The following is a 57671-nucleotide window of genomic DNA, read 5'->3' as shown; positions in this document are numbered from 1 at the left end:
CCTCGTACGTGTCCGAGGAGTCGGCCGCCTCGGAGACGTTCTGGTTCACTCCCAGCACGGAGCAGATCGAGAAGTTCGCCGACGTCGATGTGATGGTCGCCTACGGCAGTGACGACATGATCGCGGCGATGCAGGCCGACCCCCTGCTGTCGAAGGTGCCCGCCGTGCAGAACGGTGCGATCGCCGTGGTCGAGGACAACTCGACCCTCTCGTCCGCGATCACGCCGACCCCCCTCAACATCGGCACCAGCTACGGCGACGACTACATCGCCCTGGTGGGTGCGGCCGCCGAGAAGGCCGCATCCTGATGCGGGCCTCCCGTCCGTCGGCGCGATGACCGCTCTCGCTTCGACCGTCTCGGCCCCCGGCGACGCACCCGTGCGTCGGTGGGGGCGGAGACGCGTCGCCGGCGTCACCGGGCTCGTCGTCCTTCTCATCGTGGCCGTGATCCTGTCGGTCACCTTCGGCGCGCGCGACGTCACGGCCGCCGATGTCTGGGCAGGCCTCGGCGGCTCCACCGACACCGCGTCGAGCGCCGCCGTCGCCAAGCGCATCCCGCGCACCGTGCTCGCGATCCTCATCGGAGCCGCGCTCGCCGTCTCCGGCACCGTGCTGCAGGGCGCCACCCGCAACCCCCTCGCCGACCCCCAGATCCTCGGGATCAACGGCGGCGCCGGGCTCGCGATCGTCACGGGCATCGCGTTCTTCGGCCTGAGCTCGCCGTCGATGTACATCTGGACCGGCATGCTCGGAGCCGGCGCCGCCGCCGTGCTCGTCTACACGATCGGATCCCTCGGGCGCGGAGGCGCCACCCCGCTGCGCCTGGCACTGGCCGGCGCGGTCACCGCCGTGGCGTTCAGCTCCCTCACGAGCGCGATCCTGCTGCCCCGCACCGACGTTCTGAACGTCTTCCGGTTCTGGCAGATCGGCGGCGTGGGCGGGGCGACGTTCGACACCATCGTGCAGGTCCTCCCCTTCCTTCTCGTCGGCCTCGTCATCTGCCTCGGGGTCGCCCCCGCGCTGAACACCCTCGCGCTGGGCGACGAGCTCGCCGCCGGTCTCGGCGCGCGCGTGCGAACCGCCCGCCTCATCGCGACCGGCGGCGCCGTCGTGCTGTGCGGCGCGGCGACCGCCGTCGCCGGCCCCATCGGATTCGTGGGACTCGTCGTCCCCCACATGCTCCGCCTCATCGTCGGCGTCGACCACCGGTGGTTGCTGCCCGTCTCGGCGCTGGGCGGGGCGGCCCTGCTCACCCTCGCCGACGTCATCGGACGCGTCGTCGCCCGGCCCGAGGAGATCGAGGTCGGCATCGTCACCGCTCTCGTCGGCGCCCCGTTCTTCATCGCCCTCGTCCGCCGACAGAAGATGAGGGCCCTGTGAGCGCCTCCCTCGCCCCTCACGGCGCCCTCGTCGCCGCCGCGCCCGAGACTCTGGCATCCGTCGTCGCCGGCCGCCGCCGCCGTCGGCGGCGCTGGCTGGTCGTCACCGTCGTTCTCGCCGTGCTGGTCCTGCTCTCATTCGTCCTCAGCCTCATGCTCGGGCAGACCTTCTATTCGCCGGCCGAGGTCTGGGGCGTGCTGACCGGCCAGCGTGTGGCGGGTGCGTCGTTCACCGTCGGAGAGCTGCGCCTGCCGCGCGCGATGACCGGGCTGCTGACCGGCCTGTGCTTCGGCATGGGCGGAGTCGTGTTCCAGACCATGCTGCGCAACGCCCTCGCGAGCCCCGACGTGATCGGCATCAACACCGGCGCCAGTGCCGCCGCGGTGATCGGCATCGTCGTGCTCGGACTCAGTGAGACCGCGGTGTCGTTCCTGGCGATGGCTGCGGCCCTCGCCGCCGCCCTGGTCATCTACCTCCTCGCCTACCGCGACGGCAGCTCGGGGGCACGCCTCATCCTCGTCGGCATCGGCGTGGCCGCCATGTGCCAGGCGGTCGTGTCGTACGTCATCGCGCGCGCGGCGCAGTACGACCTGCCTGCCGCCATGCGGTGGATCACCGGCAACCTCAACGACGCCACGTGGGATCGCGCCCTGCCGGTGCTCTTCGCGGTCGTCGTGCTCGGTCCGGTGCTGATCATCCTCTCCGGGCGTCTCGAGATCCTCCGCATGGGCGACGACACCGCGTCGGCGATCGGCCTGCCGGTCGAACGCAGCCGCCTGCTGCTGATCGTCGCGGCCGTCGGCCTGCTGGCGTTCGGCACGGCGGCCGCGGGGCCCATCGCCTTCGTGTCGTTCCTCGCCGGACCCATCGCCGTCCGCCTCCTCGGCCCGGTCGGCTCCCCCGTCCTGCCCGCGGGGCTCGTGGGCGCGCTCCTCGTGCTCGTCGCCGACTTCGCCGCCCAGTACGCCTTCGGTACGCGCCTGCCCGTCGGCGTGATCACCGGCGTGCTCGGCGCCCCGTACCTCGTCTTCCTGCTCGTGCGCAGCAGCCGATCCGAAGGAACGTCGCTATGACTCCCCTGGATGCCAGAACCCCCTCAGCTCCCATTTCGAAGGGACGCCGTCATGACCATTGAGCGCACCCTGACCGCCGAGGGCGTCACGCTCGGGTACGGCGACCGCACGATCGTCGACGCGCTCGACCTCTCGCTGCCCCCCGGCAAGGTCACGGCTATCGTCGGCGCCAACGCGTGCGGCAAGTCGACGCTGCTGAAGTCCATGGCGCGTCTGCTCTCCCCCTCGTCCGGGCAGGTGCTGCTCGACGGCAAGGCGATCCACCGGATGCCGACCAAGCAGGTCGCGCGCGTGCTCGGGCTGCTCCCCCAGTCGCCGGTCGCCCCGGACGGCATCGCGGTGTCCGATCTCGTCAGTCGCGGTCGTCACCCGCACCAGGGCGCGCTGTCCCGGTGGACGCGCACCGACGACGATGCCGTGGCGCGCGCGCTCGACGCAACCGACACCGCGCACCTCGCCGACCGGCACGTCGACCAGCTCAGCGGCGGTCAGCGTCAGCGCGTGTGGATCGCCATGGCCCTCGCTCAGGAGACCGACGTCCTCCTGTTGGACGAGCCGACGACCTTCCTCGACATCAGCCATCAGATCGACGTCCTCGACCTGCTCACCGATTTGAACCGCGAGCGCGGGACGACCGTCGCCATGGTGCTGCACGACCTCAACCTCGCGGCGCGCTACGCCGACCACCTCGTCGCGATGGCGGAGGGGCGCATCGTCGCGGCGGGCGACCCGGGCGAGGTGCTCACCGAGGACACCGTGGAGCAGGTGTTCGGTCTGCGCAGCCGTGTCGTGCCCGATCCCCTCACCGGCCGACCGATGATCGTGCCGATCGGGCGCCACCACACCGTGCAGCAGGCGACGATCCCCGCAAGCTGACGCGGGATCCCGCCGACGCACGATCGCGCTGACAAGGGATCGCACGACGCGGAAGGGCCCGGACGGTATCGCCGTCCGGGCCCTTCCACGCTGACTCTCGCGTCGGGAACGACTCAGGCCGTGCGCTCCACCTGCCCGTCACGCCAGTACCCCATGAACGCCACGCGCTTGCGATCGACGCCGTGGCCCTGCACGAGGAGCCGCCGGAGGGTCTTCACCGCCTGCGACTCCCCCGCGATCCACGCGTAGAACTCGCCCTCGCCGTCCGCCGGGCTGTCCCACAACAGGTCGACGTCGAGGTCGATGTCTTCGAGCTCCTGCGGCCGGGGCGCGGCGGCGCGCTCCAGCACGGCGCGGGATCCCGCGGCCCACGCCTCGACCGCCTCGATCAGCGCTTCGCCGTGGGGGCGGTCGTCGCGAGCGAGCCAGGTGACCGGCAGCGCGCCCGGACCCACCGATAGTGCATCGTCGATCGTCGGTACCTCGACGAACGCGTCGACGACGTAGCCGGGACCGAGCCCCTCGAGGATCGCGCAGATGGCCGGCGCGGCCGTCTCGTCTCCCGCGAGCAGCAGGCGCTGCGCCGTCCCGGGATGGAAGTCGATGCCCTGCGCAGAATCGTCGCTGCGGGCGTCGGGCCCGACCACGAGGATGCTCTCGCCCGCGGCCGCGCTCTCCGCCCACGTCCCGGCCGGACCCGCGTCGTGGTGCAGCACGAAGTCGATGTCGAGCTCGAGCGCGTCGGGATCGATGCGTCGCACCGTGTAGGTGCGGAACGGCATCCGCTCGTCCTCCGGCAGGTCGCGCCACCGTGTGTACCACTCGCCGTTGTCGATCGCCTCGGGGTCGTGCTGGCCGATGTCGCACAGGCGGCCGTCCGCACCGGGCAGCACGAGCTTCACGCGCTGGTCGCGGCGGTCGGTGCCGAAGAACTCGAAGTCCGGACAGGTGAAGGTGACGCGCGCGAAGTGGGGAGACAGACGGCGGGCCGTCTTCACCACGGCGACGTACGGGCGGTAGGCGGGGCGCGTGGCTGTCTTCACCCGATAAGGATATCCTTACCTATCTTCGGATGCCAGGCGAGCGGCGCAGAAAACCTCGCCGGCGAACGACCGGAGGTCCGGTTGCCGCATGCCGGCGCGTTCACCCCCGCGGCGACGGCGCACCGAGGCATCCGCTCATCGCTCAGTCCCGTGGCACCAGTGCCCCGAGGCGTTCGATCGCCTCACGCAACACCTCGGGGGCGCACCCGACGTTGATCCGCACGTGGCCGATCCCCTCGGAACCGAAGACCGGACCGTGGTGCAGCGCGACCTTCGCCTCGCGCCGGATGAACGGCGCCGGGTTGTCGCCCCAGCCGTACGCCGACACGTCGACCCAGGCGAGGAATCCGGCCTCGGGCACGCGATAGCGGGCGAGCGGGAGGTGCTCGGCGAGCAGGTCGGCCAGCAGGCGGCGGTTCTCATCGAGCGCCGCCAGCAGCGCGTCGAGCCACGGATCGCTCTCGGCCGCGAAGGCGGCACGGTTCGCGATGACGCCGAACAGCCCCGCTCGCCACTCCACCTCCCACGGCAGCGACCGCACCACCTGCGCGGTCTCCTCCGCTCCGGTGACGATCACCGCGCACTTGAGCCCCGCGAGGTTGTACGTCTTGCTGGCGCTGGTGACGGCGTACCCGACCGCGGCGGCCTCCGGAGCGGCATCCAGGAAAGGGGTGAACACCGCCGGCGCGTGCGTCAGGGGCGCGTGGATCTCATCGCTCACGACGCTCGCGCCGTACCGGGCGGCGAGACGCGCGAGCGCGGCCAGACTCTCGCGCGTGTGCACCGTGCCCGTGGGATTGTGCGGGTTGCACAGCAGCACCGCACGGGCCCCGGATGCCAGTGCCTCCTCGATTCCGTCGAGGTCGAGGCTCCATCGCGAACCGTCGTCGAGGAGCGGGACGCGTTCGACGACCGCCCCGGCCTCCTCGACGGTGTCGTAGAACGGCGGGTAGACGGGGGTCGTGACGACGACCCGGTCGCCGGGCGAGGTCACCGCGCGGAGCACCTCGACGACGCCCATCATGACGTCGCCCGTCCAGCGGATGCGCGATGGGTCGATCGTCCAGCCCCAGCGCCGCTCGGCGTAGGCGGCGAAGTCGACGTCGATGCCCGGTCGCGGCGGGGTGTACCCCGTGTCGCCGATCTCCACCGCGCGGTGCAGCGCCGTGGTGATCGCGGGCGCGAGGGGAAAATCGGTCTCGGCGACGAACATGGGGATGACGTCGTCCCCGTACGAGCGCCACTTCGTGCTGGAGCGCTGGCGGAGGAGGTCCAGGGGAAGGGCCTGCAGGGGGGCGACGCTCATGAGGAAAGCCTAACGAGGGCCTCGGACACCCGTAGCGCCCGCGTCAGACGACGACACACGACGGGTCCGCGCAATGACGAACGCCCACCCGCGGAGGGGTGGGCGTTCGAGAGATCCGAGGTCGCGGAGTCGACGACGCGGAGCCGCCGGACCTACGAATCCGGAATCGTTCTCAGATCGCGAAGCCGAGGGCGCGCATCATGTCGCGGCCGTCGTCGGTGATCCGCTCGGGGCCCCACGGCGGCATCCACACCCAATTGATGCGGAAGCGGTCCACCACGTTGTCGAGGGCCTGAGCCGTCTGCTCTTCGAGCACGTCGGTCAGCGGGCAGCCCGCCGAGGTGAGGGTCATGTGGATGACGAGCGCGTCGTTCTCGTCGTCCCAGGCGAGATCGTAGATGAGTCCGAGGTCGACGACGTTGATCCCCAGTTCGGGGTCCATGACGTCTTTCAGGGCCTCGGTGACCTCGTCGTACTTCTCGGGAGCGAGGGTTGCGGTCATGTAACGATCCTACGCGTCGATCGGCGTACCGGCCTCGAGGAAGCGGTCGTAGCCCTCTTCCTCGAGTCGGTCGGCGAGCTCGGGGCCGCCCTCTTCCACGATGCGGCCCTTGACCACGACGTGCACGAAGTCGGGGCGGATGTAGCGCAGGATGCGCGTGTAGTGCGTGATGAGAAGCACGCCGAGGTCGGTCTGCTCCTTGGCGCGGTTCACGCCCTCGGACACGATTTTCAGCGCGTCGACGTCGAGGCCGGAGTCGGTCTCGTCGAGCACCGCGATCTTCGGCTTGAGCAGCTCGAGCTGGAGGATCTCGTGCCGCTTCTTCTCGCCACCCGAGAAGCCCTCGTTGACGTTGCGCGCGGCGAACTTCGCGTCCATGCGCAGGTTCTCCATGGCGCCCTTGACGTCCTTGGTCCAGCTGCGGATCGCCGGCGCTTCGCCGTCGATCGCCGTCTTGGCCGTGCGCAGGAAGTTGGTGACCGTCACGCCCGGGATCTCCACCGGGTACTGCATCGCGAGGAAGAGGCCCGCACGGGCGCGCTCGTCGACGCTCATCTCCAGCACGTCCTCGCCGTCGAGCGTGATGGAGCCGCTCGTGACGGTGTACTTGGGGTGACCGGCGATCGTGTACGCCAGGGTCGACTTGCCGGAGCCGTTGGGGCCCATGATGGCGTGCGTCTCACCGGTGCGCATGGTCAGCGTCACGCCGTTGAGGATCGGGGTCGTACCGTTCTCCGTCTCGACCGTCACGTGGAGGTCGCGGATCTCGAGGACAGACATGGTGTTCCTTACTCGTAAAGTCTCAGGTCTCGGCGCGGCTCAGGCCGTCGCCTTGGTGACGGACGGATCGATGAGCACGTCGTCTCCGTCGATCACGACCTCGTACACGGGGACCGGCTCATAGGCCGGGAGGTTCAGGGGGCGACCCGTCTTCAGCGAGAACGCCGAGCCATGGGCCCAGCACTCCAGCGTCTCGCCCTCGACGAAGCCGTCCGAGAGCGAGATGTCACCGTGCGTGCAGACGTCGCCGATCGCGTGGACGTCACCGTTGCCGTCGAGCACGACGGCGATCGCGACACCGTCGATCTCGACCCGGCGGGCCTCGTCCTGCACGAGCTCGCTCAGTGCGCAGGCGCGCGAGGCGCTCACGCGGCAGCCCCCGCGGCCAGCTCGCGCTCGATGGCCTCGATGAGCTCGGTCTCGAGCTCGGGGATGCCGATGCGCTGCACGATCTCGCTGAGGAAGCCGAGCACGACCAGACGACGCGCCTCGTCTTCCGCGATGCCGCGGGCCTGCAGGTAGAACAGCTGCTCGTCGTCGAAACGCCCGGTGGCGCTCGCGTGACCGGCGCCCTGGATGTCGCCCGTCTCGATCTCGAGGTTCGGGATCGAGTCGGCGCGGGCGCCGTCGGTGAGCACGAGGTTGCGGTTCGCCTCGTAGGAGTCGGTGCCCGTGGCATCCGGTCCGATGAGGACGTCGCCGATCCAGACGCTGCGGGCGCTCTCGCCCTGCAGGGCGCCCTTGTAGAGCACGTCGCCGACCGTGTGCGGACCCTTGTGGTGCAGGTACACCTGCGACTCGAGGTGCTGACCGGCGTCGGAGAACGACAGGCCGTACAGACGCCCCTCGGCGCCCGGTCCCGACAGCTCGACGGAGGGGTTCACGCGCACGACACCGCCGCCGAAGCTCACCACGACGTGCGTGAGCTTCGCGTCGCGGTCGACGCGCGCCTGATGCGACGAGGCGTGGATCGCGTCGTCGTCCCACTTCTGCACGGACACGACCGTGAGGTCGGCGCCGTCGCGCACGAGGATCTCGACGTTCTGCGCGTGCTGCGCCGTGCCCTCGTGGCGGAGCACGACGGTGCCGCGCGAGTTCGGCTGCGCTTCGATCACCACGTGCGCGTGCGCGAGTCCCCCGGTGCCGGTGAGACGCACGACGACGGGCTCGTCGAGCTCGACGTTCGCGGGGATGCGCAGCAGCGGCGCCTCGGCCTCGTGCGCCCAGGCGAGGGCGGCGGGGAGGTCCTCCGGGCGGAAGTGCTCACCGCGCGGCGCATCGCCCGCGGCGAGTCGAAGCTGCTCGACCGCAGCAGGCGCCTCGACGTCGACGGTGACGACGCCGGTGGGTCCGGCCTCGTCGACGAAGAGGGGCGCGAGCCGGTCGATCGGGCTGAGCTTCCAGTTGACCTCGCGACCCGTGGGGACGCCGAAGTCGGCCGGGTCGAACGAGGTCTTCCGCTCCGAGCGCGTCTGCACCGGAACGACGGATGCCACGAGGGCTGCCGGGTCGATGTGACCCTCGGCGGCTGCGTGAGTGTCGGTCGCAGTCGTCATTTAGCCTACGGATCCTTCCATGCCCATCTCGATGAGCTTGTTGAGTTCGAGCGCGTACTCCATGGGGAGCTCGCGGGCGATGGGCTCGATGAACCCGCGCACGATCATCGCCATGGCCTCGTCTTCGGGCAGGCCGCGCGACTGCAGGTAGAACAGCTGCTCCTCGCTGACCTTCGAGACGGTGGCCTCGTGGCCGAGCTGGACGTCGTCGACGCGGATGTCGATCGCGGGGTACGTGTCGCTGCGCGAGATCGTGTCGACCAGGAGCGCGTCGCAGCGCACGGTGTTCGCGGAGTGGTGCGCGTTGGCATCCACGCGGACCTCGCCGCGGTAGCCGGCGCGACCGCCGCCACGGGCGATCGACTTCGACACGATCGACGACTGCGTGTACGGCGCCATGTGGACCATCTTCGCGCCGGCGTCCTGGTGCTGACCGGGACCGGCGAAGGCGACCGACAGGGTCTCGCCCTTGGCGTGCTCGCCCATCAGGTAGATGGAGGGGTACTTCATCGTCACCTTGGAGCCGATGTTGCCGTCGACCCACTCCATGGTCGCGCCCTCGTGGGCGACGGCGCGCTTGGTGACGAGGTTGTACACGTTGTTCGACCAGTTCTGGATCGTCGTGTAGCGCACGCGGGCATTCTTCTTCACGATGATCTCGACGACGGCCGAGTGCAGCGAGTCCGACTTGTAGATCGGAGCGGTGCAGCCTTCGATGTAGTGGACGTAGCTGTCCTCATCGGCGATGATCAGCGTCCGCTCGAACTGGCCCATGTTCTCGGTGTTGATGCGGAAGTACGCCTGCAGCGGGATCTCGACGTGCACGCCCTTGGGGACGTAGACGAACGAACCGCCCGACCAGACCGCCGTGTTCAGCGCGGCGAACTTGTTGTCTCCGGCGGGGATGACCGTACCGAAGTACTCCTCGAAGAATTCCGGGTGCTCGCGCAGCGCCGTGTCGGTGTCCATGAAGATGACGCCCTGCTGCTCCAGGTCCTCGCGGATCTGGTGGTAGACGACCTCGGACTCGTACTGGGCGGCGACGCCGGCGACGAGGCGCTGACGCTCGGCCTCGGGGATGCCGAGCTTCTCGTACGTGTTGCGGATCTCCTCCGGGAGGTCCTCCCACGACTGCGCCTGCTTCTCGGTCGAGCGCACGAAGTACTTGATGTTCTCGAAGTCGATGTCGCTGAGGTCGGCGCCCCAGGTCGGCATGGGCTTCTTGCCGAAGAGCTGATACCCCTTCAGACGGGTCTTCAGCATCCACTCCGGCTCGGACTTCAGCGAGGAGATGCCGCGCACGACGTCCTCGTTGATCCCGCGCTGCGCGACGGCACCCGCGGCGTCGGTGTCGTGCCAGCCGAACTCGTATTGCCCCAGGCTCTCGAGCTCTGGTCGGTCGATGAGGACATCGGACATGGTGATCACTCTCCTTCTCGGGCCTCAACGGTGTCATCCGCCCCGACATTCCGGACTCCGGTCGAAGTCCCAGGAATGTCGCTGGTGGGCCCGCTCGAAGGCGCTGGCTGCGCGCCTAGACTGTCTGTTGTGCGGATCGCGTGAGCGCTGCACACGGACCCTTCGATTCTACAGGCAACACCCGCTCCCGGCATGGCAGGCCCGCTCTCCCGAACGCCGGGACCGCCCCGACGCCAGGAAGCCGCACGTATGCCCTCCGCCTCGTCCTCCCCCGCCTCGTCCCGCGTCCCCGGCGTGCTGCAACGCCTCGGCGCGTGGCTGCCCACGCGGGTCGACCGCCGGGTGCGGGTGTTCGCGTGGCTGTCCTTCATCGCCGAGGTGCTCATCATCGGCACCGGTGGAGCCGTTCGCCTGACCGGTTCGGGCCTGGGCTGCCCCACCTGGCCGCGCTGCACCCCCGACTCGCTCGTGAACACCCCCGAGATGGGCATCCACGGAATCATCGAGTTCGGCAACCGCACCCTCACCGGCCTGGTCGGCATCCTCGCCCTCGCCGTCGTCGTCCTGGTGTGGCGCATGCGACACGAGCGCCGCGTCCTCTTCGTGCTCTCGCTCGTCGTGCTCGGAGGGATCGTCGCGCAGGCGGTCGTCGGCGGCATCACCGTGCTCACCGGTCTCAACCCGTTCATCGTCGGGTTCCACTACGTCGCCTCGGTCGTGCTGGTCGCCGTGTGCGCGGCCTTCCTCGTGCGCATGTACCAGCCGGCCGGACCCCGCGCGCTGGCTGTGCCCCGCTGGTTCGCGGGGCTCGTGCACGCGACCACCGGCGTGCTCGCGCTGACCATCGTGTTCGGCGTGCTGACCACCGGGGCGGGCCCTCACTCCGGCGACGAGGCCTCGGTGCGCAACGGTTTCGACGCGCAGGTGCTCGAGCACGTGCATGCCTGGCCCGGATACGCGCTGTTCGCGCTCACGCTCGTCGTCGTCGCCGCCGCGTGGCGCCTGCGCCTACCCGTCCGCCGGTGGGCGACGGCGCTGCTGGCCGTCGAACTCGTGCAGATCGCGGTGGGCCTCTACCAGGCGCGCAACGGCCTGCCCGAGATCGCCGTGGGCACGCACATGGTGCTCGCCGCCCTGGCCGCAGCGACCATGACCGTCGTGGTCCTGCGCCTGAAGACACCGGTCGCGGCAGCACACTCGCATCACCGTCGTGCCACAGCCGACGCCCGCGCCTGACGACTCGCGTCCCCCTTATACGCTCATAGCGCATTCATCGGCGACCCCTAGGCCTCGCCAGGACGAGTGCGACACCCTTGTCGTTCCGGGTTCGCGCCCGGGCACTCCTGATGCCATCGCGTCGGGAGACGCCAGTCCGGCGCCCGCACGCCGGAACGACAAGGAGTACACCCCATGAAGACCCGCCCCCGCCTGGTGACCAGCATCCCGTTCTGGGTGCTCGTCGTCGCATCCCTGGCCGCCATCGCCGGTGGACTCGCGATCGTCCTGAACGGGATCGACGCGATGGAGCAGGTGCTCAACGACCCCAACGCCACCGTCGTGCAGGTCTACGTCGGCCAGTCCTGGGTCGTCGTCGGCGCCGCGGTGCTGGGCGCCGGTGCCGTCGGCATCGTCGCGGCCCTCGCCCTCGCCGCCGCCACCGCCCTCGTGCGCCGCCCCGACGTCTCGGTCGAGACGATCGACTGGTCCAGCGACGAGGAGACGGCCCCCGCGAGCGCCGCTCCCTTCGCCCCCGCCACGACCGCCGCCCCCCTCGCGGTCGAGGATGCCGACATCGAGACGCCGTCGACGGCCACCGCTCCCCCGCAGGCCGCCGCCGCCGCGCAGCACGACGCGCCGAGACTCGACGCGGGCGACGACACCACGCGTCGCTGACCCCGCGTTCCTTTGCGCGACCGAGGCGCCCGCTCCCGACTGGGGCGGGCGCTTTCGCGTCCGTCGCGGCCGCGCCCGCTCGCGGGGGCGCTTCCGCGTCCGTCGCGGTCGAGGACGATGCCTACGCTGGAGGGATGTTCACGCTTCGACCGACGCAGGAGGACGACTGGCGCCGGTTGCGGGCGTTCCGCATCGAGAACGCCACCGACGATCCGATCTCGTGGACGGCGACCGTCGAGGAGACGCTGCGCATTCCCGAGGACGGGTGGCGGATGCGAGCGCGCCGTGGCGCACAGCCCGACACCACGAGCATCGTGGCGACCGACGACGGGTCGGGCCGCTGGCTCGGGATGATGTGCGCGCAGCTCGGTGACGCGCAGGGCCCCGAGCCCGTCCTCACCGGCGTCTACGTGACACCCGACGCGCGAGGGCGGGAGAAGGGCGTCACCGACGCCCTGTTCGATGCGATCCTCCGATGGGCCGGCTCGAGCGGAACCGTCCTGCGTCTCTGGGTGGCCGAGAGCGCGGCCCCCGCACGCCGTTACTACGCGCGGAAGGGGTTCGCTCCCACGGGGCGCGTCGACGACCTCCGGGTCCTCGGACGGGCTCCTCAGCCGGACGACGGCGGACTGCTCGAGATGAGTCGCGTTCTGCCGGGACGCGCTGCCCGGCCACGAGAGGATCGCTCATCCCGTGCCTCAGGATTGGCCTGACGCGGTCGACGCCGGGGATGCGGCTAGAGACGACCCCACGCCCGGGTCGGGCGTGGACGCTGCCGTGGATGGTTGTCAGAAGGGCAGCAGCGGGTCGACCGCGATGGCCACGAACAGGAGCGTCAGGTAGGTGATCGACGCGTGGAACACGCGCATCGGCCGGGGCTCCCCACCGCGGACGGCACGGGCGTAGAGGCGGTGCGACTCGTAGATGAACCAGCCGCCGAACACCAGCGCCGAGACCGTGTAGACCACGCCCATCGAGGCGACGGGGATGAGCAGCAGCGAACAGGCGACGGTCGCCCACGCGTAGAGAATGACCTGCAGGCCCACCTGCGAACCGCTGCGGGTCGCCCCCAGCATGGGGACGTCGACCTCGTCGTACTGCGCGGCGTACTTCATCGACAGCGGCCAGTAGTGCGGCGGCGTCCACAGGAACACGAGCGCGAACAGGATGAACGGCGCCCACGACAGCGACCCCGTCACGGCCGACCAGCCGATGAGCACCGGGAAGCAGCCGGCGATGCCGCCCCACACGATGTTCTGCTCGGTGCGGCGCTTGAGGATCATCGTGTAGATCACGACGTAGAAGAAGATGGCGGCCGCCGACAGGCCCGCGGCCAGCGGGTTCGTGAAGACCAGCAGCCACACGGTGGAGAACACCGCGAGCGTCCACGCGAACGTCAGCGCACCACGGGGCGAGACCTCGCCGGTGACCAGCGGACGGTTCTCGGTGCGCTGCATGTGCGCGTCGATGTCGCGGTCGAGGTACATGTTGAACGCCGCGGCCGACCCGGCGCTCAGCGAGCCGCCGACCACCGTGGCGAGGATGAGCCACAGGTTCGGCAGACCGCCCTGCGCGAGGATCATCACCGGAACGGTGGTCACCAGCAGGAGCTCGAGGACGCGCGGCTTCGTCAGAGCGACGTAGGCCCGAAGGGTGCGTCCGACGGAGCGGCGATCGGTCGTCGCAATGACGTGCGACGTCGTCGAGATGTCCATCGTCCCCCGGGGTAGCGCGTATGTATCCCCACGATTCTATGCCATCCCCACCACACCCTCGGCCGCCTGTCGACCCCCGTCACGAACGGCAACGGCGTCGGTCGTTCTCGCTATGCTGGCGAAGAACGCGCGCCCCGCGCCGACACCCCACCCCCCTCCCACTCCTACGGTGACGAGCGCGGACGTCGGTACGTGAACCGGGCGCAGGATCGAGAAAGGCACCGTGTTGTCGGACTTCGAATGGGACGAGATCGATCGGCGCGCGGTGGACACCGCACGCATCCTGGCGGCTGACGCCGTCGAGAAGGTGGGCAACGGCCACCCGGGTACGGCCATGTCGCTGGCCCCCGCCGCCTACCTTCTGTACCAGCGGGTGCTCCGCCACGACCCCGCCGACACGCACTGGCCCGGTCGCGACCGCTTCATCCTCTCCGCCGGGCACTCCTCGCTCACGCAGTACGTGCAGCTCTACCTCGGCGGTTTCGGCCTCGAGTTGAAGGACCTCGAGGCGCTGCGCACGTGGGGCTCCCTGACCCCCGGCCACCCCGAGTTCGGCCACACCGACGGCGTCGAGATCACCACCGGGCCGCTCGGCCAGGGCCTGGCGTCCTCCGTCGGTTTCGCCTACGCGGCCCGCTACGAGCGTGGCCTGTTCGACGCCGAGACCCCGGCGGGCGAAAGCCCCTTCGACCACTTCGTCTACGTCATCGCCGGTGACGGCGACCTCCAGGAGGGCGTCACGAGCGAGGCGTCCTCGCTCGCCGGCCACCAGGAGCTCGGCAACCTCATCGCGATCTACGACTCCAACCAGATCTCGATCGAGGACGACACCAACGTCGCCTTCACCGAAGACGTGCAGAAGCGCTACGAGGCCTACGGCTGGCACGTGCAGACCGTGGATTGGAAGAAGACCGGCGAGTACGTCGAAGACGTCGCCGAGCTGCACTCCGCGATCGAGGCCGCCAAGGGCGAGACGAGCAAGCCCTCGCTCATCATCCTCAAGACGATCATCGGCTGGCCCTCGCCCGGCAAGCAGAACTCGGGCAAGATCCACGGCTCCGCCCTCGGCGCCGACGAGCTCAAGGCCACGAAGGAGGTGCTCGGGTTCGACCCCGAACAGCACTTCGCCGTCGCCGACGACGTGCTCGAGCGCACCCGCGAGCTCGTGAAGCGCGGCGAGGCCGAGAAAGCCGCCTGGCAGGAGAAGTTCGACGCGTGGGCGTCGAAGCACCCCGAGCGCAAGCGGCTGTGGGACCGCCTGCAGGCCCGGGAACTCCCGGCCGACATCGCCGACGCCCTCCCCGCCTTCGAGGCCGGCAAGGACGTCTCGACCCGCGCCGCCAGCGGAACGGTCATCAACGCCCTCGCCGCCGAACTCCCCGAGCTCTGGGGCGGTTCGGCCGACCTCGCCGAGTCCAACCTGACGACGATCAAGGACGCGAAGTCCTTCATCCCCTCGTCGTGGTCGACGCACGAGTGGTCGGGCGACCCCTACGGCCGCGTGCTGCACTTCGGCATCCGCGAGCACGCCATGGGCGCGATCCTCAACGGCATCGTCCTGCACGGACCCACGCGTCCGTTCGGCGGCACCTTCCTCATCTTCAGCGACTACATGCGCCCGCCGGTGCGTCTGGCCGCCCTGATGAACATTCCGACCATCTTCGTCTGGACGCACGACTCCGTCGCCCTCGGCGAGGACGGCCCCACCCACCAGCCGATCGAGCAGCTCGCGACGCTCCGCGCCATCCCGAACTTCGCCCTCGTGCGTCCCGCGGATGCCAACGAGACCAGCGTCGTGTGGCTCGAGATGCTGCGTCGCACCGCCGGGCCCGCCGGCATCGCGCTGACCCGCCAGAACATCCCCGTCTTCGCCCGCGGCGAGGGCGCGGCATCCGGTGACGAGTTCGCCTCCGCGGCGGGCGCCGTCAAGGGTGCGTACGTGCTGGCCGAGGCCAAGAACGGCAAGCCCGACGTCATCCTGATCGCCACCGGCTCCGAGGTGCAGTTGGCCGTCGAGGCGCGCGAGACGCTCGCCGCCGAGGGCGTGCACGCCCGCGTCGTGTCGGCTCCGTCGCTGGAGTGGTTCGCCGAGCAGGACGAGGCCTACCGCGAGTCGGTGCTGCCCTCGTCGGTGAAGGCGCGCGTGTCGGTCGAGGCGGGCTCCGCCCTGTCCTGGGCGGGCATCGTCGGCGACGCCGGCCGTTCCGTCGCGATCGAGCACTTCGGCGCGTCGGCGGACTACAAGACCCTTTTCCAGAAGTTCGGCATCACGGCCGAGGCCGTCGTCGAGGCCGCGCGCGACTCGCTCGCCGCCGCCGAGAAGTAATCCCGAGGAGAAAACGACCATGAGCACTCCCACCGCAGACCTCGCCGCTCAGGGCGTCAGCATCTGGCTCGACGACCTGTCGCGTCAGCGCATCCAGTCCGGCAACCTCGCCGAGCTGATCGAGTCGCGCGACATCTCGGGCGTGACCACGAACCCGACCATCTTCGCCGGCGCCCTGTCCCAGGGCGAGGCGTACGAGGGTCAGGTCAAGGAGCTCGCCGCCGCCGACGCGAGCGTCGACGAGGCCATCTTCTCGATCACCACCGACGACGTCCGCGACGCGTGCGACATCTTCCTGCCCGTCTTCGAGGCCACGAACGGGGTCGACGGCCGCGTGTCGATCGAGGTCTCCCCCGACCTCGCCCACGACACCGAGGGCACGGTCGCGCAGGCGAAGGACCTGTCGGCGCGGGTCGACCGTAAGAACGTCCTCATCAAGATCCCCGCGACCAAGGCCGGCCTGCCCGCGATCACCGAGGTCATCGGCACGGGCATCTCAGTCAACGTCACGCTGATTTTCAGCCTCGAGCGCTACGAAGAGGTCATCGACGCGTACCTCGCCGGTGTCGAGAAGGCGCAGGCCGCCGGGCACGACATCTCCACCCTGCAGTCGGTGGCGTCGTTCTTCGTGTCGCGCGTCGACACCGAGATCGACAAGCGCCTCGCCGCGATCGGCACCGACGAGGCCGCCGAGCTGAAGGGCAAGGCGGGCATCGCCAACGCCCGTCTGGCCTACGAGCTGTACGAGAAGAAGTTCTCCGAGGACCGCGCCAAGAAGCTCCTGGATGCCGGCGCCACGGTGCAGCGTCCGCTCTGGGCCTCCACGGGTGTCAAGGACCCGGCCCTGCCCGACACGCTCTACGTGACCGAGCTCGTCGCCCCCGGCACCGTCAACACGATGCCCGAGAAGACGCTCGAAGCCACCTTCGACCACGGCGTGATCACCGGCGACACGGTCACCGGTGCGTACACCGAGGCTCACGAGGTCTTCGACCGGCTCGCCGCCGCGGGCGTCGACGTCGCCGACGCGACCCAGACGCTCGAGGACGAGGGCGTCGAAAAGTTCATCGCCTCATGGCACGAGCTGCAGGACACCGTCAAGACCGCCCTCGACGCGGGAAGCGCCCAGGCGGCGAAGTGAGCTTCGCCGTCAAGGTCACGGGCCACGTCAAGTCGGTCGTCGACGCCGAGCTCCCCGGCCTGACCGGATCGCTCGTCGCGTCGGGCATCACCGCCGGCGACGCGAGCCTGTGGGGCGCGGCTGCCGAAGACGAGGCCTCTCGTCGGCTCGGGTGGGTGCGGGCGGTCTCCGTCTCGCGCCCGCTCGTGCCCGAGATCACGGCCCTGCGCGACGAACTCGTCGCGCAGGGCGTGACCCGTGTCGTGCTGGCCGGCATGGGCGGGTCGTCCCTGGCCCCCGAGGTCATCGCGCAGTCGTCGGGTGTGCCGCTGGTCATCCTCGACTCCACCGCCCCGGGTCAGGTGCTCGCCGCCATCGACGGCGCCGCCGAATCGGGCGGACTCGCGCAGACCGTGCTCGTCGTGTCGAGCAAGTCGGGATCGACGATCGAGACCGACTCCGCCAAGCGGGCCTTCGAGGTCGCCTTCCGCGACGTCGGCATCGACCCGACCGGGCGCATCGTCGTGGTGACCGACCCGGGCTCCCCGCTCGAGCAGTCGGCCCGCGCCGACGGCTACCGCGTGTTCCTCGCCGACCCCGAGGTCGGGGGGCGCTACTCGGCCCTCACCGCCTTCGGGCTCGTCCCCGCCGGGCTCGCCGGGGTCGACATCGACGACCTGCTCGACGAGGCCGACGCCACCCTGCTCGAGGTGGCCATCGACTCCCCCGAGAACCCCGCCCTCGTGCTCGCCGCCGCCATCGCCGGCGGTGGTGCGCACCGTCGCGACAAGCTCGGTCTCGTCACCGACGGCAGCCACATCATCGGTCTGCCCGACTGGATCGAGCAGCTCGTCGCCGAGTCCACCGGCAAGGACGGCACCGGCATCCTGCCCGTCGTCCTCCTCCCCGTCTCGCCCGAGCTCGACGCGAAGCCCGACGACCTCCAGGTCGTGCGCTTCGTCGACGACGCCGACGCGTTCCACCTGTTCGAGCGGCACACGGGCGAGGTGCTCGTGAGCGGTTCGCCGGGCGCGCAGTTCGTCGTCTGGGAGTATGCGACCGCGATCGCGGGCCGCATGCTCGACATCGACCCCTTCGATCAGCCCGACGTCGAATCGGCGAAGGAGGCGACCCGGGGCCTGCTCGAGGCCCGGCCCGCCCCCACCGCTCCGGCGTTCGTCGCCGACGGCGTCGAGGTGCGCGTCTCCGACGCGTCGCTCGCCGAGAGCGGTACCGTCGCGGGCGTGCTCGCGGCGCTGTGGGCCCGCGTTCCGGCCGACGGGTACGTCAGCGTCCAGGCGTACGTGAACCGGCTCGAGCTCCCCCAGCTGTCGGGGCTCCGCGAGCTCGTCGCGGCCGACAGCGCTCGCCCCACCACCTTCGGGTGGGGCCCGCGGTTCCTGCACTCCACCGGGCAGTACCACAAGGGCGGACCCGCCACCGGCGTGTTCCTCCAGATCACCGAACGCACCGACGTCGACCTCGAGATCCCGGGGCGGCCCTTCACGTTCGGACAACTCATCCAGGCACAGGCCGCGGGAGACGCGAGCGTGCTGGCGGAGGCGCATGGCCGTCCCGTCGTCACGCTGACGCTGACCGACCCGCAGGTCGAGGTGCTCTCACTCTTCGAGGCGGCACAGTAAGCATGGTCGTAGAGATCACACCGGGTCACAATCCTCTGCGCGATCCCGAGGATCGCCGACTCAACCGCATCGCGGGGCCCAGCGCGCTCGTGATCTTCGGCGTGACGGGCGACCTGTCGCGCAAGAAGCTCATGCCGGCCGTCTACGACCTCGCCAACCGCGGGCTTCTTCCCCCCGGATTCGCGCTCGTGGGCTTCGCCCGCCGCGACTGGGAGGACCAGGACTTCGCGAAGGTCGTGTACGAGTCCGTCAAGAAGTACGCGCGCACGGAATTCCGCGAGGAGACGTGGAAGGAGCTCCTCGAGGGCATCCGCTTCGTGCAGGGCGAGTTCGACGACCCCGAAGCGTTCGCGCGGCTGCGCGACACCGTCGACAAGCTCGACACCGAGCGCGGCACCATGGGCAACCACGCCTACTACCTGTCGATCCCGCCGAAGGCGTTCCCGCTGGTCACCACCCAGCTGAAGGCCTCGGGCCTGGTGGGCGACAAGGCCGAGGACACCTCCGGCTGGCGCCGCGTCGTGATCGAGAAGCCCTTCGGGCACGATCTGGCCTCGGCTCGCGAGCTGAACGAGGTCGTCGAGAGCGCGTTCCCGGCCGACTCGATCTTCCGCATCGACCACTACCTCGGCAAAGAGACGGTGCAGAACATCCTCGCGCTGCGCTTCGCGAACGAGCTGTACGAGCCGATCTGGAACCGCAACTACGTCGACCACGTGCAGATCACCATGGCCGAGGACATCGGCGTGGGCGGTCGCGCCGGGTACTACGACGGCATCGGCGCCGCACGCGACGTCATCCAGAACCACCTCCTGCAGCTGCTCGCGCTGACAGCGATGGAGGAGCCCATCAGCTTCAACGCCGCGGATCTCCGCGCCGAGAAGGAGAAGGTGCTCGCCGCCGTCCGGCTGCCCGAGAACCTGGCCGAGGCCACCGCGCGCGGCCAGTACGCCGGCGGATGGCAGGGCGGGGAGAAGGTGCTCGGCTTCCTCGAGGAAGACGGCATGAACCCCGAGTCCGTCACCGAGACGTACGCGGCGATCAAGCTCGAGATCAACACGCGCCGCTGGTCGGGCGTGCCGTTCTACGTGCGCAGCGGAAAGCGCCTCGGACGCCGCGTGACCGAGGTCGCGGTGGTGTTCAAGCGGGCGCCGCAGCAGCTGTTCTCCCGCAGCCAGACGCAGGAGCTCGGACAGAACGCCCTCGTCATCCGTGTGCAGCCCGACGAGGGCGTCACGATCCGCTTCGGCTCCAAGGTCCCCGGCGACGGCACGCAGGTGCGCGACGTCACGATGGACTTCGGTTACGGCCACGCCTTCACCGAGGCCAGCCCCGAGGCGTACGAGCGCCTGATCCTCGACGTCCTGCTGGGCGACCCGCCGCTGTTCCCGCGGCACGAAGAGGTCGAACTCAGCTGGAAGATCCTCGACCCGATCGAGGAGTTCTGGGCCGCAGAGGGCGGTCCGCTCGAACAGTATTCGCCCGGGTCGTGGGGGCCGGCATCCGCCGACGAGCTCCTCGCCCGCGACGGCCGCACCTGGAGGCGCCCGTGATCATCGATCTGCCCGACACCACCGTCAGCGCGATCTCGAAGAGCCTCGTGAGCGTGCGCGAAGAGGGCGGCGCCGTCGCCCTCGGACGCGTGCTCACGCTCATCATCATCACGCACCACGGCGCCGAAGAAGAGGTCATCGAGGCCGCGAACGACGCCTCGCGCGAGCACCCGATGCGCGTCATCGCCGTGCTGTTCGGCGATGAGGACGAGGAGCCCCGTCTCGACGCGCAGATCCGCGTCGGCGGCGACGCGGGCGCGAGCGAGGTCGTGGTGCTGCGCGCCCACGGCGCGGCGGCCTCGAACGCCGAGAGCCTCGTCACGGGACTGCTGCTGCCCGACGCCCCGGTCGTGGCCTGGTGGCCCGCCGAGGCGCCGGAGAACCCGTCGCGCTCGGCCATCGGCCGCATTGCCCAGCGCCGTATCACCGACGCCTCGTCGCAGGCCGACCCCGCCGGCTGGGTCGCGCAGCTCGGTGAGCACTACGCCCCGGGCGACACCGACTTCGCCTGGACGCGCGTGACCCGCTGGCGCGAGCAGCTGGCCGCCGTGCTGGATCAGCCGCCGTTCGAGCCGGTGACCGCCATCGAGGTGCGCGGTGCCGCCGACTCGCCCTCCACCGCGCTGCTGGCGGCGTGGCTCGGCATGAAGCTCGAGGCCCCCGTCGACTACGCGTACCTGCCCGCCGACGAGTGGGCGAGCGGCATCAAGTCGGTGCGTCTGACGCGACCGAGCGGCGACACGCTGCTTGAGCGCCCCGAGGCCGGCATCGCGGTGCTGACCCAGCCCGGTCAGCCCACGCACGACCTCGCCTTCCCCCGACGCACCCTGCGGGAGTGCCTGGCGGAGGAGCTGCGTCGCCTCGACCCCGACCTGCTCTACGGGCGGGTCATCACCGAGGGCCACGATCTGCTGCTCGCGGCGAGCGAGAAGGACGCGTCATGACCGACAACGGCTCGGCCAAGCGCGTCATCATCAAGCACGACGCCGACGCCCTCGCCGATTACGTCGCGACGCGCTTCATGAACCGGATCGTCAAGCGCGTCACCGAGGGCAAGCGCATGCACGTCTGCCTCACCGGCGGGACGATGGGCGGAGCGGTCCTGCGCACCGCGGCGCGCGATGCGCGCGTCGCCGACGTGGACTGGTCGCTCGTGCACTTCTGGTTCGGCGACGAGCGGTTCGTGCCGCGCGACTCCGACGACCGCAACGAGAAGCAGGCGCGCGAGGCCTTCCTCGACCACCTCGACATCCCGGCCGAGAACATCCACGCGGTCGCCTCCAGCGACGACGGTCTCGACCTGGATGCCGCGGCGATCGCCTACGCCGACGAGCTCGCTCAGTTCGCCCCCTCCGACCGCAGCGAGACCGGCCCCTGGCCGTCGTTCGACATCTGCTTCCTCGGCGTCGGCCCCGACGCGCACATCGCCTCGCTCTTCCCCGACCGTCCCGAGATCTCGGTAACCGACCGCGCCACCGTGCCCGTCCGGGACTCGCCGAAGCCGCCGAGCGACCGCGTGTCGCTGACTCGCCCGGTCATCAACTCGTCCAAGCGCGTGTGGATGGTCATCGCCGGGGCCGACAAGGCGGCCGCCCTCGGCCTCGCCCTCGCCGGGGCGAGCTACCAGAGCGTCCCCGCGGCCGGCGCCAAGGGCCGTCGGCGCACGGCGTTCTTCGTGGACGAGGTGGCCGCCGATCAGGTGCCGCCGCAGCTCATCGATCGCGAGTACTGACGCTCCGACGGCGCGGGGATCCGACGGGAACATCGACGGCGCGAGGGGCTCGGATGCGCGGCATCCGGGCCCCTTTCGGGTTCTCGACGAGAAATCGTCCGGCTCTTGTCTTCGCCGACGCGGCGGCCTACCCTTCCTGCAGGGGGGCATCCTGAGCCGGCGCGACGATCGCGATCGTCGCTCCTCGGCTCACGCTAGAGGGAGCGTTCGGATGCCAATCGTCGGTTGTCAACGAGAACTGCAGGTCGCGGCGAGCCTGATCGGTTCCGGAAGCGGTGCGGCAGGACTCTTCGTCGGAGACATCGCGTCGGGGAAGACGACGCTCGCGCGCGAGATCGCCGCGCGACACGGCGGCGTCCTGCTCACCGCGAGCCCGAACGAGCGGATGTGGCCGCTCTCGGGGCTCACGGCGGTGATTTCGGCGCTGGACGACGTCCGCAGCGCGGCCGTGGACACCGTCATCGCACGCGGACGTGACTGGCCGGAGCATCTGATCGCCGAGGAGGTGAGCCGCACCCTGCACCTGCTGCGCGCCGACCCGTGCCTGGTCGTGATCGACGACCTCGACGAGATGGACAGTGCGAGCATCAACGTGCTGTCCTACGTCTTCGCGCGGCTGCGCGGTACCGGGGTGAGCGTCATGGCGACGATCGGCACGTTCGAGGGCCGGCATGACTTCGCGGGACTGCTGCAGACCCGCATCCGCCGTCTGTCGTTCGCGGAGTCCGTCGAGCTCGCCGGACACGTGCTCGGCCCCGGCGCGGCGCGCGCCGTGCTGCACGTGGTCGCCGAGCTGACGGCGGGCGACCCCGGCATCCTGACGGCCCTGCGACTGACACCCGCCGAGGTCACCGGCGAAGATCCTCTGGCCCTGCCCCTGCGCGTCGTCGATCCGGCCTCGCACCGACGGCCGCGGAACGACCGCCAGCACGATCCGCGTCTGTCGGCCCTTCTCGACCTGCTCGCCGTCGGTCCCGTCTACGCCATGGACAGGCTGCGCGACACGGCCCGCGCCGACGGCGTCGACGTCGAGGACCTGCTGGAGGACGGCACCGTCGTCGTGCACGGCGAGCTCGCGCGCATCGCCGACACGGCCCACCGGCTGAGGAGGCACGCCCGCCTGCGTCCGGAGCAGCGCCGCGCGTTGCACGCGCGGGCGGCGGAAGACCACGCGGTCGACTATCCGGCGACGCGGCGGTGGCACGAGAGCTTCCTGGACCCCGCCGCCGATCGGGCTCGCCTCCTGCAGGGCGCCGTCCTGCTCACGCGCGAGGACGAGGTCGTCGCCGCGGTGGAGTTCGCCGAACGCGCGCTGGCCGGCGACATCGACGAGTCGCGGCGCTGCGACCTCCTCGTCGAGCTCGGCGACGCCATGGTGCTCGACGGTCACGACCTCCTCGCTCAGCACTACCTCCGCAGGGCGGGGGTGAGCGCCGACCCCGACACCCGGCTGCGGGCGGCCATCGCCCGGCTGCGCGCCGGTGCGGTCGCCGATCACGTCGTGGACGACAGCGTGCTGGCGCACGCCGATCCACGCATCGGCGCCGACCCCGCGGCATCCGAGATGCTCCTGTGCGAGAGCGCGGCGCTGCACCTGCACCGCGGAGAGGTCGACGCGGCTGTCGCGTGCGTGGCGATGGCCATCGAGCGGGGGGTCGCGTCGACGCAGACGGCTCTGCTGGCGCGCATCGCGGATGAGATGCGAGGATGCCGCCCCCTCGGCGCTCCGCCCGACGCGGTCGGTGGGGCCGAGACGGGTGCGATCGACGTCCCCGACGACGAGACGCCCGTCGAGCAGGCGCTGCTGTGGGCGGGACTCCACCTGCTGCACGAAGAGTACCCCGCCGCACGTCGCGTCGTGCGGGCGCAGCTCGATCGGTCGCCGCGGATCGCACCGATGTGGAGGGAGCACCTGCTGCGGCAGTCGGTCGCGATCGACGTGCGTGCCGGCGACCCGGAGTCCGCGCAGGAGGCGGTGACGGCCTGGCGACGCGAGTGGATCCCCGGGCGCAGCTCCGACGCCGCCAGTACCCTCGTGCTGGCGGCCGCGGCTGCGCTGCAGTCGCCACCCGTCGGCGCCGAGGACCTCGTCCGGCAGGGCCGGGAGCGCGCTCGGCGGGAAGGCGCGACCGCGCTGTTGCCGTGGTTCGACGGCGTCGAGGGATCCGTCTTCCTCGCGGACGGCCGATACACCGAGGCCGTCGACCTCCTGTGTGCGGCACGGACGGCGGCCTCCGGGGCCGACCCGGCCATGATGCGCACCCAGGCCGATCTCGTGGAGGCGCTGTGGCTCGCCGGGCGACACGCCGAAGCCCGCCGCGAGCTCGAGCGCTTCGAGAGCGATGCGGCGGCGGCGCCGCCCCGACGGTGGACGATCCTCGCGCTCGCACGGTCGCGGGCCGTGTGCGTCTCCGACCGCGACGGTCTCGAGGCGTTCCGTGTCGCGGAGGGCGTCTTCCGCAGCGACGACGCCCCGCTCGAGCACTCCCGCCTGCGTCGCGCGCGCGAGCGCTGTCTCCCCCGGGACGCCGCGTCCGCCCTGCGCCCCCTCATGCCGGCCACGGGCACGGGAGAGGGCAGGGGCGCGCTCACCGCCCACGAGCGGGAGATCGTCGAGCTGGTGGAGCGCGGGCTGCGCAACCGCGAGATCGCTTCGGCGCTGTTCGTCTCGCTGCGCACCGTGGAGCTGCGGCTGACGGGCATCTATCGCAAGCTCGGGGTGACCTCGCGCGTGCAGCTCGTCGGCCGGTTGCGCGGCGCGGTCGGCTGACCGCGGCGGAGGCGTCGGTCCGGACACCCGCACGCCTGAGCTCAACGGCCCGCGCGACCTCCCGCTACGCCGCGAGCCCCGCCGCCCTCCGGCCGCGACGGGTCTGCGCCGACGTCGGGCGCGCGGCCGCGCGTCGGTCGGGGCTGCGCCAGCGCCCGTCGGAGGGGCGCCCCCACGCGGCGCTCAACGCGCGCAGACAGAGAACGGCATCCCACACGCGCATGAGGGGATACAGCAGCATCACCGGCCGTGGGCGCGTGCGCGACACGAGACAGGCGAAAACGCTCATCACCAGATCGACGAACACGAATCCGATCAGAAGGGGCACCAGCGGCACCTGCGCCGCCACCTCCCCCGCGATCGCGGCCTCCTCGCCGGTGCCGAGCGCGCTCATCGCTGCCGCGACGGCCGCAAGCACCAGCAGGGGCAGGATCGCCACGAGCACGAGGCTCGATACGACGGTCTCGAACGCGAACACGTCCACCGACAGCCAGAAGAGCCCGCGGTGGAACCCGTGGCGACGCAGCGTCTGCCAGAAGCCGAGGCTCCACCGTCGCACCTGGGCGGAGTAGTCCCGCAGCACCGCGGGATCCTGGGTCTCGGCGATCGCGCACGCGGGGTGGAAGGCGATGCGTCCGAGTCTCTTCGCGTGCACCTCGAAGGTCATGTTGAAGTCCTCGATCGACAGACCCGGGGCATCGATGTCGATGCGGTCGAGGACGTCGGTCCGATAGAGGCTCGCGAACCCGGGCACGATCGCGACGGCATCCGCTCCCGCGGCCGCCTGACCGAATTTGTGCAGGTACTGCGTGCAGAGATACGTGCGCTCGCGGTAAGCGGTCAGGAAGCGTCCCATCCGGGTGCTCGGCGTGTCGGTCGAGGTGGTCGCGCGACCGGCCACGGCGACGACCCCGTCGTCGGTGAACAGGGGCAGCGCGGTGTGCAGGTAGTCGGGCCGGGGCCGCGAATCGGCGTCGAGGAGGAGGAGCAGGGGGAAGCGGTCCGCGATGCGGAAGCGTTCCAGTCCGGCGCGGATCGCCCCCGCCTTGCCGCGATTGGGCGAAAGGTCCCAGGCGGTCGCCCCCGCGGCACGCGCGCGCGCGACCGTGTCGTCTCGCGACCCGTCGGAGACGACGAAGACGTTGCGTGCAGGAACGAGTCGGCGGGCCGCCCGCACCGCATCCGCGATCACGAGCTCCTCGTCGTGCGCGGCGATCAGCACGGCGACCTCGTCGCCCCGGTAGTACATCGAGGGGGTGAGAAGGCCCGGCTTGCGGTTCCGCTCGACCACGAGACGGACCACGGCGACGGTCCCCCAGACCAGGGTCGAGGCACCGACCGTGCAGACGGCGACGATGATGATGAGCGCCACGGTCATGGCTTCCCCTCTCCGAGGCGACGGTCCGGACGGTGGCCCGGGAGCTGCCGCGGGCGCCGGCGAGCGGCATCCCTCGATCCGCTTCCGGGTCGCGGATCGGTCCCGACGGTACGCCGGAACGGGCTCGGCGCACCCGGTGCGGACCGCACTCGCCCTTGCGGTTCCCCGCATATCGCGGTGCGGGCGGCGGAACCCCGCACGATCGATCGGCGACTCTTGACCCCGATGTCGGCGACGCAGCAACGTGGGCCGCGGATCAGCGCCGACACCCGATCGATCGGCCGCCTCCCACCCCGCAGCACCCGAATCGTCCGAGGGGGCCTGGCCCCCCATCGCCCCCTCGGACCCCGTCGTTGGAGGATGAAGATGTCCACACTCGATGTGCGAGCCGAAGCGGTCACCGTGTCTCCGCCCTCGCCCGCCCCCGTCCCGCCCCGGTTCGACTTCGACGTCGCGATCGTGGGCCTGGGGTACGTGGGACTGCCGACGGCACTGGCGTATCACGCCAGCGGCTCGCGCGTCCTGGCGCTCGACGTGTCGTCGCGCCGTCTTCGGACGATCGCCGCCCGCGGGGCCGACCTGATCGACAGTGACAGGCAGCGCCTGGATGCCGCGCTGCGGCGCCCGGGCGACTTCCGTCTGACCGGTGACGTGACCGAGCTGTCTCGGGCGGCCGCCATCGTCGTGTGCGTCCCCACGCCGGTGGACCACCAGCAGGTCCCCGACCTCGCTCCCCTGCGGGCCGCGTGCGCCACCGTCGTCGCCGCGGCCCGCCCGGGGCAGCTCGTCATGCTGACCTCCACCACCTACGTCGGCTGCACGCACGACCTCGTCGAGCAGCCGCTGCGCGAGCGGGGGTTCGAGATCGGCCGCGACGTCTTCGTCACTTTCAGCGCCGAGCGCATCGACCCCGGCAACGTCGGCTTCGCGCAGGAGGTCGTCCCGCGCGTCGTGGGCGGCGCCACGCCCCGCTGCGAGGAGGAGGGAGCCCGGTTGCTCTCGCGCTACGCCGCCCGGGTGCACCGGGTGTCGAGCCTGGCGACGGCGGAGATGACGAAACTGCTCGAGAACACCTTCCGCGCGGTCAACATCGCCCTCGCCAACGAGTTCGCCGACATCTGCGGCGCCCTCGACGTGCCCGTCACGGAGGTGATCGAGGCGGCGAGCACGAAGCCCTACGGGTTCATGGCGTTCTACCCCGGCCCGGGCGTGGGCGGGCACTGCATCCCGTGCGATCCGCACTACCTCCTGTGGCAGCTCAAGGCCCTGCACGTCGACGCCGGTGTCATCACCGAAGCCATGACGCGCATCGCTGCACGCCCGCGCCGGGTCGTCGAACGCATCCGCGACGTGCTCGGCCGTGCCGGCAAGGGCACACTGGGGGCCCGCGTCCTGGTCGTCGGGGTGACCTACAAGCCCGACGTCGCGGACCTGCGCGAATCGCCCGCCCTCGAGATCATCGACCACCTGCTCGACGTCGGCGCCGAGGTGCAGTACGTCGACACCCACGCCCCGCACATCCACCTCGACTCCGGTCGCGAGCGCGACTCTTTGGCCGATCCCGGCGCCTTCCACCCCGACGTCGTGCTCGTGCACACCCGACACCACGACAGCGACCTGGCGTGGCTCGACGGCGACGCGCTCGTGGTCGACGGCACCTACCGCAGCACCGACATCGCGGGGCGGGTGCTGCTGTGAGCGGGGTCCCGGTGTTCCCGCCGTCCGCGGGAGGCCGCACGCGCACGCTCGTCACGGGAGGCGCCGGCTTCGTCGGCAGCCACCTCGTCGAGCACCTCCTCGCCGCCGGCGACGAGGTCGTCGTCCTCGACGACCTGTCCACGGGCTCGGCGCGCAACCTCGCCGGCGTCGCCGACAACCCGCGGCTGGAGATGATCCACGGGTCGATCCTCAACAGCAAGACCGTCGCCCAGGCCATGCGCTCGTGCGACCGCGTGTTCCACCTCGCCGCCGCCGTCGGCGTGAAGCTCATCGTCGAGCAGCCGTTGCGGGGCCTGCGCATCAACATCCACGGCACCGAGAACGTACTGACCGCGGCCATCGAGCACAAGGCGTCGGTGCTGCTGGTGTCCACGAGCGAGGTGTACGGCAAGAACACCGCCGACCGCCTGCGTGAGGACTCCGACCGCGTGCTCGGCGACCCCCTGCTCTCGCGCTGGACCTACGCGGGCGCCAAGGGCATCGACGAGGCTTTCGCGAAGGCCTACTGCGATCAGGAAGGGCTGGACGTCGCCATCGTCCGCCTCTTCAACACGGTGGGCCCTCGACAGACGGGGCGATACGGCATGGTGCTGCCCAATCTCGTCGGCCAGGCGCTGCGCGGCCATCCGCTCACGGTGTTCGGCGACGGCCTGCAGACGCGCTGCTTCTCCGCCGTCGAAGACGTCGTCCCCGCGATGGTGCGGATCGAACGCGACCCCCGCGCGCGCGGGCAGGCCTACAACCTCGGCGGTGCGCGCGAGATCTCGATCCTCGACCTGGCCCGCGAGATCATCGCCACCCTCGACAGCCGCAGCGAGATCGAACTCGTCCCCTACGAGCAGGCCTACGCCGCCGGTTTCGAAGACATGCGTCGCCGTGTGCCCGACAACACCAAGGCGCACGACCTCGTCGGCTACGAGCCCACCACGCCGCTGACCACGACGATCATGCGCGTGGCCGCCGACCTGCTCTCGCGCGAGCGTCTCGGGTCGGATGCCATGCCCCTCGCGAGCGCCGGATCCTTCCGGGGCGTGATCTGATGTGCGGCATCACCGCCTACCACGGCCTCGCCGGCGCAGCATCCCGCGCCCGATCCGCCCTTGAGCGTCTCGAGTACCGCGGCTACGACTCCGCCGGGATCGCCGCCCGGCGGCCGGACGGCACGACCCTGCACGCGCGCACCCTCAGCGGGGTGGCGGCGCTCGCGGTCGTGACCGGGGAGCAGGCGATGGATGCCACCACCGCGGCGATCGGGCACACCCGGTGGGCGACGCACGGCGAAGTGAGCGAGGCGAACGCCCACCCTCTCGAGGACTGCAGCGGCCGCCTCTACGTCGTGCACAACGGCATCGTCGACAACGCCGACGCCCTGCGATCGCAGCTCGTCGCGGCCGGGCACCGCTTCGCCACCGGCGTCGACAGCGAGGTGATCGTCCACCTCATCGAGCAGGCGCAGCGCCCCGGGGTGGGGCTCGGCGACGCGCTCGCCGACGCGGTCGCCCAGCTCTCGGGCTCGTGGGCGGTCGTCGCCTTGGACACCCGCAGCGGCACCCTCGCGGCGACGGCGCACGGGTCGCCCCTCATCCACGCCGAGGGCGCGGGCGGCACATTCCTCGCCAGCGACGTCGGCGCGGTCGCGCCCGACGTCGCCGAGTTCCGCGTGCTCGAAGACGACGACGTGGTCGAGGTCGACGCCGCCGGCACCCGCTGGCATCGCGCCGGAGGCAGCTGCCGACCGCGCGGGCTGTGGCCCGTCCCCCGAACGGCGCTTCTGGCCAGCACCGGCCGGCACCGGGATCACATGGGCAACGAGATCGACGAGCAGCCCGCCGTGGCCCGCAGAGTGATCGAGGCCCTGGCACCGGGTATCGCCGACGGGCGCCTCTGGCACGGTCTGGGGCTGCCGTCGCTCGACGGCGTCGACCGGGTCGCCGTCCTCGGCTGCGGGACCTCGCTGCACGCCGGCCGCGCCGTGGCCGGGGTGTTCGCGCACCTCGGCGGACTGCCCACGCGCACGCTGGTGGCGAGCGAGGCGGCGCATGAGATCTGGGAGCCGCGCACCCTCGTCGTGGCGATGAGTCAGTCGGGCGAGACCGCCGATGTCCTGCGCGCCCTCGACGCCCTTCCGGCGCGCCACGGCGCGGTGCTCGCCCTGACGAACAACACCTCCTCCACCCTCGCCCGCCGCGCCGACGCGGTCATCGACTGCCTCGCCGGACCCGAGGTGGGAGTCGCGGCGACCAAGACCTTCGTCGCCCAGGTGCTGACCGGGGTGTGCGTGGCGCTCTCGGGACTCGCGTCCGCCGACCGCGGCGACTCAGCGGGCGTGGACGCCGACCTGCGCGCCCTGGCCGCCACCCCCGATGCGCTCTCCGCTGCGCTCGACGCCTGGCGCGCCCCGTGCGCCCAACTCGCCGCCGAGTACGCGCGAGCGTCGGGCTTCCTCTTCCTGGGTCGCGGCACGGGTCTCGTCTACGCCGCGGAGGGCGCCTTGAAGCTCAAGGAGTTGTCGTATCGCTGGGCGGAATCCCACGCCGCCGGCGAACTGAAGCACGGCCCGCTCGCCCTGGTGGGTGCCGGCACCCCGGTGTTCGTGGTCGACAGCGGCGATCCGCGCCTCGACGTCGACATCGCCGAGGTGACCGCGCGCGGGGGCCGTGTCATCCGGATCGGGGAACGCGTGCTGAACGTCGGCGGGGTGCCCCTGCACCTGCCCCGCACCGGGCCCTCGTGGGGTCCGCTCGAGAGCGTCATCCCCCTGCAGATGTTCGCGCGCGAGCTCGCCCTGCGGCTGCACCGCAATGTCGACAAGCCCCGCAATCTCGCCAAATCGGTGACGGTGTCGTGAGCGACGCGGTCGGTTCCCCTCGCCCCGCACGAAAGGCAGTTCCCATGCTCCGACGAGACCTCCGTTCTGAACGACGACGCCCGCCCGCGGCCCTGCGCGCGAGGGGGCGACGCGTCGTCGCCGTCCTCTCGGCCCTCGCTGTGGTGGGTGCGTCGGTCGCCCTGAGTCCCGCGCCGGTCGAAGCGGCCACCCGCACCGTGGTCAGCCTCACCTTCGACGACGCGAACGCCGACCAGCTCAACGCGCTGCCCGCCCTGCAGGCGAACGCGATGAAGGCGACCTTCTACGTCCCCTCGGGCTACATCGGCGCCGCCGGATACATGACGCGCGCCGACCTCACGACGCTGAAGAACGCGGGTCACGAGATCGGCGGGCACAGCGTCAATCACCCCGACCTTGCGCAGATCAGCGTCGACGAGGCGGCCCGGCAGATCTGCCAGGACCGCAAGAACCTCACCTCGTGGGGCTTCTCCGTCCGAAGCTTCGCGTACCCCTTTGCCTCGAGCACACCCGAGGTCGAGAAAGCCGTCGCCACCTGCGGATACAACAGCGGGCGCCTCCTCGGCGACATCCGGAGCCGCTTCGGGTGCCCCGACTGCGCCTACGCCGAGAAGACGCCTCCGCCCGATCCGTTCGCCCTGGCCGCCCTCGACCAGGTCGACGCCACCTGGACCCTCGCCGACCTGAAGCAGGGCGTGACGAACGCCGAGAAGAACGGTGGCGGGTGGGTGCAGTACACGTTCCACGACGTCTGCGACGACGCCTGCAGCGATCTCGCCGTCACGACGTCGACCTTCAGTCAGTTCCTGTCGTGGCTGAAGACCCGTCAGTCGGCGGGGACGGTCGTCAAGACCATCGGAAGCGTGATCGGCGGGACCACCAAACCCGTCGTCAACGGCCCCGGCGTGCCCGCGCCCACGGGCTCGACGAACGGCATCGTCAACCCGAGCATGGAAACGGGCGCCCCCGACTGCTGGATGCGAGGGGGCTACGGCACGAACACTCCCACCTTCAGCACGGGCTCCCCCGCCCACACCGGCAACATCGCCAGTGGCATCACGATGACCGATTACGTCGACGGCGACGCCAAGCTCCTGCCGCAGTTCGACCTGGGGCAGTGCTCTCCGACGGTGACGCCGGGGCGGTCGTACACGCTGCGCGAGTGGTACCGGGCCAGCGGGCCGACGCAGTTCGCCGTCTACCTGCGCTCCTCGACCGGAGCGTGGTCGTACTGGACGTCGAGCCCGTGGTTCGCCGCGGCGGACGCCTGGACCGAGGCCGACTGGACGACGGCTCCCATCCCGTCGGGCTATAACGGCATCAGCTTCGCGTTGACCATCTTCGGCAACGGCACGCTCCGAACCGACGACCTCGGTCTTTACGACAGCACGAGCGCCCCGCCGCTCACGGTCATGAGTGCCACGGCCCCGCTCGACACGTCGGCGCCGAAGACGCCGCAGGGTCCGCTCGAGGTGTTCCGGCCGACCGAGAGCGACGTCACGGGGTGACCCCGCGATGACACCGCGCTCGCGCGCGACGACGGCGATCGCCTTCGCGGTGGTCGCCGTCGTCGGTGCGACCGGCTGTGCGCCCGCGCTCGCGCCGCTTCCCGACACCGGCTACCCGTGGCACACGGGCATCGTCTCGACGACCTTCTGGGTCGGTGAGGTGTTCGACCCCCAGGCCTCCGACGGCAGCCAGCGCATCTCCACGTACGACTCCGACTGGCTCGGATCGTACGGAGGGTGCGACGGCGTCGTCGACGGCGACGACTGCCGCACCGAGAAGCGCACCGCCGAAAACGGGTACTTCCCCACCCGCATGACCCCCCGCGAGAATCCGTTCTACCTCGACCTGCCCTTCGACGACGTCAACGACGACGAGGGGTTCGCGACACGCGGCCAGGTCGTCCCCTGGGCCGACCGATCACCCTACGCCGCGATCGTCGACGACCGGAGCCGGAGCCTGATGAAGAACCGCTGGGTGGTCCTGCGCAAGGGCGACCGCGTCTGTTACGGACAGATCCAGGATGCCGGCCCCGGGGAGTACCGCGACAGCGCGTACGTCTTCGGTTCCGACGATCGCCGCCCCGCCAACGAGCGCTTCAACGGCGCGGGGCTGGACGTCTCCCCCGCCCTCAACGGCTGCCTCGGCTACGCCGAGCTCGACGGCGACGGCGACCGCGTCGACTGGGCGTTCGTCGACGACGTCGACGTCCCGCCCGGTCCGTGGACCGTGATCGTCACGGACTCCCCCGTCCGCTGAGCGGACGCCGTGCACGGAGAGGCGTCGTACCCACGGGCCAGCCGCCGAACACGAAAGACGTCCGCCCCGGGACGCCGAGCGAGAAACGCGTCCGCCCCCGGACGCCGCAAACGCAGAAGTTCCCGCGCGGGACTTACTGGCCGCGGCGCTCGCGCAGCTGCTGCAGGGCGTCGTCGAGCAGGGACGCGGCCTCTTCGTCGCTGCGACGCTCCTTCACGTAGGCGAGGTGCGTCTTGTAGGGCTCCGCCTTCGCCAGCGCCGGCGGGTTGGCCTTGTCGCGCCCCGCGGGCAGACCCGAGTGGGGCGAGTCGATCGTCTCGGGAATCTCGTCGTCGGGAATGCCCGCCGCGAAGTAGCGGACGGTCTCGTTGCCGAGGGCGTCCCAGTACGACACCGCGACGCGGTCCGCGTGGAAGCCGTGGTCCTGTTCGCCCATGGGGCCCGCGCCGACGCGCGAGCCACGGATGGCATTGCCGCCAGTGGCCATGTCAGATCTCCGCGAATTTGGTCAGCAGACCGAGGCCGACGATGGTGACGAACCACACCAGCGCGAGCACGATCGTGAATCGGTTGAGGTTGCGTTCGGCCAGGCCCGACGAACCGAGGGCGGAACTCATGCCGCCGCCGAACATGTCGGACAGACCGCCGCCGCGACCCTTGTGAAGCAGGATGAGCAGGGTCAGCAGGAGGCTGGTGATGCCCAGCAGCACCTGCAGGACGAACTCGAGAATCTGCACTGTCGAAAGCCTTTCGCGAGCGGCCGGGACGACCGCACGAGCGTCAAGTATACGGGGACGCGTCTGGAACGCACGGATGCCCGCGGCGCGCTGCCGCGGGCATCCGGAAGGGGCGTCAGACGCCGACGTGCTTCTGGAAGCGGATGATCGCCGCGAACTCGTCGACGACGAGGCTCGCGCCGCCCACCAGTGCACCGTCCACGTCGGGCTCGCGCATGAAGCCGGCGATGTTGCCCGACTTCACCGAACCGCCGTAGAGCACGCGGGTGCGGGCGGCCGCGTCGGCACCGAGCTTGTCGGCGACGACTGCACGAAGCTTCGCGCAGACCTCCTGGGCCTGGTCGGGCGTCGCCGCCTGGCCGGAGCCGATGGCCCAGACCGGCTCGTACGCCACGACGATGTCGGCATCCGCCGCCACGCCTTCGAGGGCGACCTCGAGCTGTCCGACCGGGACGGCGCTCGCACCGAACTTCTCGAGGTCGTCCGAGGTCTCACCCACGCAGATCACCGGCACGAGACCGTGGCGGAGCGCCGCCTGGGTCTTCGCCGCGATGACCTCGTCGGTCTCGTGGTGGAACTGCCGACGCTCGGAATGACCGATGATCACGTATTTCGCGTCGAGCTTCGCCAGGAACTGACCCGAGATCTCGCCGGTGTAGGCGCCGGAGTCGTGCGCGGACAGGTCCTGACCGCCGAGGGCGAACTCGATCTTGTCGGCGTCGAGGAGCGTCTGCACGGTGCGCAGGTCGGTGTACGGCGGGAAGACCGCGACCTCGACGCTGCCGTTCTCGTGCTTGGCCTCCTTCAACGTCCAGTGCAGCTTCTGGACGAACGCGACCGCCTGCAGGTGGTCGAGGTTCATCTTCCAGTTGCCCGCGATGAGGGGGGTTCTGTTCACTGTTGCCATCCGAGGACCTCCAGTCCGGGGAGCTTCTTGCCTTCGAGGAACTCCAGGCTGGCTCCGCCACCCGTGGAGATGTGGCCGAACTGGTCGTCGGCGAAGCCGAGCTGACGAACGGCCGCCGCGGAGTCGCCGCCGCCGACGACGCTGAGGCCGTCGACCTCGGTGAGCGCCTGGGCGACGGTCCTGGTGCCGGCCTCGAACGCCTTCATCTCGAACACGCCCATGGGACCGTTCCAGAAGACGGTGCGCGAGCCGCGGATCGCGTCGGCGAAGATCTCCGCCGTGCGCGGTCCGATGTCGAGACCGAGGCCGGAGGCACCGAAAGAGGTGTCCTCGAGGGCGTCGGCGTCGGCGACCACGTGCTCCGCGTCCGCCGAGAACGACGCAGCCACGACCGCGTCCACCGGCAGGACGATCTCGACGCCGCGCTCCTTCGCCGTGACGAGGTAGCCCTTCACGGTATCGATCTGGTCCTGCTCGAGCAGGCTCGAACCGACCTTGTGCCCCTCGGCGACGAGGAAGGTGAACATCATGCCGCCTCCGACGAGGAGCTTGTCCACGCGCGGGAGCAGGTGCTCGATGACACCGAGCTTGTCGCTCACCTTCGATCCGCCGAGCACGACCGTGTACGGACGCTCGGGGTTCTCGGTGAGGCGGTCGAGGACCTCGAGCTCCTTCTGGATGAGAAGGCCCGCGGCCGAGGGCACGAGCTGGGCGAGGTCGTAGACGCTCGCCTGCTTGCGGTGCACGACACCGAAGCCATCGGACACGAGGGCGTCGCCGAGACCGGCGAGCTCGCGTGCGAAGGCCTGACGCTCGGACTCGTCCTTCGAGGTCTCCCCCGCGTTGAAGCGGAGGTTCTCGATGACCGCGACCTCGCCGTCCTCCAGCGACGCCACGGCATCCTGAGCCGACTCGCCCACCGTGTCGCGCGCGAACGCGACCGGCTGGCCGAGCAGCTCGGACAGGCGCTGCGCGACCGGCTCGAGCGAGTACTTCGGGTCGGGCGCCCCGTCGGGGCGGCCCAGGTGCGAGCACACGACCACACGCGCGCCGGCGTTGATCAGTGCGTTGAGGGTCGGCAGCGAGGCGCGCACGCGGCCATCGTCCGTGATGACGCCGTCCTTGATAGGAACGTTCAGGTCACAACGGACGATGACGCGCGTGCCGGCCAGCGACCCCAGCGAATCGAGGGTGCGCAGAGCCATGAAGGATTACAGGCGCTCGGCGACGTACTCGGTCAGGTCGACGAGGCGGTTCGAGTAGCCCCACTCGTTGTCGTACCACGACGACACCTTGACGAGGTTGCCGCTGACGTTGGTCAGCTCCGCGTCGAAGATCGAGGAGTGCGGGTTGCCCTGGATGTCGCTCGAGACGATCGGGTCCTCGGTGTACTGCAGGATGCCGTTGAGGCGCCCCTCGGCGGCGGCCTTCTTGTAAACCTCGTTGACCTGGTCGACGGTCAGACCCTCGGTGGGGGTGACGATCGTGAGGTCGACGATCGAGCCGGTGGGAACCGGAACGCGGTACGACGAGCCGCTGAGCTTGCCGTTCAGCTCGGGCAGGACCAGGCCGATGGCCTTGGCGGCACCGGTGGAGGCGGGGACGATGTTGATCGCCGCACCGCGGGCACGGCGCAAGTCGCTGTGCGGGCCGTCCTGCAGGTTCTGGTCGGCGGTGTACGCGTGAGCGGTCATCATGAAGCCGCGCTCGATACCGAAGGCGTCGTTGAACACCTTGGCGAGGGGCGCGAGGCAGTTCGTGGTGCAGGACGCGTTCGAGATGATGACGTCGGTCTCGGGGTTGTACGTCTCTTCGTTCACACCCATGACGATGGTGGCGTCGTCACCCGTGGCCGGAGCCGAGATGAGCACCTTCTTGGCGCCGCCGGCGACGTGCTTCTTGGCGTCCTCGGCCTTGGTGAAGCGGCCGGTCGACTCGATGACGATGTCGACGCCCAGCTCGCCCCAGGGGAGGTTGGCGGGGTCGCGCTCTTCGAAGACCTTGATGGTCTTGTCGCCGACGGTGATGGAGTCTTCGGTGTACGAGACGTCCTCGGACAGCACGCCGCCCACGGAGTCGTACTTCAGCAGGTGCGCGAGGGTCTTGTTGTCGGTGAGGTCGTTCACCGCCACGATTTCGAGGTCGGCACCCTGCGCGAGAGCCGCGCGGAGGTAGTTGCGTCCGATACGGCCGAAGCCGTTGATTCCGATCTTGACGGTCACGGAATATCTCCTGAATCAGTTGTGCGCGATGAGCGCGTGATTGCGGTTTCGCTGGCGGACAACGGCGTCCCGGTGAGTGTCCCACCGGGACGCCGCACCGTTTACGACAGTACCAGCAGACCCGCGGTCTTCTCGCGGGCGGCGGCGAAGCGCTCCTGCGCATCGGCCCAGTTGGCGATGTTCCAGAACGCCTTCACGTAGTCGGCGCGCACGTTCTTGTAGTCGAGGTAGTACGCGTGCTCCCAGACGTCGAGGAGCAGCAGCGGAACGGTGCCGGCGACGATCTGGCCCTGCTGGTCGAAGAACTGCTGGATGACGAGGTTCTCCCCGATCGAGTCCCAGAACAGACCGGCCCAGCCCGAGCCCTGCACGCCGAGGGCGGCAGCGGTGAACTGCGCACGGAAGGCGTCGAACGAGCCGAACTGGTCGTCGATGGCCGACTCGAGGTCGCCGGTGGGCTTGTCGCCACCGTTGGGCGAAAGGTTCGTCCAGAAGATCGAGTGGTTGGTGTGACCGCCGAGGTTGAACGCGAGGTCCTTCTGCAGGCGGTTGATGTTGGCGAAATCGCCCTTCTCGCGCGCTTCGGCGAGGAGGTCGAGGGTCGTGTTGGCGCCGTTGACGTACGTCTGGTGGTGCTTGCTGTGGTGCAGCTCCATGATCGTCGCACTGATGTGCGGCTCCAGCGCCGAGTAGTCGTAGGGCAGTTCGGGCAGCGTGTACTTCGCCATGTTCTCTACTTCCGAATCGGGCGCCGCCGAAACCTCTCCGCCAGGACGACGAGCTGAGGGATCGCGCAGCGAGGGTGACGTCTTCATCCTATTGAGAGGTAACGCGCGGCCCACAGGGTTGCTTCCCCGCATGACGGGAGGTAGCGCCCCGGGCGCGTCGCAGAGCCGGGAGGAATGGCGAGGGCGCCGCGAAGCGGCGCGTCGAGGCGCGGCGCGCGGGCGAGCACCGCTCTCGCGGATCGGTTCAGGATGCCGTCGGTCATGGCATCCGGAGAGAACCCGTCAGTCGTCGGCGCCGACGGGGACCGCGGCCTCGGTCCCGGAGATGCCCTCGGCCTCGGCCTTCTTGTCGGCCATGGCGAGCAGGCGACGGATGCGACCGGCCACAGCGTCCTTCGTCAGCGGCGGGTCGGCGTGGTGGCCGAGCTCATCGAGGCTCGCATCGCGGTGGGCCAGGCGCAGCTCGCCCGCCTGCTGCAGGTGGTCGGGGACCTCGTCGCCGAGGATTTCGAGGGCGCGCTCCACGCGCGCGCACGCGGCGACCGCGGCCTGCGCCGAACGGCGAAGGTTCGCATCATCGAAGTTGACGAGACGGTTCACCCCGGCGCGCACCTCGCGGCGCTGGCGCATCTGGTCCCACTCCCCCGCGGTGCGGCGCGCCCCCATCTCGTACAGGGCGCCGCGGATCGCCTCGCCGTCGCGCACGACGACGCGCGGTACACCGCGCACCTCGCGGGCCTTCGCGGGGATGCCGATGCGGTGGCCCGCGCCGACGAGCGCCATCGCGGCCTCCGACGAGGGGCAGGAGATCTCGAGCGCGGCCGACCGACCCGGGTCGCTCAGCGTGCCGCTCGCGAGGAAGGCCCCGCGCCAGATGGCACTGAGGTCGGGACGCGAGCCGGTGGTCAGCTTGTTGGGCAGTCCGCGCACGGGACGACGACGCTGGTCGAGCAATCCGGTCTGCCGGGCGAGGGTCTCGCCCGCTTCGATCACGCGCACGGCGAAGTGGCCGCCGGTGCGCCCCCCGCTGCCCTGGACGTGGTGCAGCTCGGGACGTACGCCGTACAGCTCCATGAGGTCGCGGGCGACGCGGCGGGCGAGGATGTCGGAGTCCAGCTCGGCCTCGACGGCGACGCGGTTGGCGATGGAGTGCAGACCACCGGAGAAGCGCAGGAGGGCCGTGAGCTCGGCGACGCGCGCGGTCGGGCGCGGGTCGCGGACGGTGATGAGCTCGGCCTTCACGTCGGCGGTCAGGGGCACGATTCTCCTCGGGTGGGGCGGCGGGGACGACGTTACAGCCTACTCGCGACCGAGGTCGCGGTGAGCCACGCGGACGGCCACCCCCGGAACATCGGCAAGACGTGCAGCGAGCTCGCGCGCCATCACCACCGACCTATGCTTACCCCCCGTGCACCCCACGGCGACCACGGAATGCCGCTTGTTCTCACGCTGATAGCCCTCGAGAACGGGCCGCAGAGCGGCCGAATACGCGTCGAGGAACCCCGACGCGCCTTCCTGGCCGAGCACGTATTCCCGCACGCGGGGATCCTCGCCCGTCAGCGGACGCAGCTCCTCGTTCCAGAACGGGTTGGGCAGGAAGCGCATGTCGGCGACCGAGTCGACGTCGGGCGGCAGCCCGTACTTGAATCCGAAGCTCATGAGGGTGACCGTGTGCCGGGCCGCCCCTTCTTCGCCGAACAGGGCGACCGTGCGCAGCGACAGCTGGTGCACGTTGAAACTCGACGTGTCGATGACGACGTCGGCCGCCTCGCGCACCGGGGCCAGACGCTCCCGTTCCCGACGGATGCCGTCGAGGATCGTGCCGTCGCCCTGGAGGGGGTGCGGTCGCCGCACCGCCTCGAAGCGGCGGACGAGCACCGCGTCGGAGGCGTCGAGGAAGACCACGCGCACCTGTCGGCCCGCCTGCAGGGTGCGCATCGCCTCGGGGAGGTCGCCGAACAGCGAGCGTCCGCGCACGTCGACGACGACCGCCACACGCGGGACGGCCCCGCCGGCGAGCTCGGTCAACTCGAGCAGGGGCCGCAGCATGCGCGGCGGCAGATTGTCGACCACGTACCAGTCGAGGTCTTCGAGGGCGTTCGCCACCGTCGAGCGCCCCGCGCCGGACATGCCCGTGACGATCAGCACCTCACCGGGCTCATCTCGTGCCGGTTCCATGCGATCGCCTCCCGTCATCCCGTTCAGCCTACCGAGACAGATGCGTGTGGATGGCCTCGGCCAGGGTCGGCCCGATCCCGGGGAGCACCGTCATCTCGTCGGGCGTCGCGTTCTTCAGCGCCGAGACGGAGCCGAAATGGCGCAACAGGGCCTTGATGCGCGCGTCGCCGAGACCGGGCACCTCCGAGAGCACGCTGCCGATGTCGCGCTTGCGGCGCTTGCGTTGGTGCACGATGGCGAAGCGATGGGCCTCGTCGCGCAGTCGTTGCAGCAGGTAGAGCGCCTCCGAGGTGCGCGGCAGGATCACCGGGTACTCCTCGCCCGGCAGCCAGACCTCCTCGAGGCGCTTGGCGATGCCGCACAGGGCGATCTCCTCGTGCCCCGCGTCCGCGAGCGCCCGCGCCGCGGCCGCCACCTGCGGCTGCCCGCCGTCGACCACCAGCAGCTGCGGGCGGTACGCGAAGCGCGGGCGCTTGCGCGCGGTGACGACGTCGCCGTCGCTCGTGGCCTCGGCCGACGCGGGGTCGGCGACGATCGCGCCGTTCACCGTCTCCGGCTCGATCTCGTCGGGCCGATCGAGGTAGGCGAGGCGGCGCGTGAGCACCTGGTACATCGAGTCGGTGTCGTCGGTCGTCTCGGCCACGCCGAAGGAGCGGTACTGATCCTTGCGCGGGAGTCCGTCTTCGAACACGACCATGGATGCCACGACGTTGGTGCCCGCGAGGTGCGAGATGTCGAAGCACTCGATGCGCAGCGGCGCCTCGCTCATCCCGAGCGCCTCTTGCAGGTCGGTGAGGGCCTGCGACCGCGCGACGTAGTCGCTCGTGCGTCGGGTCTTGTGCAGCATGAGCGCCTGCTGCGCGTTGAGGGTGGCGGTCTTCAGCAGGTCGGCCTTGCGCCCGCGCTGCGCGACCTGCAGGGTCACCGGACGCCCGCGACGCTCGCGCAGCCACGCCTCCAGCTGTTCGGCGTCGTCGGGCAGCTCGGGGACCAGCACCTGCCGGGGGATGTCGGACGCATCGGCGTCGCCGTATGTGCGCTGCAGCACCTGATCGACGAGCTCGGCGCCGGAGATGTCGATCTCCTTCTCGATCGTCGTCGCTCGCACTCCGCGCACGCGCCCGCCGCGCACGACGAAGTGCTGCACGGTGGCGGCCAGTTCGTCCTCCGCGATGCCGAAGAGGTCGGCATCCGTGTCCGAGGCCAGGACGAGCGCGCTCTTGCCGAGCACCGCGTCGATCGCCTGCAGACGGTCGCGGTAGTGGGCGGCGGACTCGTAGTCCATCGCCGCCGACGCCTCCTTCATGCGCGCCGTCAGCTCGCGCGTGAAGCGCTGGTCGCCGCCCGACATGAACGCGATGAAGTCGTTCACGACGGCCCGGTGCTCCTCGACCGTCACCTTCATCGAGCACGGTCCGCCGCAGCGACCGATCTGCCCCGGGAAGCAGGGTCGGCCGGAGGCCATCGCCTTCTTGTACGACGAGTCGCTGCAGGTGCGGATCGGGAAGACCTTGATCATCAGGTCGATCGTGTCGTGCACCGCCCACACCTTCGGGTATGGCCCGAAATACTTCGCCCCGCGGATCTTGTGGTTGCGGGTGACGATGACGCGCGGCGCCTCATCAGCGAGGGTGATGGCCATGAACGGGTACGACTTGTCGTCGCGATAGCGGACGTTGAAAGGCGGATCGAACTCCTTGATCCACATGTACTCGAGCTGCAGGGAGTCGACGTCGCTCGGCACGACCGTCCACTCCACGCTGGCCGCGGTGGTGACCATACGGCGGGTGCGCTCGTGCAGCGAATACAGCGGCGCGAAGTAGTTCGACAGTCGCGCGCGCAGGTTCTTCGCCTTGCCGACGTACAGCACCCGTCCGTCGGCATCCCGGAACCGGTAGACCCCCGGATTGGTGGGGATCTCCCCCGCCTTCGGGCGGTACGGCAGCTGCGACACCCGTTCTCGGGACGCGGATGCCACCGCTCAGCCCGCCGCGCTCACGAGCTCCCGCTCGGCGCTGTCCGCGTCCGACGCGGTGTTGCGCGGCGTGCCCGTGCGTCCGGTCTCGAGCAGTTCCGCCAGGAAGGCGCCGGTGTGGCTCTCCTCGACCTTGGCCACCTGTTCGGGCGTTCCCGTCGCGACGATCGTGCCGCCGCCGGCACCGCCCTCGGGACCGAGGTCGATGACCCAGTCGCTGCTCTTGATCACGTCGAGGTTGTGCTCGATGACGATGACGGTGTTGCCCTTGTCGACCAGACCGTTCAGGACCTTCAGCAGCAGGGAGACGTCTTCGAAGTGCAGACCCGTCGTGGGCTCGTCGAGCACGTAGATCGACCGGCCGTTGCTGCGACGCTGAAGCTCGGTGGCGAGCTTGACGCGCTGCGCCTCGCCACCCGAAAGCGTCGTCGCCGACTGGCCGAGCCGGACGTAGCCGAGACCGACGTCGACCAGCGTCTTGAGGTAACGGTGGATGGCCTGGATGGGCTCGAAGAATTCCGCGGCCTCCGAGATCGGCATCTCGAGCACCTCTGCGATGTTCTTGCCCTTGTAGTGCACCGACAGCGTGTCGCGGTTGTAGCGCTTGCCGTGGCACACCTCGCAATCGACGTAGACGTCGGGGAGGAAGTTCATCTCGATCTTGAGCGTGCCGTCACCGGAGCACGCCTCGCAGCGGCCGCCCTTGACGTTGAAGCTGAAGCGGCCGGCCTGGTAGCCGCGCACCTTCGCCTCGGGGGTCTCGCTGAAGAGCGTGCGGATGCGGTCGAACACACCCGTGTAGGTCGCCGGGTTCGAGCGCGGGGTGCGGCCGATGGGCGCCTGGTCGACGTGCACGACCTTGTCGAGGTTGTCGAGACCCGTCACACGGGTGTGCTTCCCCGGAACGCGGCGCGCCCCGTTGAGCTTCGAGGCGAGCACCTCGTACAGGATGCCGTTCACCAGCGTCGACTTGCCCGAACCGCTCACGCCGGTGACCGAGGTGAGCACGCCGAGCGGGAAGTCGACCGAGACGTTCTTGAGGTTGTTCTCGCGCGCTCCGACGACCGTGACCTGACGCTTCTTGTCGATCTTGCGGCGCTTCTTCGGCGCTTCGATCGCCCGACGTCCCGAGAGGTAGGCGCCGGTGAGGGAGCGCTCGTCGGTGAGCAGTTCGGCGAGGGGGCCGGAGTGCACGACGTTGCCGCCGTCGACGCCGGCGCGGGGTCCGATGTCGACCACCCAGTCGGCCGCGTGGATCGTCTCTTCGTCGTGCTCGACGACGATGAGGGTGTTGCCGAGGTCGCGCAGGGTTTCGAGCGTCTGGATGAGGCGGCGGTTGTCGCGCTGGTGGAGGCCGATCGACGGCTCGTCGAGCACGTAGAGCACGCCCGTCAGGCCCGACCCGATCTGGGTGGCCAGGCGGATGCGCTGCGCCTCGCCACCGGACAGCGTTCCCGCCGCGCGACCGAGGCTCAGGTAGTTCAGACCCACCTGCAGCAGGAAGTCGAGGCGTGCACGGATCTCGCGCAGCACGGCCGCGGCGATGGTCGCCTCTCGGTCGGTGAGCGTCAGCTTCGAGAAGAACTCGCGCGCGTCGGACAGGCTCATGCGCGACGCCGCCGCGATGGACGTGTCGTCGACGAGCACGGCCAGCACCTCGGGCTTGAGGCGGTCGCCGTCGCAGACCGCGCACGGGACCTCGCGGAGGTACTCCGCCCAGCGCTGACGCTGGGTGTCGGACTCGGCCTGCAGATACTGCCGCTCGATGTAGGGCACGACGCCCTCGAAGCCCGACGAGTAACGCATCTCGCGGCCGTAGCGGTTCTTCCACTTGACCGTGACCTTGTAGTTCTCACCGCGCAGAACGGCCTGCTGCACGTCCTTCGACAGGTCTTTCCAGGGGGTGTCGAGCGAGAACTTCAGGTCGCGCGCCAGCCCCTCGAGCAGACGCTCGTAGTACTGGAAGAGGCCCTTGCCCTGCGTGGTCCACGGCAGGATCGCCCCGTCGCGGATCGAGAGCTCCTCGTCGCCGAGCATGAGGTCGACGTCCACGGACATGCGGGTGCCCAGACCCGAACAGACCGGGCAGGCCCCGAAGGGCGCGTTGAACGAGAACGTCCGCGGCTCGATCTCGGTGAGTTGCAGGGGGTGCCCGTTGGGGCACGCGAGCTTCTCGGAGAACGACTGCCACGCGTCGTCGCCCTCTTCGTCGACGTAGTTGACCTGCATGATGCCACCGGCCAGCCCCATGGCCGTCTCCACCGAATCGGTGACGCGGCTGAGGATGTCTCCGGATGCCACGAGCCGGTCGACGACGACGGCGATGTCGTGCTTGTAGCTCTTCTTCAGCGTCGGCGGCTCGGACAGCTGCACGAGGTCGCCATCGACGACCGCACGCGCGTACCCCTTCGCGCTGAGCTCTTTGAAGAGATCGACGAACTCGCCCTTCTTCTGCGTGACCACGGGGGCGACGATCTGATACCGGGTGCGCTCGGGCAGTTCCATGAGCTGGTCGGCGATCTGCTGCACCGTCTGGCGCTGGATGCGCGCGCCGCAGTCGGGGCAGTGGGGCACGCCGATGCGCGCCCACAACAGGCGCATGTAGTCGTGGATCTCGGTGATCGTGCCGACGGTCGAGCGGGGGTTGCGGTTGGTCGACTTCTGGTCGATCGACACCGCGGGGCTGAGCCCCTCGATGAAATCGACGTCGGGCCGGTCGACCTGCCCGAGGAACTGGCGGGCGTACGCGCTCAGGGACTCGACGTAGCGACGCTGCCCCTCCGCGAAGATCGTGTCGAAGGCCAGGCTCGACTTGCCCGAACCCGAGAGACCCGTGAAGACCACCAGCGAATCGCGGGGGATGTCGAGGTCGACGTCCTTGAGGTTGTGGACGCGGGCACCCCGGACGCTGAGCTTGCCGCTGGTGGCGGAATTCGCGGACGACGAGGGCGAAGAGACAGGAACGATCGGCACCTGTTAAGTCTAGGTCGACCCTCCGACATCGGCCCCGGGTTCGCCCCGAGCGCACGGATGTGCGAAGCTTCCACGCCCCGCGCGACGCGGCTGCGGCCCCTCGCGCGTGCGTCGCGCCGGGGCGGTGCCGTGGCCGATCCCCGCCGACGGCCAGGGCGCTCCTCAGTCGCGGACCGGCCCCGCGAAGGGAGCGAGACCGTCGCGCAGCGCAGCGAGTGCGCGTTCGTCGACGCCGACGCGCTCCATGATGCGGCCGGGCACCTCGAGCGCAGCCTCCCGCAGGGCGCGGCCCTCGTCGGTGAGATCGATGTGGAGCACGCGCTCATCGTCGGCCCGTCGCCCCCGCGCCACGCGCCCTTGCGCCTCGAGACGCTTCACCAGAGGTGAGAGCGTCGCCGGTTCCATCGCGAGCTCGGCGGCGAGGGCACCGAGCGACCGCGGAGCACTCTCCCACAGGGCGAGCATCACGAGATACTGCGGATGCGTCAGTCCGAGGGGCTCGAGGACGGGCCGGTAGATCGACACGACGTTCCGCGCCGCCGTGACGAGGGCGAAGCACACCTGGTTCTCCAGCTTCAGTGGATCGTTCACGGCATCCCTCCCCGAATGGTTAGTACACTAATGATCATGACACGAAAGGATGCCGACCGCCCACCGCTGCGCGAACGCGTACGCGAGGCCGGCGGCTGGTACCAATACCTGAACACCCGTCTCATCCGCGTCGCAGGACCCGCCTCGGTCGGCCCGTACGAAACGACGCCGGAGCCCGTGCGCACGGCACGCCCCTGCCCCCTGTGCGGTCACGCGATGGCGGAGCACACTGTGGATCGCACGGGCCCGAAGCCGCTCCTGCACTGCCCCTGACGCGGAGAGACGAACGCGGAGCGGACGGTCTCGGGGAGGACGATCGCGGGGAGGACGATCGCGAAGAGGACGGCTCGAAGCCGACGATCTCTGAGATGACAATGGCGCTGAGGCGCCGCGCGAAGAACTCGCACGCGAGGCCCGCACGCAGGCCCCGCGCCGGAAGTCCTCGGCCGGAAGAGCGGGGGCCGTGTCGCCGCCACCGGTGCTCCGAGCCACCGGGAGGCGCCTGCCCCGGGAGTGCTCGCGGCGAAACCACGCCGCAGAGACCCGTCCGCCAGGATCTCTCCCCAATCCACCTGTCGGCAGCAGAAAACCCCTCACCCGAGCCGCGGATGCCCCTGGGCGTCGAGGGGCCAGCCGGGATTGACCGCGACCTCCCACGGGTGCCCGTCGGGATCGACGAAGACCCCGGAGTATCCGCCCCAGGCGGTGGGGGCGGCGCCGCGGGCGAGGCGGGCACCGGCCGACCGGGCCGCCTCGAGGATCGCATCCACCTCGGGAGGGGAGCCGACGTTGTGCGCGAGCGTGACACCGCCCCAGCCCCCGCCATCGACGACCCCCGAATCCGCGGCAAGGGCTTCGCGCGACCAGAGCGCGACAACGGCCCCTCCCATATCGAAGAACGCCACCTCACCCTCTACCGACGACGGATGAGGACGCCAGCCGAGCGCCGAGTAGAAGGTAATCGCTCGGGTGAGATCCTCCACCCCGAGGGTGACGAGGGTGATGCGCTGCTCCATCGGGACCCCGGGTCAGGCGTGCCCGGCCCGCTCCATCGCCCGCAATTCCTTCTTCATGTCCTGCACCTCGTCACGGAGACGCCCCGCCAGCTCGAACTTGAGCTCCGCGGCCGCCGCCAGCATCTGCTGGGTCAGGTCGGCGATGGTCGACTCGAGCTGGTCCGCCCCCTCCGCGGCGATGCCGGTGCGACGCAGCGACGGCGTGGGCGACTTGCCCTTACCCGCCTTGTCGTTGCGGGCGAGCATCTTCTTCGTGTCGGTCGCCTCGCGATTGAGCACCTCGGTGATGTCGGCGATCTTCTTGCGCAGCGGCTGAGGGTCGATCCCGTGCTCGGTGTTGTACGCGATCTGCTTCTCGCGACGGCGTTCCGTCTCATCGATGGCGTTGCGCATCGAATCGGTGATCTTGTCGGCGTACATGTGCACCTCGCCCGAGACGTTTCGGGCGGCACGACCGATCGTCTGGATGAGAGAGGTGCCGCTGCGGAGGAACCCCTCCTTGTCGGCGTCGAGGATGGCCACAAGCGACACCTCGGGGAGGTCGAGACCCTCGCGCAGCAGGTTGATGCCGACCAGCACGTCGTAGACGCCGGCGCGCAGCTCCGTGAGCAGCTCGACGCGACGCAGGGTGTCGACGTCAGAGTGCAGGTAACGCACGCGCACGCCGTGCTCGCCGAGGAAGTCAGTGAGCTCCTCGGCCATCTTCTTCGTCAGCGTGGTGACGAGGACGCGCTCGTCGCGCTCGACGCGCACGCGGATCTCCTCGAGCAGGTCGTCGATCTGTCCCTTCGACGGCTTGACGATGATCTCGGGATCCACCAGCCCCGTCGGGCGGATGATCTGCTCCACCACCCCGTCGGCGATCCCCATCTCGTATCGCCCCGGGGTCGCCGACAGGTACACCGTCTGTCCCACGCGCTCTTTGAACTCGTCCCACCGCAGCGGGCGGTTGTCCATCGCGCTGGGCAGGCGGAAGCCGTGCTCCACCAGCGTGCGCTTGCGCGATGCGTCGCCCTCATACATCGCACCGATCTGGGGCACGGTCACGTGCGACTCGTCGATGACGAGCAGGAAGTCGTCGGGGAAGAAGTCGAGCAACGTGTGCGGCGGATCGCCCGCCATGCGGCCGTCCATGTGGCGCGAGTAGTTCTCGATGCCCGAACAGAAGCCGAGCTGCTGCAGCATCTCGAGGTCGAAGGTGGTGCGCATTCGCAGACGCTGCGCCTCGAGCAGCTTGTTCTGGGACTCGAGCTCCTTGAGCCGCTCACCGAGCTCATGCTCGATGGTGCCGATGGCGCGCTGCACCGTCTCGGTTCCCGCGACGTAGTGCGAGGCGGGGAAGATGGGCACCGAGTCCATCTTCTCGATGACGTCGCCCGTCAGAGGGTGGAGGGTGTACAGCGCCTCGATCTCGTCACCGAACATCTCGATGCGGATCGCGTACTCCTCGTACACGGGGATGATCTCGATCGTGTCACCCCGCACGCGGAAGTTGCCGCGCGAGAAGTCGACGTCGTTGCGGTTGTACTGCATCGAGATGAACTTGCGGATGAGCGCGTCGCGGTCGTACCGCTCCCCCACCTGCAGGGCCACCATCGCACGCAGGTACTCCTCGGGCGCGCCGAGGCCGTAGATGCACGACACCGTCGAGACCACCACGACATCGCGACGCGAGAGCAGCGAGTTCGTCGTCGAGTGGCGCAGGCGTTCGACCTCGGCGTTGACCGAGCTGTCCTTCTCGATGAACGTATCGGTCTGCGGCACGTACGCCTCGGGCTGGTAATAGTCGTAGTAGGACACGAAGTACTCGACCGCGTTGTTCGGCATGAGCTCGCGGAATTCGTTCGCGAGCTGAGCCGCCAGCGTCTTGTTGTGCGCGAGCACGAGCGTCGGTCGCTGAACCTGCTCCACGAGCCAGGCCGTGGTCGCGGACTTGCCGGTACCGGTGGCACCGAGCAGCACCACATCGGTCTCGCCGGCGTTGATGCGCCCCGCGAGCTCCGCGATGGCCTGCGGCTGATCGCCGGACGGGGAGTATTCGCTGATGACCTCGAAAGGACGGACGGAGCGAGTGGGCTGCATGATTCCAGCGTAGGCGGGGCCTCCGACATCGGGGTCGGGTTGCGTTCGCCGTCGGCGAGCGCGAGGGCCGCGCGGGACTCATGGATCGGCCGCCGAGCAAGCCGCGACGCCGGTCAGACGCTCGGGGAGATCCGCGCCCAGAGGTCGTCGACCTGGCTCCGCGTGGCATCCATCGTCGTCGAGGTGTCGATCACGACGTCGGCCAGCGCCAATCGTTCCTCGTCGGACGCCTGCGAGCCGATGCGCGCGCGGGCGTCGGACTCGGCCAGGCCGCGACCGTCGACGAGACGGCGCACGCGCGTCTCGGCCGGGGCGTGCGCGACGACCACGAGGTCCCAGGCGTCGCCCGCGCGCGCTTCCGCGAGCAGCGGGACGTCGTAGACCACGACGGCGCGCGGGTCGCGGGCGAACGCCTCGTCGAATCGTCGCTGCGACTCCGTCCGCACGGCGGGATGCACGATGGCGTTCAGCGCGGCCAGCCTGTCGGGATGACCGAAGACGCGAGCGCCGAGACCGGGGCGGTCCAGTGCGCCGTCGGCCGTGAGGACCTCGGCGCCGAATTCCCGCGCGATCTCCGAGAGGACGGGGGAACCGGGGGCCTGCACCTCGCGGACGATCGCGTCGGCATCCACGATGACCGCACCGCGTTCGGCCAGGAGGGCGGAGATGGTCGACTTCCCGGAGGCGATCCCACCCGTCAGCGCGAGAAGAGGCACCCGAAGAGAATGCCACAACGTGACGCCGGGGGCACCCCCCAGCGGCGCTGCGCTTCGTCGTCTACCATTCGACGCAGGTGGGATCGCTCCCGGACCCCGCCCGACGAAAGCTCCCCCATGCCCGATGCCCGCACCACGGTGGTGATCGAGGACGACCTCGACATCCGCACGCTCGTGTCCGCCGTGCTCGAAAGCGCCGGCTTCACCGTGCACGCCGCCAGCACGGGGCTCGAGGGCATCGAGCTCGTCCGACGTCACGAACCCGCCGTGACGACGCTGGACGTGAGCATGCCGGGCATCGACGGTTTCGAGACCGCCCGCCGCATCAAAGCGTTCAGCAGCACGCGCATCCTCATGGTGAGCGCTCGTGCCGACGAGGCCGAGCAGCGCATGGGACGCGAGGCCGGGGCCGACGACTACCTCACGAAACCCTTCCGCCCGCGCGAGCTCCGCCGGCGCGTCGAGGATCTCGCCGCCGCTTCGTCCTGACGCCCGGTACCGAGGTCTCGCCCGGTTCCGCGTCGGGCCGCGTGCTCAGGCGATGCGGAAGGACTGCTCCCCCGTCGCCGCAGCCCGCGCCGCCGCCTCGTCGGCTCGGAGCACGAGGGCGCGGGAGTCGTGCCCGTGATCCGCCGTGACGGCCACGCCCACCCCGACCACCGGCACCACCGCGGTTCCGAGTCGTGAGAGGTCGCTCACGACGCGCTCGTGCAGGACGCGGGCGACGCGTCCGATGTCGGTCGTCGGTCCGGTCGTGAAGGCGACTGCGAGGCCGGTCGTATCGGCCTCCCCCACCAGCGCCATCGTGGGCGAGTGCCGGCGCACGGCCCCTCGCAGCTCCCGGGCGATCTCCTCCGCATCCTCGGGTCCGAAGGCGACGGCGACGCGTTTCAGATCATCGATCCGGATGCCGATCACGCAGACGCCCTCCGCGGCCAGCTCGGCCCGGGCGCAGACGATGGCGAGCGTGGCCTCGAACGACTCGCGGAACAGCACGCCGTTGGCATCCACGGACAGGCGGCGGACGTCGGGCGAGCCGCGCAGGGCGGACTCGTTCGCACGCAGGACCGAGGTCACCGTCACCGCCGCGATCACGAGGGTGATCGTGAGCACGGCCGAGATCCGGGTGTCGAAGACCGTCCGGAACAGCTCGCTGTCGGGCCCGCTCGTGAGGAACACCCCCGTCCGGCTGACGAACCAGAGGGCTTCGACCGCGAGGATGACCGTCAGCCCGACGGCGCTCCACCGCTTCGCGATGGCGCCGCGCCGCGTCTCGATCGCCCCGAGCACCGCGAACAACGCGTTGCCCAGGAAGAACGGCACGGCCCCCGCCCAGTCGCCGCCGGCCGGACCGGCCGCCAGGGCCGACACCACGACGAGCAGGACGACGACCCCCAGGACGATCGAGGGCACGCGCTGCGCGCGGCCGTTGAAGGCGACGCACCCCAGCCAAATGAATCCGGTCGCGGCCACGAACGCGCCGTTGCCCACCGCCACGGCCACGAAGACGTCGGGCAGCAGCAGCCAGGCGAGGTAGCAGACGGCCGAGAAGGTGCCGGACAGGTAGGCGCTCGCCCAGAGGCGTCCGGGGAGACCGTCCTTCAGCATGATGGTGTCGAGCAGGTACATGACGGCCGAAACGACGATCACCAGGGCCGCCGCCGCCTGCAGCGTGAGCACGTCGAAGATCATTCGCCCTCCCGGGGGTTGCGCGGCAGACGCACGGTGAAGACGGCTCCCTCGCCCCGCGCCGTCCGCACGGTGATCTCGCCACCGTGCGCGCGCGCGAGGTCGCGACTGATCGCGAGGCCGAGACCGCTTCCATGTGCGGAGGAGTTGCGGACGGCGTCGCCGCGGAAGAAGCGCTCGAACAGCCGCGCCTGCTCCGTGACGGAGATGCCGGGGCCGTCGTCGGCGACCACGATCGACACCGAGTGCACGTCCTGCAGCACCGCCACGCTCACCGCCGCCCCCCGGGGGACGTACTTGATGGCGTTGGACAGCAGGTTGTCGACGATCTGCCGCACGCGGCGGGCGTCGATCACCGCACGCGCTTCGACGACCCCCGAGGCGTCGATGTGCACGCCGTGGTCGAGGGCGCGCGGGGCGATCGACTCGATCGCGGCCCGGACCACCGATGCCACGTCGGTCGAGCGCAGTTCGAGCTCCACGCCGACCCCCTCTCGCGAGGTCGCCGACAGCGCCAGGATGTCGGCGACGAGCTCCAGCAGGCGGGACGCGTTACGCTCGGCCACCGCCAGCCGGTCGCGGGTCGCAGGGGCGATGGAGTCGTCGTCGAGGGCGAGCTCCAGGTAGCCGATGATCGAGGTGAGCGGTGTGCGCAGCTCGTGCGACACGCTCGCCACGAGGTCCTCGCGGGCGCGACGCGCCTGCTCCTCGACCGTGACATCGCGCGAGACGATCACCCCGCTGATCTCGCCGTTCTCGGCAACGGGCAGGCGCCGCGCCGTGACGCTCAGCGCGCGACGGTCCTCACCGGGCCCGCCGTACCAGACCATCTCGCCCTCGAAGACCTCGCCGGCTCGCGCGCGGGCCAGGGGCGTCGCGTCCGCTGCGATCGCGGTCGACCCGTCGGCGGCGAAGACCTCGATCTCGCGCCCCAGCACGTCGGTCGTGTTCAGCAGGCGCGCGTGCGCGGCGTTCGTGACGGCGAACTCACCCGCCGCCGTGACGCGGGTGACGCCGAAGTCGACGGCATCCAGAACCTCGGTGACCAGGTCTTCCTGCCGGCGCGCGCGATCGACCGCACGGCGCAACTCGGCGGACTGCTTCTCGAGCAGCTCCCGCTGCGCCTGCGCCCGACGCGCCGTGAAGTGCGCGATCGTCGACAGCGCCGCCACCACGAACGGGAGCAGGAAGGTCGAGGCGGAGAAGCGATGCAGGTCGACCGCGATGGACTGATGGATCATGACGACCGTCACCGAGACCGAGACCGCGACGATGCCCCACACGCCGAAGACCGTGCCGATCCACAAGGCCGGAAACGTCCACAGCAACCCGAGACCGGCCAGCGGCGCAGTCTCTCGCATCAACGCGATCGCAACGACGTCGACGATCGGCAAAAGGGCCGCCCACCACTGCGGCATGCGATCCCACGGCAGGAGCACCGCCGAGACCGCTCCGGCGAACAGCAGGGACGCACCCGCGAAGAACGGGGTCGCGTCGATGACCTGGCCGACCGTGATCGACACCACGACGCCGATGAAAGTCGCTGCGGCCAGCAGCATCTGGTTCGCCACGATGCTGCGCCGCAGACCGAGGCGCACGCTGGAGATCCGGGGCGCCATACCGTTGACAATATCGTTTCCGGCGGCCGCGGCCGCACAGGCGAGACACCGGCCGGCCGGTGTCCGCCGGCGAGGGGACCTGCGAGGTCAGAACCCGAAGTCGCCGCCGAAGTCGCCGCCCCCGAAATCCCCTCCGCCGACGTCGCCGCCCCCGTATTCACCGACGTCCCCTCCGCCGAAGTCCGCCGCCGCATCCCCGCCGGAACCGTCGGCTCCGTGATCCGCGGCGACACCGTCCGCGTAACCCGCGTCGTACCCGGGATCGAACATGGCACCCACCAGGGCCGAACCCACCACGTACCCGCCGATGGTCCCGAGCATCGACGCGCCCAGCATCGAGCCGAAGCCCGGACCGGCTCCGCCGCCGAAGGACCGACCGCCGAACGTCCGCTCCATGAAGCCCGGCTGCGAGTACTCGGCGCGCGTGGCGGCGCGCGCGAGCGAACGGGGGTCGTCGCTCGCCGACCGCTCCGACAGGGTGAGCCCCGACGACATCTCGTCGAGCACCTGACGGCGCTGCGCCGGGGTGAGCCGACCGAAGGCTTCCGCGTGTACCTGCTCCACCGTCTCGGGCGGCGCGGTGCGCAGCAGATACCGGTAGCGCTCGATCGCCTGACGGCCGTCATCTGCCCCGGATGCCGACGGCGACGCCGCCGCGGAAGGAGGAGGCGGCGGCGCGTACCGTCCGCCCGCATCCCGCGAAGCGCCGGCCTCACCGCGTGAGGGGGGCTCAGGCCAGCGGTCGGCCGTGTCGCTCGCGGAGCCGAACAGTCGATCGAAGAAACCCATGTCCTCGCCCTCTCTCGTCGTGTGCACCTACGTTACGGCGCGTGACGCGTCGGACGGAGGGCTTGTCAGTCCGCCCCGCGCGTCGTACGCCCGCCAGGACCGGTGTCATCCGCGACGCGCGATGGCCTCGCTCGTCCACCGGGCGTAGCGGGCCCACGGGTCATCGACCCCGGCGGAGAGCGCCGCCACGTGCGCCTCCAGTGCGGGACTGCGTCGGAACCACTCGGTGCGGCCGAACCGCTCGTCGGCGAATTGCGCGTGACGGCGCCTCTCCACAAGACGGTCCCCCGGCTCGAAGGCGAGCAGTTCGTCGTGCCACACGGCCGCGAGGCGCCGTCGGGGACGCGCACTCGTCCCGATCTTGATGCGATCCTCGAATCGCAGGTAGTACACGACGTCCACGCGCGGCGGCGGGAGCTCGTCGTCGAGGGGGTCGCCGTGCCGCCATTCGCAGACGGCGCACAGCCATCCGCTCGGCCAGCGCACGCCGAGCCGCGACCCGCACAGGCGGCACGGCGTGGGGAGCAGGTCGGTGACGCCGTCGGTCGCCGCCGCCCAGTCCGCACCGACCGCGAGATGCCAAGGACACACGGGCAGCGGCGCGTCGGGATCGACGCCCCGTCCGCAGTCGGGCACGAGGCAGAGGGAGGACACGCGGCCACGTTACGCCCGGCCTCCGACATCGGGCCCGCCGGACGGCGAGGAGAAGCGCGGCCGGTCGGCGCGCGCTCCCCCTCGCGGGTCAGTCCTCGGCCTCCGGCGCATCCAGCAGCAGGAACAGCCCCGCGTACGGGCCGAGTTCGAGCGAGAAGCTCTGCAGCTCGTCCACGCGACCGACGACGTCTCCGGTCGCCGCGTCGACGGCGGTGCTCTGCGGGACGAGGAACTCCGAGCGGACCGTGCCCTCGATCGTCTCGCCCGAGAAGTTCAGCACCGTGATCTGCAGCGGAGCGTCGTCGGCGCGGCGGTCTCCCCCGTCGAGACGGTGCACCATGACCAGCATGCTGGGGTGCCCCACCTGCGGGATGTCCACCTGCGTCGCGATGGCGATCCCGTGGTCGCCGCGGATGCGGAGCACGTCGCGCAGACCCGAGAGGAACGACTCCGGGTTCTCCTGCTGCGCGCCCAGGGATCCGTAGAGCGAACGTGCCCGCGGCATCCCCGACACCGACGACGCGGCCTCCGGGGCGACGTCGAGCAGGTCGTGCCCGCCCCGCTCGATCCAGCGGGTGTCCCCCGACGCGATGAGGTGGCGCACGTCGTCCGCGGGCAGCGTGAGCGACCCCGTCAGGTCCCAACCCGAGAGGGCGAACACCCCCGGCTGCCACGAGTTGTACTTGGCCAGCAGCAGGTGCGCGTCGCGGATGGCGGGGATGTCCGCTTCCGTGATGTCGTCGAGGGTCGCCTTGCCCTGCGTCGCCGCGATGAGGGATGCCGTGGTGCAGGCGATCCCGTTCTGCGTGAAGACCAGGTTGTAGTCGGCGTCGACCGTCAGCTTCTCCGTCAGGTCGGCCCGTACCATTTCGGCGATCTCGCCGCCGGTGTGCTCGGCGTGGCGGAACGGGTAGACGGTGTCGCGGTGCGTCGTCGCCCAGTGCACGAGCTCGTAGGTGAGCTCGTCGTGATTCTGCATCCCGTGCACGAGCTGCACGGGCTCGACGCCCGTCTCGAGCGCGGTGTTCAAGGCGAGGCGCAGGAACTCCGTGTTGGCCGTCGCCAGCGCGTGGTGGTACCCGGGACGCGTGACGAAGTCGTACGACAGGTCGGCGCCGACCGCGCCCGTGTCGCGGATGTCCTCCATCGTGAGGTTCAGTTCCTGGAACGTGAACCCGCCGACCTTGCGCACCATGCCGGCGATGATGTGGTTCGCCGCGTGCGACAGGGGGTGGCCCTCCGACCAGGCCGGCAGCCCCTCGGCGCTCTTCTCGACGCCGAGGAAGCCGTTGGCATCCAGTCTCAGCGCGCTCGTTCCGAGGTCGCCGAGGGAGTGCAGGGCGTCGCCGATCACCAGTCGCATGCCCGCGAAGGTGGGGTCGAGCCAGTTGATCGACGGCTGCCCCTCCTTGAAGTAGTGCAGGTACACCCAACGGCGCTCGAGGCCGTCCGTGCCGACCACGGGAGCCGTGGCGCTCCAGTTGGTCTCCTTCACGCCGGGCGTGTAGAAGATCACGCGCTGCAGCTCACCGATGATGTACCCGCGGGCACTCAGTTCTCGCTCGGTCTCGGCGTCGAGGTTGACCGAGTCCCGCCCGGCCGGCACGTCCGGCAGGAGGGCCCAGTCCTCACGCGGGATCTCGACCATGTGGTAGATCCCCGGGTAGTCCTTGTACGCCATCTCGGCGAGGCGGAAGTCCGCACCCTTGCCCGTGTGCCCGGGCACGATGTCGTCGATGACGCTCCCACCGTGCGACTCGGCCACGTCGGCGACGCGACGGAATGCGTTCTCGTCACCGAACTCCGGGTCGATCTGCGTGCTGATGCGGTCGAAATGTCCGTCGACGCTGGGCGTCTCCTGCCACCCGGTGATGCCGCCCGCGCGCTTGACCGGACCCGTGTGGATGCCGTTGATGCCGACCCATTCGAAGGCCTCCCACAGCGCCTCGTCACCCAGGGCGTCGAGGAAGGACTCCCCCGGGCGGGTGATCAGCGAGATGGGGTACGCCGTGAACCAGACGTCGGTCGACTCGATCGCGCGACGCGCGTCAGGGCGTGCGTAGGGGTTGCGCCACATCGACGGCTGTCCCGACAGCTGACGGCTGAGCACGTCGGCGTCCTTCAGCATCGACTGGCGCACGAGCCACTCCACGTACGACGGGTTTCCGCCGTTCGCGTTGCGCGGGTCGGTCAAGAAGCGCCGCAACGTCCCACCCCGGAACTGATCTCGCGGACGCAGCCGTCGCGGCCGCGCCGGATAGCGCTGTTCGTCGTAACTGATCTCGGAGACGGTCTCACCCGCCTCCTCGAAGTCGCTCGACGCAGCGTTCTGCTGCGCGTCGACCAGTTCGTCATCCGTCATGGTGCGCTCGTCGGCGTCGTCCACTCCCGACCTCCCTCACGTCACCATCGACGCTAGTCGGTCCGATCGAAGACGGGCGTGGGCATTGACCTCGGGATGCCGCGTGTCGACAGATCCGTCCGCTTCCTCACACCGGAGCGCCGGCGCGACCGCCACGGGGCAGCGCCGCCAGCGCGAGCACGAGCGCCCCCGCGCACATCGTCAGCACAGCGACGACGAACCACCCCCAGCCGGCGGCACCGAAGACGACACCCAACGCCCAGCCGAACAGGCTCGAGCCCGCGTAGTAGCCGAGGTAGTAGAGCGACGACGCCTGCGCCCGTGCCTCGGGAACCGCGGCGACCGGCGTCCACCCGGATGCCACCGCGTGCGCCGCGAAGAAACCCGCTGTGAAAGCGACGAGACCCGCCAGCACCGCGACGACCGCCGGAACGAGCATCAGCGCCGCCCCCGCCGCCATCACCGCCGTCCCGACGATGAGCACGGGCAGTCGCCCGTACCGGACCGCCAGAGCCCCGGCCTGGGGAGACGACACCGTGCCGGCCAGGTAGGCGAGGAAAAGCAGCGTGATCAGCGCCGGGGCCAGGGAGAACGGCGGCGCGCTCAGATGGAAACCCAGGTAGTTGTAGACCGCGACGAACGCCCCCATGAGCAGGAAGCCCTGCGCGTAGAGCGCGAGCTGGATGGGAGAGCGCAGATTGACGGCGAGACGGCGCAGGATCGACGGCCCGCGCACGGCGCGCCGCCGGCCCGGGACGAAGCCGCGTGCCCGCGGAACGAGTGTCAGGAACACCACTGCGGCGACGACGCAGAGCAAGACGACGGATGCCACACCCCAGCGCCAGCCGGCGGCCTCCCCCACCCACCCCGACACCACGCGTCCGCTGAGGCCACCGACGGTCGTGCCGGCGATGTAGGACCCCGCCGCCGCGGCGACGTGGCGGGCGTCGACCTCTTCGCTCAGGTAGGCGAGGGCGACGGCCGGAACGGCGCCGAGGGCAGCCCCCTCGAGCAGACGGAGCGCGAGGAGCACCGCGATGTCGTGCGCCAGGGGCGTGAGCGCGCCGAGAAGGGTCGCGGCGATGAGACCGATCGCCATCGCGGGAACGCGGCCCACGCGGTCCGCGACGATCGACCACGGGATCACCGCCGCGGCAAGCCCCAGCGTGGATGCCGAAACCGTGAGCGCGGCGCCGGCGGGAGAAGTTCCGACGTCCGTCGCGATGGCCGGCAGCAGGGCCTGCGTCGAGTACAGCTGCGCGAAGGTGGCGACGCCACCGAAGAAAAGCCCCACGAGCAACCGCCGATAAGCGCGACTGCCCGGCAGGTGCCCCGAGAAATCGCTCACTCCATCGACACTAGCCGCCGGGTACGACGAAGGCGCCGACGGCGCGACCGTCCCGAATTCAGGATGCCGCGCCCCGGCGCCTTCGCACGTCACTTGTGCCCGTAAATGCGAAATGGCCACCCAGCGTTGGGTGGCCATTTCGTTAAAGGAAGTCCGGCGGTGTCCTACTCTCCCACAGGGTCCCCCCT

General features: G+C 70.3%; 50 protein-coding genes (1 of these 50 running past the window's edge). 21 read left to right on the top strand and 29 right to left on the bottom strand.

The genetic code is table 11. The annotated features are described in order from the left end of the window. The 4 genes in view from B0B15_RS08985 to B0B15_RS08970 are tightly spaced (at most 51 nt apart) and all read left to right on the top strand, a layout consistent with a single transcriptional unit that may run on beyond the window. Positions 1–308, top strand: partial view of an iron-siderophore ABC transporter substrate-binding protein gene (locus tag B0B15_RS08985; protein ID WP_076675376.1) — the 3' end only. The gene continues 724 nt to the left of window position 1, outside the view; only the last 308 of its 1032 coding nucleotides appear in the window; its start codon lies off the left edge, out of view; the stop codon is at positions 306–308. A gap of 25 nt (positions 309–333) precedes the next feature. Then, positions 334–1380, top strand: coding sequence for a FecCD family ABC transporter permease (locus B0B15_RS08980; RefSeq protein WP_076675375.1), 1047 nt, complete (start codon positions 334–336; stop codon positions 1378–1380). Then, complete coding sequence (locus B0B15_RS08975; RefSeq protein ID WP_083708965.1) at positions 1377–2453, top strand: FecCD family ABC transporter permease; 1077 nt, start codon at positions 1377–1379, stop codon at positions 2451–2453. The genes B0B15_RS08980 and B0B15_RS08975 overlap by 4 nt, the downstream gene beginning before the upstream one ends. Positions 2454–2504: 51 nt before the next feature. After that, positions 2505–3329, top strand: a complete 825-nt coding sequence (locus B0B15_RS08970; RefSeq protein WP_076675373.1) for an ABC transporter ATP-binding protein — start codon at positions 2505–2507, stop codon at positions 3327–3329. Between the two features lie 113 nt (positions 3330–3442). Here the strand turns inward: B0B15_RS08970 and B0B15_RS08965 are convergent, their stop codons facing one another. The 7 genes from B0B15_RS08965 to sufB form a co-directional block, all read right to left on the bottom strand. Continuing rightward, positions 3443–4372: a siderophore-interacting protein gene (locus B0B15_RS08965; protein WP_076675372.1), complete on the bottom strand. Its 930-nt coding sequence runs from the start codon at positions 4370–4372 to the stop codon at positions 3443–3445. Between the two features lie 142 nt (positions 4373–4514). Next, complete coding sequence (locus tag B0B15_RS08960; protein ID WP_076675370.1) at positions 4515–5678, bottom strand: MalY/PatB family protein; 1164 nt, start codon at positions 5676–5678, stop codon at positions 4515–4517. A gap of 172 nt (positions 5679–5850) precedes the next feature. Further along, complete coding sequence (locus B0B15_RS08955; RefSeq protein ID WP_013586729.1) at positions 5851–6180, bottom strand: metal-sulfur cluster assembly factor; 330 nt, start codon at positions 6178–6180, stop codon at positions 5851–5853. A gap of 9 nt (positions 6181–6189) precedes the next feature. Continuing rightward, positions 6190–6960 carry a Fe-S cluster assembly ATPase SufC gene (sufC, locus tag B0B15_RS08950; RefSeq protein WP_013586730.1) on the bottom strand — a complete coding sequence of 257 codons (771 nt, stop codon included), beginning with the start codon at positions 6958–6960 and terminating at the stop codon, positions 6190–6192. A gap of 39 nt (positions 6961–6999) precedes the next feature. Continuing rightward, positions 7000–7329, bottom strand: a complete 330-nt coding sequence (locus tag B0B15_RS08945) for a non-heme iron oxygenase ferredoxin subunit (protein ID WP_076675369.1) — start codon at positions 7327–7329, stop codon at positions 7000–7002. Continuing rightward, positions 7326–8516, bottom strand: coding sequence for a Fe-S cluster assembly protein SufD (sufD, locus tag B0B15_RS08940; protein WP_076675368.1), 1191 nt, complete (start codon positions 8514–8516; stop codon positions 7326–7328). Before sufD ends, B0B15_RS08945 begins: the two co-directional genes overlap by 4 nt. After that, positions 8517–9935 (bottom strand): Fe-S cluster assembly protein SufB, encoded by a 1419-nt coding sequence (sufB, locus tag B0B15_RS08935; RefSeq protein ID WP_076676416.1) that lies wholly within the window; start codon positions 9933–9935, stop codon positions 8517–8519. Between the two features lie 249 nt (positions 9936–10184). Between sufB and B0B15_RS08930 the strand changes: the two genes are divergently transcribed. The 3 genes from B0B15_RS08930 to B0B15_RS08920 all read left to right on the top strand — a co-directional run bounded on the left by B0B15_RS08930 (position 10185) and on the right by B0B15_RS08920 (position 12541). After that, a complete protein-coding gene (locus B0B15_RS08930) occupies positions 10185–11171 on the top strand; it encodes a COX15/CtaA family protein (protein ID WP_083708964.1) in 987 nt (328 codons plus the stop codon). 174 nt (positions 11172–11345) lie between these two features. Further along, positions 11346–11828: a hypothetical protein gene (locus tag B0B15_RS08925; protein ID WP_076675367.1), complete on the top strand. Its 483-nt coding sequence runs from the start codon at positions 11346–11348 to the stop codon at positions 11826–11828. A 134-nt stretch (positions 11829–11962) separates the two neighbouring features. Then, positions 11963–12541: a GNAT family N-acetyltransferase gene (locus B0B15_RS08920; protein ID WP_076675365.1), complete on the top strand. Its 579-nt coding sequence runs from the start codon at positions 11963–11965 to the stop codon at positions 12539–12541. Between the two features lie 75 nt (positions 12542–12616). On the opposite strand, the gene B0B15_RS08915 is transcribed toward B0B15_RS08920, so the two are convergent. Next, positions 12617–13543, bottom strand: a complete 927-nt coding sequence (locus B0B15_RS08915) for a heme o synthase (protein WP_076675363.1) — start codon at positions 13541–13543, stop codon at positions 12617–12619. Positions 13544–13769: 226 nt separating this feature from the next. On the opposite strand from B0B15_RS08915, the gene tkt reads away from it, so the two are divergent. From tkt to B0B15_RS08880, 7 genes are all read left to right on the top strand, one after another. After that, a complete protein-coding gene (tkt, locus tag B0B15_RS08910) occupies positions 13770–15869 on the top strand; it encodes a transketolase (RefSeq protein ID WP_076676412.1) in 2100 nt (699 codons plus the stop codon). Between the two features lie 19 nt (positions 15870–15888). Beyond that, on the top strand, positions 15889–17010 hold the full coding sequence (tal, locus tag B0B15_RS08905) for a transaldolase (protein ID WP_076675362.1): 1122 nt from the start codon (positions 15889–15891) through the stop codon (positions 17008–17010). Beyond that, positions 17007–18632 (top strand): glucose-6-phosphate isomerase, encoded by a 1626-nt coding sequence (locus B0B15_RS08900; protein ID WP_076675360.1) that lies wholly within the window; start codon positions 17007–17009, stop codon positions 18630–18632. Before tal ends, B0B15_RS08900 begins: the two co-directional genes overlap by 4 nt. A gap of 2 nt (positions 18633–18634) precedes the next feature. Further along, positions 18635–20185 carry a glucose-6-phosphate dehydrogenase gene (zwf, locus tag B0B15_RS08895; protein ID WP_076675358.1) on the top strand — a complete coding sequence of 517 codons (1551 nt, stop codon included), beginning with the start codon at positions 18635–18637 and terminating at the stop codon, positions 20183–20185. Beyond that, positions 20182–21129: a glucose-6-phosphate dehydrogenase assembly protein OpcA gene (locus B0B15_RS08890; protein ID WP_076675357.1), complete on the top strand. Its 948-nt coding sequence runs from the start codon at positions 20182–20184 to the stop codon at positions 21127–21129. Before zwf ends, B0B15_RS08890 begins: the two co-directional genes overlap by 4 nt. Then, positions 21126–21917 (top strand): 6-phosphogluconolactonase, encoded by a 792-nt coding sequence (gene pgl, locus B0B15_RS08885; RefSeq protein WP_076675355.1) that lies wholly within the window; start codon positions 21126–21128, stop codon positions 21915–21917. The genes B0B15_RS08890 and pgl overlap by 4 nt, the downstream gene beginning before the upstream one ends. Positions 21918–22128: 211 nt before the next feature. Further along, positions 22129–24687, top strand: coding sequence for a LuxR C-terminal-related transcriptional regulator (locus tag B0B15_RS08880; RefSeq protein WP_076675354.1), 2559 nt, complete (start codon positions 22129–22131; stop codon positions 24685–24687). 64 nt (positions 24688–24751) lie between these two features. Here the strand turns inward: B0B15_RS08880 and B0B15_RS08875 are convergent, their stop codons facing one another. Further along, positions 24752–26065: a glycosyltransferase family 2 protein gene (locus tag B0B15_RS08875; RefSeq protein ID WP_076675352.1), complete on the bottom strand. Its 1314-nt coding sequence runs from the start codon at positions 26063–26065 to the stop codon at positions 24752–24754. A gap of 366 nt (positions 26066–26431) precedes the next feature. Between B0B15_RS08875 and B0B15_RS08870 the strand changes: the two genes are divergently transcribed. Genes B0B15_RS08870 through B0B15_RS08850 form a run of 5 tightly spaced genes read left to right on the top strand, consistent with a single transcriptional unit; the run spans position 26432 to position 32897 of the window. Further along, positions 26432–27763 (top strand): nucleotide sugar dehydrogenase, encoded by a 1332-nt coding sequence (locus B0B15_RS08870; protein WP_083708962.1) that lies wholly within the window; start codon positions 26432–26434, stop codon positions 27761–27763. Continuing rightward, complete coding sequence (locus tag B0B15_RS08865) at positions 27760–28824, top strand: NAD-dependent epimerase/dehydratase family protein (RefSeq protein WP_256334265.1); 1065 nt, start codon at positions 27760–27762, stop codon at positions 28822–28824. The genes B0B15_RS08870 and B0B15_RS08865 overlap by 4 nt, the downstream gene beginning before the upstream one ends. Next, complete coding sequence (gene glmS / locus B0B15_RS08860; RefSeq protein WP_076675351.1) at positions 28824–30632, top strand: glutamine--fructose-6-phosphate transaminase (isomerizing); 1809 nt, start codon at positions 28824–28826, stop codon at positions 30630–30632. Before B0B15_RS08865 ends, glmS begins: the two co-directional genes overlap by 1 nt. A gap of 44 nt (positions 30633–30676) precedes the next feature. Continuing rightward, positions 30677–32140 carry a polysaccharide deacetylase family protein gene (locus tag B0B15_RS08855; RefSeq protein WP_076675349.1) on the top strand — a complete coding sequence of 488 codons (1464 nt, stop codon included), beginning with the start codon at positions 30677–30679 and terminating at the stop codon, positions 32138–32140. A gap of 7 nt (positions 32141–32147) precedes the next feature. Next, positions 32148–32897: a hypothetical protein gene (locus B0B15_RS08850; protein ID WP_076675347.1), complete on the top strand. Its 750-nt coding sequence runs from the start codon at positions 32148–32150 to the stop codon at positions 32895–32897. Between the two features lie 133 nt (positions 32898–33030). Here B0B15_RS08850 and B0B15_RS08845 read toward each other — a convergent pair whose 3' ends face one another. The 11 genes from B0B15_RS08845 to B0B15_RS08795 all read right to left on the bottom strand — a co-directional run bounded on the left by B0B15_RS08845 (position 33031) and on the right by B0B15_RS08795 (position 45208). Further along, positions 33031–33384, bottom strand: a complete 354-nt coding sequence (locus B0B15_RS08845) for an RNA polymerase-binding protein RbpA (protein ID WP_055955187.1) — start codon at positions 33382–33384, stop codon at positions 33031–33033. A 1-nt stretch (position 33385) separates the two neighbouring features. Next, entirely contained in the window at positions 33386–33634 is a 249-nt protein-coding gene (secG, locus tag B0B15_RS08840) for a preprotein translocase subunit SecG (protein ID WP_056232190.1), read from the bottom strand. 115 nt (positions 33635–33749) lie between these two features. After that, on the bottom strand, positions 33750–34541 hold the full coding sequence (gene tpiA, locus B0B15_RS08835) for a triose-phosphate isomerase (RefSeq protein ID WP_076675346.1): 792 nt from the start codon (positions 34539–34541) through the stop codon (positions 33750–33752). Next, positions 34529–35746: a phosphoglycerate kinase gene (gene pgk, locus B0B15_RS08830; RefSeq protein WP_076675344.1), complete on the bottom strand. Its 1218-nt coding sequence runs from the start codon at positions 35744–35746 to the stop codon at positions 34529–34531. The genes tpiA and pgk overlap by 13 nt, the downstream gene beginning before the upstream one ends. A gap of 6 nt (positions 35747–35752) precedes the next feature. Next, positions 35753–36763, bottom strand: coding sequence for a type I glyceraldehyde-3-phosphate dehydrogenase (gene gap, locus B0B15_RS08825; protein ID WP_076675342.1), 1011 nt, complete (start codon positions 36761–36763; stop codon positions 35753–35755). Positions 36764–36864: 101 nt separating this feature from the next. Beyond that, the gene (locus B0B15_RS08820; protein ID WP_076675340.1) at positions 36865–37491 is read right to left on the bottom strand and encodes a superoxide dismutase; all 627 of its coding nucleotides are present in this window, start codon (positions 37489–37491) and stop codon (positions 36865–36867) included. Between the two features lie 282 nt (positions 37492–37773). Next, positions 37774–38751 carry a DNA-binding protein WhiA gene (gene whiA, locus B0B15_RS08815; RefSeq protein WP_076675338.1) on the bottom strand — a complete coding sequence of 326 codons (978 nt, stop codon included), beginning with the start codon at positions 38749–38751 and terminating at the stop codon, positions 37774–37776. Between the two features lie 39 nt (positions 38752–38790). Then, entirely contained in the window at positions 38791–39669 is an 879-nt protein-coding gene (rapZ, locus tag B0B15_RS08810; protein ID WP_076675337.1) for an RNase adapter RapZ, read from the bottom strand. Between the two features lie 28 nt (positions 39670–39697). Beyond that, positions 39698–41647, bottom strand: coding sequence for an excinuclease ABC subunit UvrC (gene uvrC / locus B0B15_RS08805; RefSeq protein ID WP_256334263.1), 1950 nt, complete (start codon positions 41645–41647; stop codon positions 39698–39700). Between the two features lie 3 nt (positions 41648–41650). Continuing rightward, positions 41651–44617: an excinuclease ABC subunit UvrA gene (gene uvrA / locus B0B15_RS08800; RefSeq protein ID WP_076675334.1), complete on the bottom strand. Its 2967-nt coding sequence runs from the start codon at positions 44615–44617 to the stop codon at positions 41651–41653. 162 nt (positions 44618–44779) lie between these two features. Next, positions 44780–45208: a MarR family winged helix-turn-helix transcriptional regulator gene (locus B0B15_RS08795; RefSeq protein ID WP_076675332.1), complete on the bottom strand. Its 429-nt coding sequence runs from the start codon at positions 45206–45208 to the stop codon at positions 44780–44782. Between the two features lie 30 nt (positions 45209–45238). Here B0B15_RS08795 and B0B15_RS08790 point away from each other — a divergent pair, with 30 nt between their 5' ends. After that, positions 45239–45481 carry a hypothetical protein gene (locus B0B15_RS08790; protein ID WP_083708961.1) on the top strand — a complete coding sequence of 81 codons (243 nt, stop codon included), beginning with the start codon at positions 45239–45241 and terminating at the stop codon, positions 45479–45481. A 320-nt stretch (positions 45482–45801) separates the two neighbouring features. Here the strand turns inward: B0B15_RS08790 and B0B15_RS08785 are convergent, their stop codons facing one another. From B0B15_RS08785 to coaE, 3 genes are all read right to left on the bottom strand, one after another. Further along, complete coding sequence (locus B0B15_RS08785; RefSeq protein WP_076675331.1) at positions 45802–46224, bottom strand: VOC family protein; 423 nt, start codon at positions 46222–46224, stop codon at positions 45802–45804. Between the two features lie 12 nt (positions 46225–46236). Beyond that, the gene (gene uvrB, locus B0B15_RS08780; RefSeq protein WP_076675329.1) at positions 46237–48306 is read right to left on the bottom strand and encodes an excinuclease ABC subunit UvrB; all 2070 of its coding nucleotides are present in this window, start codon (positions 48304–48306) and stop codon (positions 46237–46239) included. 113 nt (positions 48307–48419) lie between these two features. After that, positions 48420–49022, bottom strand: a complete 603-nt coding sequence (coaE, locus tag B0B15_RS08775; RefSeq protein ID WP_076675328.1) for a dephospho-CoA kinase — start codon at positions 49020–49022, stop codon at positions 48420–48422. A gap of 117 nt (positions 49023–49139) precedes the next feature. Between coaE and B0B15_RS08770 the strand changes: the two genes are divergently transcribed. Further along, positions 49140–49511 (top strand): response regulator transcription factor, encoded by a 372-nt coding sequence (locus tag B0B15_RS08770; protein WP_076675326.1) that lies wholly within the window; start codon positions 49140–49142, stop codon positions 49509–49511. 45 nt (positions 49512–49556) lie between these two features. Here B0B15_RS08770 and B0B15_RS08765 read toward each other — a convergent pair whose 3' ends face one another. The 6 genes from B0B15_RS08765 to B0B15_RS08740 form a co-directional block, all read right to left on the bottom strand. Continuing rightward, positions 49557–50702, bottom strand: a complete 1146-nt coding sequence (locus B0B15_RS08765) for a diguanylate cyclase domain-containing protein (protein WP_179078794.1) — start codon at positions 50700–50702, stop codon at positions 49557–49559. Between the two features lie 8 nt (positions 50703–50710). Further along, positions 50711–52330, bottom strand: a complete 1620-nt coding sequence (locus B0B15_RS08760) for a sensor histidine kinase (protein WP_076675323.1) — start codon at positions 52328–52330, stop codon at positions 50711–50713. An 87-nt stretch (positions 52331–52417) separates the two neighbouring features. Continuing rightward, on the bottom strand, positions 52418–53119 hold the full coding sequence (locus B0B15_RS08755; RefSeq protein ID WP_076675322.1) for a hypothetical protein: 702 nt from the start codon (positions 53117–53119) through the stop codon (positions 52418–52420). Between the two features lie 105 nt (positions 53120–53224). Continuing rightward, positions 53225–53773: a GIY-YIG nuclease family protein gene (locus B0B15_RS08750; protein ID WP_076675320.1), complete on the bottom strand. Its 549-nt coding sequence runs from the start codon at positions 53771–53773 to the stop codon at positions 53225–53227. An 88-nt stretch (positions 53774–53861) separates the two neighbouring features. Further along, positions 53862–56135 (bottom strand): maltose alpha-D-glucosyltransferase, encoded by a 2274-nt coding sequence (gene treS / locus B0B15_RS08745; RefSeq protein ID WP_076676404.1) that lies wholly within the window; start codon positions 56133–56135, stop codon positions 53862–53864. Between the two features lie 127 nt (positions 56136–56262). Further along, a complete protein-coding gene (locus tag B0B15_RS08740) occupies positions 56263–57483 on the bottom strand; it encodes an MFS transporter (protein ID WP_256334262.1) in 1221 nt (406 codons plus the stop codon). Positions 57484–57671 lie beyond the last annotated feature (188 nt).

This window comes from Microbacterium sp. RU1D, assembly GCF_900156435.1.
Taxonomy (GTDB): Bacteria; Actinomycetota; Actinomycetes; order Actinomycetales; family Microbacteriaceae; genus Microbacterium.
This window is presented reverse-complemented; position numbering and strand designations above follow the sequence as displayed.

Excerpts from the sequence above, each read along its gene's own strand:
- B0B15_RS08785 (WP_076675331.1), bottom strand. The coding sequence starts at position 46,224 with ATGGAGCAGCGCATCACCCTCGTCACCCTCGGGGTGGAGGATCTCACC.
- treS (WP_076676404.1), bottom strand. The coding sequence starts at position 56,135 with ATGACGGATGACGAACTGGTCGACGCGCAGCAGAACGCTGCGTCGAGC.
- B0B15_RS08790 (WP_083708961.1), top strand. The coding sequence starts at position 45,239 with ATGATCATGACACGAAAGGATGCCGACCGCCCACCGCTGCGCGAACGC.
- glmS (WP_076675351.1), top strand. The coding sequence starts at position 28,824 with ATGTGCGGCATCACCGCCTACCACGGCCTCGCCGGCGCAGCATCCCGC.
- rapZ (WP_076675337.1), bottom strand. The coding sequence starts at position 39,669 with ATGGAACCGGCACGAGATGAGCCCGGTGAGGTGCTGATCGTCACGGGC.
- B0B15_RS08875 (WP_076675352.1), bottom strand. The coding sequence starts at position 26,065 with ATGACCGTGGCGCTCATCATCATCGTCGCCGTCTGCACGGTCGGTGCC.
- B0B15_RS08820 (WP_076675340.1), bottom strand. The coding sequence starts at position 37,491 with ATGGCGAAGTACACGCTGCCCGAACTGCCCTACGACTACTCGGCGCTG.
- B0B15_RS08855 (WP_076675349.1), top strand. The coding sequence starts at position 30,677 with ATGCTCCGACGAGACCTCCGTTCTGAACGACGACGCCCGCCCGCGGCC.
- pgl (WP_076675355.1), top strand. The coding sequence starts at position 21,126 with ATGACCGACAACGGCTCGGCCAAGCGCGTCATCATCAAGCACGACGCC.
- sufD (WP_076675368.1), bottom strand. The coding sequence starts at position 8,516 with ATGACGACTGCGACCGACACTCACGCAGCCGCCGAGGGTCACATCGAC.
- zwf (WP_076675358.1), top strand. The coding sequence starts at position 18,635 with ATGGTCGTAGAGATCACACCGGGTCACAATCCTCTGCGCGATCCCGAG.
- pgk (WP_076675344.1), bottom strand. The coding sequence starts at position 35,746 with ATGGCTCTGCGCACCCTCGATTCGCTGGGGTCGCTGGCCGGCACGCGC.
- B0B15_RS08845 (WP_055955187.1), bottom strand. The coding sequence starts at position 33,384 with ATGGCCACTGGCGGCAATGCCATCCGTGGCTCGCGCGTCGGCGCGGGC.
- B0B15_RS08960 (WP_076675370.1), bottom strand. The coding sequence starts at position 5,678 with ATGAGCGTCGCCCCCCTGCAGGCCCTTCCCCTGGACCTCCTCCGCCAG.
- B0B15_RS08870 (WP_083708962.1), top strand. The coding sequence starts at position 26,432 with ATGTCCACACTCGATGTGCGAGCCGAAGCGGTCACCGTGTCTCCGCCC.
- sufC (WP_013586730.1), bottom strand. The coding sequence starts at position 6,960 with ATGTCTGTCCTCGAGATCCGCGACCTCCACGTGACGGTCGAGACGGAG.
- B0B15_RS08930 (WP_083708964.1), top strand. The coding sequence starts at position 10,185 with ATGCCCTCCGCCTCGTCCTCCCCCGCCTCGTCCCGCGTCCCCGGCGTG.
- B0B15_RS08850 (WP_076675347.1), top strand. The coding sequence starts at position 32,148 with ATGACACCGCGCTCGCGCGCGACGACGGCGATCGCCTTCGCGGTGGTC.
- tpiA (WP_076675346.1), bottom strand. The coding sequence starts at position 34,541 with ATGGCAACAGTGAACAGAACCCCCCTCATCGCGGGCAACTGGAAGATG.
- B0B15_RS08925 (WP_076675367.1), top strand. The coding sequence starts at position 11,346 with ATGAAGACCCGCCCCCGCCTGGTGACCAGCATCCCGTTCTGGGTGCTC.
- tal (WP_076675362.1), top strand. The coding sequence starts at position 15,889 with ATGAGCACTCCCACCGCAGACCTCGCCGCTCAGGGCGTCAGCATCTGG.
- B0B15_RS08920 (WP_076675365.1), top strand. The coding sequence starts at position 11,963 with ATGTTCACGCTTCGACCGACGCAGGAGGACGACTGGCGCCGGTTGCGG.
- B0B15_RS08970 (WP_076675373.1), top strand. The coding sequence starts at position 2,505 with ATGACCATTGAGCGCACCCTGACCGCCGAGGGCGTCACGCTCGGGTAC.
- B0B15_RS08980 (WP_076675375.1), top strand. The coding sequence starts at position 334 with ATGACCGCTCTCGCTTCGACCGTCTCGGCCCCCGGCGACGCACCCGTG.
- uvrB (WP_076675329.1), bottom strand. The coding sequence starts at position 48,306 with ATGCAGCCCACTCGCTCCGTCCGTCCTTTCGAGGTCATCAGCGAATAC.
- B0B15_RS08955 (WP_013586729.1), bottom strand. The coding sequence starts at position 6,180 with ATGACCGCAACCCTCGCTCCCGAGAAGTACGACGAGGTCACCGAGGCC.
- sufB (WP_076676416.1), bottom strand. The coding sequence starts at position 9,935 with ATGTCCGATGTCCTCATCGACCGACCAGAGCTCGAGAGCCTGGGGCAA.
- B0B15_RS08760 (WP_076675323.1), bottom strand. The coding sequence starts at position 52,330 with ATGGCGCCCCGGATCTCCAGCGTGCGCCTCGGTCTGCGGCGCAGCATC.
- B0B15_RS08915 (WP_076675363.1), bottom strand. The coding sequence starts at position 13,543 with ATGGACATCTCGACGACGTCGCACGTCATTGCGACGACCGATCGCCGC.
- B0B15_RS08770 (WP_076675326.1), top strand. The coding sequence starts at position 49,140 with ATGCCCGATGCCCGCACCACGGTGGTGATCGAGGACGACCTCGACATC.
- B0B15_RS08755 (WP_076675322.1), bottom strand. The coding sequence starts at position 53,119 with ATGGGTTTCTTCGATCGACTGTTCGGCTCCGCGAGCGACACGGCCGAC.
- B0B15_RS08880 (WP_076675354.1), top strand. The coding sequence starts at position 22,129 with ATGCCAATCGTCGGTTGTCAACGAGAACTGCAGGTCGCGGCGAGCCTG.